Annotated in this window: 53 protein-coding genes, 2 tRNA genes and 1 pseudogene (2 of these 56 running past the window's edge); 24 read left to right on the top strand and 32 right to left on the bottom strand. The window is 57.2% G+C overall.

Annotated elements, in window-relative coordinates:
* Positions 1–73, bottom strand: the 5' end (the start) of a protein-coding gene (locus AC007G_RS10425; RefSeq protein ID WP_142630817.1) for a MerR family transcriptional regulator. 371 nt of this gene lie to the left of the window's left edge; the window shows 73 of its 444 coding nt (coding positions 1–73); its start codon is at positions 71–73; the stop codon falls past the left edge of the window.
* A gap of 175 nt (positions 74–248) precedes the next feature.
* On the opposite strand from AC007G_RS10425, the gene AC007G_RS10420 reads away from it, so the two are divergent.
* Complete coding sequence (locus AC007G_RS10420; protein WP_032686852.1) at positions 249–1,196, top strand: NAD-dependent epimerase/dehydratase family protein; 948 nt, start codon at positions 249–251, stop codon at positions 1,194–1,196.
* A gap of 138 nt (positions 1,197–1,334) precedes the next feature.
* Here AC007G_RS10420 and AC007G_RS10415 read toward each other — a convergent pair.
* The 3 genes from AC007G_RS10415 to AC007G_RS10405 form a co-directional block, all read right to left on the bottom strand.
* Positions 1,335–1,410: transfer RNA gene (locus AC007G_RS10415), tRNA-Asn, on the bottom strand.
* A gap of 126 nt (positions 1,411–1,536) precedes the next feature.
* The gene (locus tag AC007G_RS10410) at positions 1,537–2,973 is read right to left on the bottom strand and encodes an EmmdR/YeeO family multidrug/toxin efflux MATE transporter (RefSeq protein ID WP_032686851.1); all 1,437 of its coding nucleotides are present in this window, start codon (positions 2,971–2,973) and stop codon (positions 1,537–1,539) included.
* A gap of 8 nt (positions 2,974–2,981) precedes the next feature.
* Positions 2,982–3,161, bottom strand: coding sequence for a DUF5951 family protein (locus tag AC007G_RS10405; protein WP_219637347.1), 180 nt, complete (start codon positions 3,159–3,161; stop codon positions 2,982–2,984).
* Positions 3,162–3,167: 6 nt separating this feature from the next.
* Between AC007G_RS10405 and AC007G_RS10400 the strand changes: the two genes are divergently transcribed.
* Positions 3,168–3,243, top strand: a tRNA-Asn gene (locus tag AC007G_RS10400).
* Positions 3,244–3,703: 460 nt separating this feature from the next.
* Here AC007G_RS10400 and AC007G_RS10395 read toward each other — a convergent pair.
* The 6 genes from AC007G_RS10395 to nac all read right to left on the bottom strand — a co-directional run bounded on the left by AC007G_RS10395 (position 3,704) and on the right by nac (position 8,281).
* Positions 3,704–4,441 (bottom strand): amino acid ABC transporter ATP-binding protein, encoded by a 738-nt coding sequence (locus AC007G_RS10395; RefSeq protein WP_032686850.1) that lies wholly within the window; start codon positions 4,439–4,441, stop codon positions 3,704–3,706.
* A 9-nt stretch (positions 4,442–4,450) separates the two neighbouring features.
* Entirely contained in the window at positions 4,451–5,212 is a 762-nt protein-coding gene (locus AC007G_RS10390; protein ID WP_032686849.1) for an amino acid ABC transporter permease, read from the bottom strand.
* 5 nt (positions 5,213–5,217) lie between these two features.
* Entirely contained in the window at positions 5,218–5,913 is a 696-nt protein-coding gene (locus AC007G_RS10385) for an amino acid ABC transporter permease (RefSeq protein WP_032686848.1), read from the bottom strand.
* Positions 5,914–5,936: 23 nt separating this feature from the next.
* Positions 5,937–6,689, bottom strand: a complete 753-nt coding sequence (locus AC007G_RS10380) for an SDR family oxidoreductase (protein WP_032686847.1) — start codon at positions 6,687–6,689, stop codon at positions 5,937–5,939.
* 113 nt (positions 6,690–6,802) lie between these two features.
* On the bottom strand, positions 6,803–7,240 hold the full coding sequence (locus AC007G_RS10375; RefSeq protein WP_223526116.1) for an acetyl-CoA carboxylase biotin carboxyl carrier protein: 438 nt from the start codon (positions 7,238–7,240) through the stop codon (positions 6,803–6,805).
* 117 nt (positions 7,241–7,357) lie between these two features.
* A complete protein-coding gene (gene nac, locus AC007G_RS10370; RefSeq protein WP_032687315.1) occupies positions 7,358–8,281 on the bottom strand; it encodes a nitrogen assimilation transcriptional regulator NAC in 924 nt (307 codons plus the stop codon).
* Between the two features lie 359 nt (positions 8,282–8,640).
* Here nac and AC007G_RS10365 point away from each other — a divergent pair, with 359 nt between their 5' ends.
* Positions 8,641–9,843 carry a pyridoxal phosphate-dependent aminotransferase gene (locus AC007G_RS10365; RefSeq protein ID WP_032695341.1) on the top strand — a complete coding sequence of 401 codons (1,203 nt, stop codon included), beginning with the start codon at positions 8,641–8,643 and terminating at the stop codon, positions 9,841–9,843.
* A 219-nt stretch (positions 9,844–10,062) separates the two neighbouring features.
* On the opposite strand, the gene AC007G_RS10360 is transcribed toward AC007G_RS10365, so the two are convergent.
* From AC007G_RS10360 to AC007G_RS10345, 4 genes are read right to left on the bottom strand one after another with little or no spacing between them, the layout of a single operon-like run.
* A complete protein-coding gene (locus tag AC007G_RS10360; protein WP_032686844.1) occupies positions 10,063–10,833 on the bottom strand; it encodes a 5-oxoprolinase subunit PxpA in 771 nt (256 codons plus the stop codon).
* 10 nt (positions 10,834–10,843) lie between these two features.
* On the bottom strand, positions 10,844–11,830 hold the full coding sequence (locus tag AC007G_RS10355; protein WP_032686843.1) for a 5-oxoprolinase subunit C family protein: 987 nt from the start codon (positions 11,828–11,830) through the stop codon (positions 10,844–10,846).
* Positions 11,827–12,534 carry a 5-oxoprolinase subunit PxpB gene (pxpB, locus tag AC007G_RS10350; protein ID WP_094897999.1) on the bottom strand — a complete coding sequence of 236 codons (708 nt, stop codon included), beginning with the start codon at positions 12,532–12,534 and terminating at the stop codon, positions 11,827–11,829. The genes AC007G_RS10355 and pxpB overlap by 4 nt, the downstream gene beginning before the upstream one ends.
* 2 nt (positions 12,535–12,536) lie before the next feature.
* Complete coding sequence (locus AC007G_RS10345) at positions 12,537–13,376, bottom strand: ABC transporter substrate-binding protein (protein ID WP_032695344.1); 840 nt, start codon at positions 13,374–13,376, stop codon at positions 12,537–12,539.
* A gap of 296 nt (positions 13,377–13,672) precedes the next feature.
* Here AC007G_RS10345 and AC007G_RS10340 point away from each other — a divergent pair, with 296 nt between their 5' ends.
* Complete coding sequence (locus AC007G_RS10340) at positions 13,673–14,593, top strand: DMT family transporter (RefSeq protein ID WP_032686841.1); 921 nt, start codon at positions 13,673–13,675, stop codon at positions 14,591–14,593.
* 58 nt (positions 14,594–14,651) lie between these two features.
* Here AC007G_RS10340 and AC007G_RS10335 read toward each other — a convergent pair whose 3' ends face one another.
* From AC007G_RS10335 to AC007G_RS10320, 4 genes are all read right to left on the bottom strand, one after another.
* Positions 14,652–15,923, bottom strand: a complete 1,272-nt coding sequence (locus tag AC007G_RS10335; protein WP_032686840.1) for a Glu/Leu/Phe/Val family dehydrogenase — start codon at positions 15,921–15,923, stop codon at positions 14,652–14,654.
* Between the two features lie 80 nt (positions 15,924–16,003).
* A complete protein-coding gene (gene accC / locus AC007G_RS10330; protein WP_032686839.1) occupies positions 16,004–17,350 on the bottom strand; it encodes an acetyl-CoA carboxylase biotin carboxylase subunit in 1,347 nt (448 codons plus the stop codon).
* A 9-nt stretch (positions 17,351–17,359) separates the two neighbouring features.
* Positions 17,360–17,815, bottom strand: coding sequence for an acetyl-CoA carboxylase biotin carboxyl carrier protein (accB, locus tag AC007G_RS10325; protein WP_142630818.1), 456 nt, complete (start codon positions 17,813–17,815; stop codon positions 17,360–17,362).
* 478 nt (positions 17,816–18,293) lie between these two features.
* Positions 18,294–19,196 carry an alpha/beta hydrolase gene (locus AC007G_RS10320; RefSeq protein WP_073554425.1) on the bottom strand — a complete coding sequence of 301 codons (903 nt, stop codon included), beginning with the start codon at positions 19,194–19,196 and terminating at the stop codon, positions 18,294–18,296.
* Positions 19,197–19,485: 289 nt separating this feature from the next.
* Between AC007G_RS10320 and AC007G_RS10315 the strand changes: the two genes are divergently transcribed.
* From AC007G_RS10315 to AC007G_RS10300, 4 genes are all read left to right on the top strand, one after another.
* Complete coding sequence (locus AC007G_RS10315) at positions 19,486–20,190, top strand: IclR family transcriptional regulator (RefSeq protein WP_032699218.1); 705 nt, start codon at positions 19,486–19,488, stop codon at positions 20,188–20,190.
* A 97-nt stretch (positions 20,191–20,287) separates the two neighbouring features.
* On the top strand, positions 20,288–20,683 hold the full coding sequence (locus tag AC007G_RS10310) for a GlcG/HbpS family heme-binding protein (RefSeq protein WP_032686835.1): 396 nt from the start codon (positions 20,288–20,290) through the stop codon (positions 20,681–20,683).
* Positions 20,680–21,876: an MFS transporter gene (locus AC007G_RS10305; protein WP_128320019.1), complete on the top strand. Its 1,197-nt coding sequence runs from the start codon at positions 20,680–20,682 to the stop codon at positions 21,874–21,876. Before AC007G_RS10310 ends, AC007G_RS10305 begins: the two co-directional genes overlap by 4 nt.
* Before the next feature lie 158 nt (positions 21,877–22,034).
* Positions 22,035–23,555, top strand: a complete 1,521-nt coding sequence (locus tag AC007G_RS10300) for an MFS transporter (protein ID WP_142630819.1) — start codon at positions 22,035–22,037, stop codon at positions 23,553–23,555.
* Positions 23,556–23,613: 58 nt separating this feature from the next.
* On the opposite strand, the gene AC007G_RS10295 is transcribed toward AC007G_RS10300, so the two are convergent.
* The 3 genes and pseudogenes from AC007G_RS10295 to AC007G_RS10285 all read right to left on the bottom strand — a co-directional run bounded on the left by AC007G_RS10295 (position 23,614) and on the right by AC007G_RS10285 (position 26,372).
* Positions 23,614–24,399: an aldo/keto reductase gene (locus tag AC007G_RS10295; protein ID WP_142630820.1), complete on the bottom strand. Its 786-nt coding sequence runs from the start codon at positions 24,397–24,399 to the stop codon at positions 23,614–23,616.
* Positions 24,396–25,574 (bottom strand): annotated as a pseudogene (locus AC007G_RS10290) (glycerate kinase). The gene AC007G_RS10295 and the pseudogene AC007G_RS10290 overlap by 4 nt, the downstream one beginning before the upstream one ends.
* Before the next feature lie 18 nt (positions 25,575–25,592).
* Positions 25,593–26,372, bottom strand: coding sequence for a 3-ketoacyl-ACP reductase (locus AC007G_RS10285; protein WP_032687312.1), 780 nt, complete (start codon positions 26,370–26,372; stop codon positions 25,593–25,595).
* Between the two features lie 485 nt (positions 26,373–26,857).
* Between AC007G_RS10285 and AC007G_RS10280 the strand changes: the two genes are divergently transcribed.
* The 5 genes from AC007G_RS10280 (at position 26,858) to AC007G_RS10260 (ending at position 32,609) form a co-directional block, all read left to right on the top strand.
* A complete protein-coding gene (locus AC007G_RS10280) occupies positions 26,858–27,973 on the top strand; it encodes a sugar ABC transporter substrate-binding protein (protein WP_032686830.1) in 1,116 nt (371 codons plus the stop codon).
* A gap of 67 nt (positions 27,974–28,040) precedes the next feature.
* A complete protein-coding gene (locus AC007G_RS10275; protein WP_049268092.1) occupies positions 28,041–29,006 on the top strand; it encodes an ABC transporter permease in 966 nt (321 codons plus the stop codon).
* Between the two features lie 5 nt (positions 29,007–29,011).
* Positions 29,012–30,517, top strand: a complete 1,506-nt coding sequence (locus AC007G_RS10270) for a sugar ABC transporter ATP-binding protein (RefSeq protein ID WP_046852104.1) — start codon at positions 29,012–29,014, stop codon at positions 30,515–30,517.
* Positions 30,518–30,536: 19 nt separating this feature from the next.
* The gene (locus AC007G_RS10265) at positions 30,537–31,553 is read left to right on the top strand and encodes an ABC transporter permease (RefSeq protein WP_032686828.1); all 1,017 of its coding nucleotides are present in this window, start codon (positions 30,537–30,539) and stop codon (positions 31,551–31,553) included.
* Positions 31,554–31,565: 12 nt separating this feature from the next.
* Positions 31,566–32,609 (top strand): zinc-dependent alcohol dehydrogenase, encoded by a 1,044-nt coding sequence (locus tag AC007G_RS10260; protein ID WP_032686827.1) that lies wholly within the window; start codon positions 31,566–31,568, stop codon positions 32,607–32,609.
* 77 nt (positions 32,610–32,686) lie between these two features.
* On the opposite strand, the gene AC007G_RS10255 is transcribed toward AC007G_RS10260, so the two are convergent.
* Positions 32,687–33,715, bottom strand: a complete 1,029-nt coding sequence (locus tag AC007G_RS10255; RefSeq protein ID WP_032699210.1) for an aldo/keto reductase — start codon at positions 33,713–33,715, stop codon at positions 32,687–32,689.
* A gap of 182 nt (positions 33,716–33,897) precedes the next feature.
* On the opposite strand from AC007G_RS10255, the gene AC007G_RS10250 reads away from it, so the two are divergent.
* Positions 33,898–35,406: an acyl CoA:acetate/3-ketoacid CoA transferase gene (locus AC007G_RS10250; RefSeq protein ID WP_142630821.1), complete on the top strand. Its 1,509-nt coding sequence runs from the start codon at positions 33,898–33,900 to the stop codon at positions 35,404–35,406.
* A 21-nt stretch (positions 35,407–35,427) separates the two neighbouring features.
* On the opposite strand, the gene AC007G_RS10245 is transcribed toward AC007G_RS10250, so the two are convergent.
* Positions 35,428–36,072, bottom strand: coding sequence for a TetR/AcrR family transcriptional regulator (locus AC007G_RS10245; RefSeq protein WP_032686825.1), 645 nt, complete (start codon positions 36,070–36,072; stop codon positions 35,428–35,430).
* 332 nt (positions 36,073–36,404) lie between these two features.
* Between AC007G_RS10245 and AC007G_RS10240 the strand changes: the two genes are divergently transcribed.
* The 5 genes from AC007G_RS10240 to AC007G_RS10220 all read left to right on the top strand — a co-directional run bounded on the left by AC007G_RS10240 (position 36,405) and on the right by AC007G_RS10220 (position 43,007).
* Entirely contained in the window at positions 36,405–37,922 is a 1,518-nt protein-coding gene (locus tag AC007G_RS10240; RefSeq protein ID WP_032699209.1) for an aldehyde dehydrogenase family protein, read from the top strand.
* Positions 37,923–37,942: 20 nt separating this feature from the next.
* Positions 37,943–39,529 (top strand): GMC family oxidoreductase, encoded by a 1,587-nt coding sequence (locus AC007G_RS10235; protein ID WP_046852102.1) that lies wholly within the window; start codon positions 37,943–37,945, stop codon positions 39,527–39,529.
* 111 nt (positions 39,530–39,640) lie between these two features.
* Positions 39,641–40,390, top strand: a complete 750-nt coding sequence (locus AC007G_RS10230) for an electron transfer flavoprotein subunit beta/FixA family protein (RefSeq protein WP_142630822.1) — start codon at positions 39,641–39,643, stop codon at positions 40,388–40,390.
* A 1-nt stretch (position 40,391) separates the two neighbouring features.
* Positions 40,392–41,321 carry an electron transfer flavoprotein subunit alpha/FixB family protein gene (locus tag AC007G_RS10225; RefSeq protein WP_049268084.1) on the top strand — a complete coding sequence of 310 codons (930 nt, stop codon included), beginning with the start codon at positions 40,392–40,394 and terminating at the stop codon, positions 41,319–41,321.
* Positions 41,322–41,345: 24 nt separating this feature from the next.
* Positions 41,346–43,007 (top strand): electron transfer flavoprotein-ubiquinone oxidoreductase, encoded by a 1,662-nt coding sequence (locus AC007G_RS10220; RefSeq protein ID WP_172958350.1) that lies wholly within the window; start codon positions 41,346–41,348, stop codon positions 43,005–43,007.
* 129 nt (positions 43,008–43,136) lie between these two features.
* Here AC007G_RS10220 and AC007G_RS10215 read toward each other — a convergent pair whose 3' ends face one another.
* On the bottom strand, positions 43,137–44,270 hold the full coding sequence (locus tag AC007G_RS10215) for an acyl-CoA dehydrogenase family protein (RefSeq protein ID WP_032686821.1): 1,134 nt from the start codon (positions 44,268–44,270) through the stop codon (positions 43,137–43,139).
* A 277-nt stretch (positions 44,271–44,547) separates the two neighbouring features.
* Between AC007G_RS10215 and AC007G_RS10210 the strand changes: the two genes are divergently transcribed.
* Entirely contained in the window at positions 44,548–45,711 is a 1,164-nt protein-coding gene (locus AC007G_RS10210; protein WP_073554431.1) for a dihydrodipicolinate synthase family protein, read from the top strand.
* A 56-nt stretch (positions 45,712–45,767) separates the two neighbouring features.
* Here the strand turns inward: AC007G_RS10210 and AC007G_RS10205 are convergent, their stop codons facing one another.
* From AC007G_RS10205 to AC007G_RS10185, 5 genes are all read right to left on the bottom strand, one after another.
* Complete coding sequence (locus AC007G_RS10205) at positions 45,768–46,601, bottom strand: sugar phosphate isomerase/epimerase family protein (protein ID WP_032695361.1); 834 nt, start codon at positions 46,599–46,601, stop codon at positions 45,768–45,770.
* Between the two features lie 354 nt (positions 46,602–46,955).
* Positions 46,956–47,294: a DUF1869 domain-containing protein gene (locus AC007G_RS10200; RefSeq protein WP_032686818.1), complete on the bottom strand. Its 339-nt coding sequence runs from the start codon at positions 47,292–47,294 to the stop codon at positions 46,956–46,958.
* 10 nt (positions 47,295–47,304) lie between these two features.
* Complete coding sequence (locus AC007G_RS10195; protein ID WP_032686817.1) at positions 47,305–47,637, bottom strand: TehB family protein; 333 nt, start codon at positions 47,635–47,637, stop codon at positions 47,305–47,307.
* Positions 47,638–47,846: 209 nt separating this feature from the next.
* Positions 47,847–49,769: a putative bifunctional diguanylate cyclase/phosphodiesterase gene (locus AC007G_RS10190; protein ID WP_032686816.1), complete on the bottom strand. Its 1,923-nt coding sequence runs from the start codon at positions 49,767–49,769 to the stop codon at positions 47,847–47,849.
* 10 nt (positions 49,770–49,779) lie between these two features.
* Complete coding sequence (locus tag AC007G_RS10185) at positions 49,780–50,277, bottom strand: putative pterin-binding protein (RefSeq protein ID WP_004864483.1); 498 nt, start codon at positions 50,275–50,277, stop codon at positions 49,780–49,782.
* A gap of 291 nt (positions 50,278–50,568) precedes the next feature.
* Between AC007G_RS10185 and shiA the strand changes: the two genes are divergently transcribed.
* Together shiA and AC007G_RS10175 are read left to right on the top strand one after the other, a co-directional pair.
* Positions 50,569–51,891, top strand: coding sequence for a shikimate transporter (gene shiA / locus AC007G_RS10180; RefSeq protein ID WP_073554295.1), 1,323 nt, complete (start codon positions 50,569–50,571; stop codon positions 51,889–51,891).
* A gap of 44 nt (positions 51,892–51,935) precedes the next feature.
* A complete protein-coding gene (locus tag AC007G_RS10175) occupies positions 51,936–52,676 on the top strand; it encodes a lipoyl protein ligase domain-containing protein (protein ID WP_142630824.1) in 741 nt (246 codons plus the stop codon).
* Here the strand turns inward: AC007G_RS10175 and AC007G_RS10170 are convergent.
* The gene (locus AC007G_RS10170) at positions 52,669–53,592 is read right to left on the bottom strand and encodes a LysR family transcriptional regulator (protein ID WP_047665300.1); all 924 of its coding nucleotides are present in this window, start codon (positions 53,590–53,592) and stop codon (positions 52,669–52,671) included. The genes AC007G_RS10175 and AC007G_RS10170 overlap by 8 nt on opposite strands.
* A 116-nt stretch (positions 53,593–53,708) precedes the next feature.
* On the opposite strand from AC007G_RS10170, the gene AC007G_RS10165 reads away from it, so the two are divergent.
* On the top strand, positions 53,709–54,098 hold the full coding sequence (locus tag AC007G_RS10165) for a tautomerase family protein (protein ID WP_032686811.1): 390 nt from the start codon (positions 53,709–53,711) through the stop codon (positions 54,096–54,098).
* Between the two features lie 20 nt (positions 54,099–54,118).
* Here the strand turns inward: AC007G_RS10165 and AC007G_RS10160 are convergent, their stop codons facing one another.
* Positions 54,119–54,850, bottom strand: coding sequence for an HPP family protein (locus tag AC007G_RS10160; protein WP_032695363.1), 732 nt, complete (start codon positions 54,848–54,850; stop codon positions 54,119–54,121).
* Positions 54,851–55,054: 204 nt separating this feature from the next.
* Between AC007G_RS10160 and AC007G_RS10155 the strand changes: the two genes are divergently transcribed.
* Positions 55,055–56,164, top strand: a complete 1,110-nt coding sequence (locus AC007G_RS10155) for an adenosylhomocysteinase (RefSeq protein WP_032686808.1) — start codon at positions 55,055–55,057, stop codon at positions 56,162–56,164.
* Between the two features lie 43 nt (positions 56,165–56,207).
* Here AC007G_RS10155 and cobT read toward each other — a convergent pair whose 3' ends face one another.
* Positions 56,208–57,217, bottom strand: the 3' portion of a protein-coding gene (cobT, locus tag AC007G_RS10150) for a nicotinate-nucleotide--dimethylbenzimidazole phosphoribosyltransferase (RefSeq protein ID WP_032695365.1). The gene runs 49 nt beyond the window's last position; only the last 1,010 of its 1,059 coding nucleotides appear in the window; its start codon lies beyond the right edge, outside the window — the gene reads right to left on this strand; it ends in the stop codon at positions 56,208–56,210.

Below are 57,217 nucleotides of genomic sequence, written 5' to 3'. Positions count from 1 at the left end.
GCCCTTCGCTTTCGTAAAAGCGAATCCGCGAGGGGGTTATCCCCGTCACTTTTGCCAGCTCACCGATTCTCATACCTTCCCCCTCTTGACCTTAAAGTTAACTTTAAACTTATACTCGTTAAATGGTCAACAGAGGCATGCTGCCGAATCTGTATGTGGACCGGGTTCAGGATCAGATAATGCCTTTGATGGCTGACTGAACCGGCACGACATACCGTACAGCATGCCAATTGAAATGAGGAACTGATATGCAAACCATTCTGGGAGCCAGCGGCCAGATTGCCCAGGAACTTGCCCGTGAGTTGAAACGCTCATATACCGATGACCTGCGACTGGTCAGCCGCAGTCCCCGAAAGGTAAACGCCAGCGATGTTACCGTCGCGGCAAATCTACTTGATGCGGAACAAACGCGAGAAGCGGTCAAGGGCAGCAGTATTGTCTATTTTGCCGCGGGGCTACCGACGAACTCGGCCCTTTGGGAGCAACAGTTCCCAACAATGCTGAAGAATGCGCTCGATGCAACTCGCGCGGCGGGCGCCAGGTTTGTCTATTTTGACAATACCTATATGTACCCGCAGAACGGCGATCCGCAGACGGAAGAAACGCGCTTCGCCCCCCGAGGGCGGAAAGGAAAAGTGCGTGCGCAGATGACAAGCAGGGTGCTGGAGGAGATGGAACGCGGAGCCATTCCGGTCGTTATCGGGCGCGCACCAGAGTTTTATGGGCCGGGAAAGACGCAGAGTTTTACCAACGCCCTGATCATCGACAGACTGAAAACAGGCGAACGGCCACGTGTACCGGTACGTGACGATAAGCTGCGTACGCTCATCTGGACACCTGACGCCAGCCGCGCCCTCGCGCTCCTCGGCAACACGCCGGACGCTTTCGGTCAAAGCTGGCACCTGCCGTGCGACGACGATCGCCTCACTTATCGCCAGTTTGTCACCCTGGCGGGTGAGATTTTCGGCAGAGAGGCGGAGTATTCCGTTCTCAAAAAGCAGATCCTGATCGCCGCGGGACTTTTCGTGCAGAGGGTCCGCGAGCTGCGGGAACTGCTGCCGCGCTATGAGTATGACAATCTGTTCGAGTCGGCAAAATTTAAGCATCGCTTCCCGGATTTCACCGTCACAACGTACCGCGAGGGTCTGGAACAGATCTGCCGGGAATGGCGCAGCCAACGGACGAAAGCCCGATAGCTGCCTGAACCCGGGTTACAGCCTCTGGGGCCTGCCGTCGCGTGGGTATGGGCGACGCGGGATTCTGGTTGGCTATCTGGGACAGCGTCAGAAAAGCAAAAAGCCCGCTTAAGTTTCCTTAAGCGGGCTTCTTAAATATGGCTCCTCTGACTGGACTCGAACCAGTGACATACGGATTAACAGTCCGCCGTTCTACCGACTGAACTACAGAGGAATCGTGTGAACGGGGCGAATATTAACGGCGGCGCCTGGCCTTGTCAAAGGCTGTTTTCACAATTTAAATCGTTTGCCGATTTATTCTCCACTTTGGGCAAAAAGTACCGTTTCGCCCGAAAAAAGGTTATGTTTCGTCGACTTGAATCTTGCTGCGCGGATATTTCCATAGCCAGCGCCCGCTGACCATTCGACAATAGAACAGCACGCCACGCACCGCCCAGTCGAGCACCATTCCCAGCCAGACGCCAATCACCCCCATTCCCAGCACAATGCCCAGGGTGTAACCCGCCACCACACGGCAGCCCCACATTCCCAGCATCGATACCCACATGGTGTAGCGCACATCGCGCGCGCCTTTAAAGGCACAGGGCAGGATCCACGACGTGGCCCAGATAGGCATAAAGAAGGCGTTAAGCCACAGTAGCTCTTTGACCACCACTTTGACATCTTCTTCGCTGGTATAGAAAGAGGCGATAAGATTGGCAAACGGCGCCGTCCCCCACGCAATCACCGTCAGAACGATGGTGGATAACCAAAAGACGTGCCACGCCTGGCGCTCTGCCTGCCCGATTTGCCCTTTCCCCAGCCGTTTACCGGTAATAATCGTCGACGCGGAACCCAGCGCGTTCCCCGGCAGGTTAATCAACGCGGCGACGGAAAAAGCAATAAAGTTGCCGGCGATAACGTTGGTCCCCATCCCGGCAACAAACATCTGCGTCAGCAGTTTACCGCCGTTGAACAGCACCGACTCGATGCTCGCCGGGATGCCAATGCCCATCACTTCCCAGATAATCGCCAGGTTGAACGGCTGGAAGTAGCTCTTCAGCGAGATACGCAGCGCCGGGTTAAAACCAATTGCCAGCACCCAGACTATCGCCACGGCACCAATATAGCGGGCGATGGTGAGCCCGAGACCGGCACCGACAAACCCGAGCCCCGGCCAGGAAAAAATGCCGTAGATCAGGATACTGCTGATAATAATGTTGAGGATGTTCATCCCGCCATTGATCAACAGAGGGATTTTGGTGTTCCCCGCCCCGCGCAATGCGCCGCTGCCAATCAGCGCAATGGCCGCCGCCGGGTAGCTCAATACCGTCAGCTCCAGATAGGTCAGCGCCATGGCCTTCACTTGCGCCGAGGCATCGCCGGCAACAAAATTAATGATCTCGCTGCCAAATGCATGGATCGCGACCGCCAGCAGAACAGAGAACAGCGTCATAATCGCCAGCGATTGTCTTGCCGCCGCCCTCGCCCGCCGCCGGTCGCGTTTGCCGAGGCTAAAGGCGACCACCACGGTCGTACCGAGATCAATGGCGGCGAAGAACGACATAATCACCATATTAAAACTGTCGGCCAGCCCCACTCCGGCCATTGCCTCTTTTCCCAGCCAGCTGACGAGGAACGTACTCAGTACGCCCATCAGCAAAACGCAGGTGTTTTCGAGGAAAATCGGCACCGCAAGCGGGCTGATTTCACGCCAGTAAAGTACACGATAACTTTTACGCTTTTTGAACCAGGAAGTGCGTCCGAGGACCTGGCTTACTGCGGAGGTGACGTTCAAAGGAGACCTTAGTGAGAAAAGTTGAAACTACATTTCAAATAATGATAGAGAATGATGGTTCCTGCAAAACATTTTTCCTTATTAATTGTCGGTAATAGCAACAAATTGTTGATGGAAGCGGCAGTTGAACCTTTGCGGGCAAATTGATGTTTGACAAAATTTTTTTCGCCGCTAAGATACGACTCCACAACGATTCCTCTGTAGTTCAGTCGGTAGAACGGCGGACTGTTAATCCGTATGTCACTGGTTCGAGTCCAGTCAGAGGAGCCATATTTAAAAAGCCCGCTTAAGGAAACTTAAGCGGGCTTTTTGCTTTCGTACATCCTTACGAATCCTGATACGGCATGAATTCAACAGGTCAGGTGAAAGCGCTTCCCGGGGCGTTGAGACTTTACCCGCCATATCGGCAAACATGGGGAGTCAAATCCGGCGCCCTCCCTGAGATATCAGGCACCGAGGCTTCGCCTTACCGGGTTGAGACGAAACCAGATGACCTCTCTTCAGCAGTCAAAGCCGCACCCGTGCAACGCAATACGGCTTTTTTATTGGCTCCGTCAGGGCAGAAAGGGATGACGGATGCAGATACCAGGCATCCATATCAGTGCCATGAAAAATATTCACCGACTTCCTGACATCAGCACACGGCCAGGGGGCAGTACAACCATCAGGCCAGCAGTTCCTCCGCAGCTTCTGTTGCAGCAGGTGCGCAACGCGCTGGCCGCTCAACGTTCTAGTGGACCAGCAAATCATTAAGGAAACGCCTCGCGCGCGGATGCTGCGGCGCGGTGAAGAATTTATCCGGCTCGGCCTTTTCCAGTATTTGTCCCTGATCCATAAACCAGATCGTATCGGCGACGTCACGGGCAAAATTCATTTCATGGGTCACGCACATCATAGTCATCCCTTCCTGCGCCAGCCCGCGCATCACGCTCAGCACCTCGCCGACCATCTCCGGATCGAGTGCGGAAGTCGGTTCATCAAACAACATGACCGGCGGCTTCATCGCCAGCGCCCGGGCAATCGCCACCCGCTGCTGCTGGCCACCGGAAAGCTGCGCCGGGTAAACGTCAGCCTTGTGCGACAGCCCCACCCGCTCCAGCAGCTCCCCGGCATGACGCCGGGCTTCGGCGCGCTTCTCGCCGAGCACTTTCACCGGCGACATCATAATATTCTCCAGCACCGAAACGTGCGGAAACAGGTTAAAACTCTGGAAGACGAAGCCGATTCGCGTTCGCAGCTGGTTCAGCCGGGTGCTTGAGCCATGAATATCGACGCCGTCAAACAGGATCTGTCCCTGTTCGATGGGCTCAAGACGGTTGACTGTCCGGATTAGCGTCGATTTCCCCGATCCGGAAGGACCGCACACCACCACCACTTCACCGCTTTTGATTTCGGCGCTGACGTCGGTCAGGGCCTGATATTCCCCGTACCATTTATTCACCTGATTGAACAGAATCATCGGTCGCATGGTTGCTCCTTATTGAGTTTGTGATGACGACGGGTCGAGAACCAGCGGCGTGACCGGCTTTCCCGTGGCGGACTGCGCGCCTTGCCTCCTGCTGGCGATACGCAGCTCCAGGCGATTGGCCAGCCACGTCAGGCTAAAGTTAATGATGTAATAGCTCAGCGCCACGATGGCAAAGACCTGGAACGGTTTCGTCAGCAGCTGGTTACTGACCTGGTTAGCCGCATAGGTCAGCTCCGGCACGTTAATCACGTAGCCGAGGGTGCTATCCTTGATAATTGACACCAGCTGGCTGACCAGACTCGGCAGCGTGTTGTACAGCGCCTGCGGCAGAATCACCAGGCGCAGCGCCCGGATGTGCCCCATTCCCAGCGCACGGGAGGCTTCATATTGCCCCGAGGGCAGCGCCTGGATCCCGCCGCGTACGATTTCAGCGATATAGGTGCTCTCGTAGATAATCAGCGTACACAGCATGGTGCTGAAGCCGCTGATGTTGTGGCCAATCAGCAGCGGCACGCAGAAATAGGTCCAGAACACCACCATCATCAGCGGGATACCGCGCAGCAGATAGATCCAGCAGGTTACCGGCCAGCTCAGCCAGCGCCACGGCGAGAGGCGAGCGAGGCATAGCAGCACGCCGACCGGGAAAGCGAACAGGACCGCCAGCAGCGACACCAGCAAGGTACACAGCACGCCGCCCAGTGGACCATCGGGATACTGTCCCATCAGCAACAGCAGGCCGTTATCGTGCAGAATCGTGAAAAAATCAAACATACAGATTACCTCGCATACGCGCGCTGAAAGCGGCGGGCCAGCAGCGCCCCCATCCCCATCAGCAGCAGAGAGAAGGCCAGGTAGCCTACCGTCGCCACCGTATAAGCTTCGAAGGTGCGGAAGGTCTGGTTTTCAATATCGCGCGTCACGTAAGTCAGTTCGGCGACGCCAATGACCATGGCAAGGCTGGTATTCTTAAACAGCAGCACGGTGTGGTTAATCACCGACGGCAGCGCGTTACGGATCCCTTGCGGCAGAATCACCAGCCGCATGGCGCGCAAATACCCCATTCCCAGCGCCCTCGCCGCCTCATTCTGCCCTGCGGGGATGGCGCGCAGGCCGCTGCGGATGTCTTCAGAGAAGTAGGCCGCCTGGCACAGTCCCAGCGCGACCAACGAGAACAAAAACTCCGCATTCATCTCGTTAACCCACATCTGCAGCGACTCGGGCAGCAGCGTCGGAATCGCGAAGTACCACATCATCAGCTGAATAAGCGTCGGTACGTTGCGGTGGTAGGAGACATACGCCGCCACCAACAGCTGCGCGAAGCGCTTGTTGCTCAGGCGGATCATCACCAGCACCAGCGCAATAAACATGGCCAGCAGCCATGCACCCAACGCCAGTTCCAGAGTGACGACGGTGCCATCAATAATCATCTGGCCGTAGTGGCCAGTCATCACGTTACTGAAGTCGAGTGCCATATACCCTCCTCGTTTGCCGTCATTCAGGACTCACGGTCGCCGGGACGCATCGTGGATAGCCCACCGGGTACCTGCAGCGTCGGGGTGATCTCAATATTGCCGATGTTGACCGCCACCGGCGCGGCGAGCGCGAAAGCCACGCAGTCGGCGATGTCTTTTGCTTCCGGCAGCTCGAAACCCTCGATAAAGCGACGACGCGCCTCTTCGTGATCGCCGGAAACATTGCCGAAAATCTCCGTCGCCACCCGCCCCGGGCAAATTTCGGTAATTCGCACCCGCTTGCCGTAGCAATCGACGCGCAGCTGGCGCGACAGCGCGTGTACTCCCGCTTTGGTGGCGTGATAGATAGAGTTGCCATTGAAGTTATAAATCGCGGCGATGGAGGTGATATTAATGACGTGGCCGCAGTCGCGCGCCACCATTCCCGGGACCAGCAGCCGGCACAGGTGCAGTACGGCGCGCAGGTTGACATCCACCTGGGTGTTGATCCAGTCGGCCTCGGCATCGAGAATCGATCCCGGATGAGAGACGCCGGCGTTGTTCACCAGAATATCGACCTGCAGATCGCGGCACAGCTCGGTCAGCGCCGACAGATCGCCGACGTCGACGGCGTGGGGAATGCAGCCGGTTCTGTCCGCCAGCGCGGCCAGCTGTTCATGGCGACGCGCGACCGCGTGGACCACAATCCCTTCCTGACAAAGGCGTTCGACAATCGCTTCACCCATTCCGGCGGAAGCGCCGGTCACCAGGGCCACTTTATAATCTGAAAATGGCATATGTGCCTCTCCTGTTGCGGCAGAGCGATCTGCCTTTGACGTTGTTTTTCTGACTGTATGCAGTTATGTCCAATGGGGATAAGACATAAATAGTGTGGCCCGATAAGGGGTCCTTATAACTTCGCGGAAGCGGCATCCGCAGGCAGCAGCAGCGCGATCTCGCTGCCGTACTCCAGCCGGTTCCCCGAAGTCGCGACAAGGCTTTTGAGCGTCCCGGCCACCGGGCTGCGCACCGGCAAATAGAGCGCCCCGACCTGCACCAGCGCGAGGATATCGTCCGGCTCAACGCGCTGCCCCTCGCTGACGAACGCCTCCCCGTGGCTGGGGTGGCTCAGCAGCAGGCGTCCCGGCATCGGGGAACACACCGGCAGCAGAGGGGGTTCGGCCGCCGCCGGCAGAGGCGGCGGTTCAGCCATCGTTTTGCCGCCGGGATAGCGCAGGCGAACCGACCAGTCCGCGCCGCGCCACTCAAGCTCCCGTAGTCCGGCGTTATGCATCTTCTGCGCCAGCTGGCGCACGTCCTCAAAAGCTATCAGTTCTTTTTCCATCATGATTCCATCGCGCTAAGGTCAGATCACGGCAGCGCCGCGCGCCAGAGCAGTGACTCTAGCGCGGGTATCGGGCGGGTTGATAAGAGGGTTTCGCTTTGAGGCAATAAGGGGGACTTATTATCCCACCAGGGTTAGCGGCCGGTTGTCCTCGGTCCGCTGCGCCATCAGGGAGAGCAAAATCCCCTTCACCGCCTCCGCGGGCTGCGAAAGCGGCAGATGGTCGGACATACAGAACGAGAGCGAGGTGAGCACATTGGGTTCGACAATTCTCGCCATCCAGGCATTGGCGGGCTGGAGCATGGTGCGCGCCGCGGATTCCGGCATGATGGTGCCGCCGAGCTCCGCCGCCAGCGCGGCGTTAAGCGTGGTCTGCGATTCAATCTCGCACTTCACCCGGTAGCTCAGTCCGGCCTGGGTAAAGGCGTCGTCCGCGGCTTTACGCATAATGTTATAAATGCGCGGCAGGAACAGATCGTAGCGGGCGACCTCCGCCAGGGCGATTTCACGCCGGGGCGCCCCCAGCGCGTGCGGGCAGACGAAAAAGAGTTCCTCTTTCATCAGCGGCAGAAAACGCAAACCGTGAATATCGCGGTCGCCATAAATCACCGCCATATCCATTCGCCCGCTCATGATTAATTCGCTGAGGGTGGTGCCAAAGTTTTCATTGAAATAGAGCACGATCCCTGGATGCTGGCGCTGCACTTCGGTGAGCAGCGGGATCGCCAGCAGCTGGGCCGCGGTGCCAGGCGCCAGGCCGACGGAAACCTGGCCGCTCAGGGCCTGTCCCGCGCCGTCGATGGCGCTCTGCGCCTGCGCGCACTGGCGTAGAATCGCCTGGGCGTGGGTATAGAGAATTTTCCCGGCATCGGTCGGCGTAACCCCGCGTTTGGTGCGAATCAAGAGCTGCTGATCGACCTCACCTTCCAGCGTCGCCAGCTGCTGGCTGAGCGCCGGCTGGGCGATATGCAGAATGTCAGCGGCCTGCGTCAGGCTCCCGACGTCGACGATTTTGATGAAATATTTCAGGCGGCGAAGATTCATAATAGCGGTCCCAATCAATACGCATCTCTGATGACAAGCAAGATCGGTGCCACAACCTAAAAGCCCCGCAGGCCGCCAATCGCGCCACCCGTTCGGGCAATCCGCTCTTCAACGCGCCGCGTTTGCACCGTAGGGGTGCACCGGCGCATAGGCGCGGCCCCGTTCGTCGGCCGGTCGGCACGGGCCTTTCCCGTCAGTCATCGCATTGCGTTATGTCCCCACAACAAAGCGCTATTAGCTCGCCGCCTTTGCCCCCCTCTATGCTGGTTGACGTGTATTGCCCCCCGCTCGCCGCTCGCGGCGGATCGTTCTGCGCCGCGTGCGGGTTTGCTGACCTTATAACCAGGAACCGCAGCCTCATGCCTGATATCGCCGATCGTCTCAAAAATGTTACCGTCTCCGCCTCCGTCGCCATGACGCAAAAAGCGCGCGATCTCGCCGCGCAGGGAATCGACGTCGTCGGTCTCTCTACCGGCGAACCGGACTTCCCCACGCCGCCTCACGTGATCGATGCCGCCTATGCCGCGGCGTGCGCCGGGGATACCCGCTACCCGCCGACGGACGGCACGCCCGCGCTGCGCGCCGCCATTCAGCGCAAGTTCCTGCGCGATAATGAACTGCGCTACGACATCAGCCAGATCCTGACCGCCGGCGGCGCCCGACAGATTATCTTCAACGCCATGATGGCGACCATTAACCCCGGTGATGAAGTGATCATCCCCATGCCGTCGTGGATCAGCTACGCCGACATCGTTAAATTCGCCGGCGGAACGCCGGTTGCGGTGCCCTGTCATGAAGAGTACGGCTTTAAACCGCTGCCGCAGGACGTCGAAGCGGCGATCACGCCGAAGACCAAATGGCTGCTGCTGAACTATCCCAGCAATCCGACCGGCTCCGTCGCCACGCATGCCGAGCTCCTGGCGCTAGGCGAAATGCTGCTGCGTCATCCGCAGCTCTGGATCATGACCGACGACATTTATGAGCATCTCCTGTATGACGGCGTGAAATTCTGGACGCTGGCGCAGGTAGAGCCCCGGCTTTACGATCGCGTATTGACGGTGAACGGCGTCTCGAAAGCCTATTCAATGACCGGCTGGCGGCTGGGTTTTTGCGGCGGCCCACTGACGCTGATTAAGGCGATGAGCAACGTCAATACGCAAAACAGCGGCGGCGTGGCAACCCTGGCGCAGGCGGGATCCGTCGCTGCGCTTGATGGCCCGCAGGATCTGTTGGCGGAACGCGCGGAAATCTATCGCCAGCGCCGCGATTACGTGCTTGAGCGCCTTGCCGGTATTCCCGGCCTGCGCTGCCATAAGCCGCAGGGGGCCTTCTATCTGTTCGTCAACATCGCGGAATTTATCGGTAAAACCAGCGCCGGCGGGCGTTTTATCGCCAGCGACGCCGATTTTGTAATGGCGCTTATCGAAGAGCAACACGTGGTGACGGTACAGGGGGCGGCCTACGGCATGAGCCCCTATTTCCGCCTTTCTTACGCCACCAGTATGGAACGCCTGCAAACCGGCTGCGATCGTCTTGCGGCCTTCTGCGCGGGTTGCCGTTAAGCTGCAGCGCGCAGATTGTGCGCGCTGAGCGGAGTGAAATGCCTGCCTGGTGTCTGACCGGCAGGCATTTTTTTATCCCGCCGGCGGGCGACGGGTTCACTTCATGCCTGACGGGAAGGAAAATCGTTTTGGCTGGATGAGGGCTGGAGTTCCACGGTGAAGGGAGAGCAGACGGTGGCGAGGAGCGCGGCGTGCGCCCCTCGCCACCGGGGAAATGCTTTACTGCGCCAGCACCTCCGCCGCCGGCGCAACCGTCGCGCCGCAGGCTTCAATCTCGCTGCGAACCAGCGTCGCCAGCGCCAGCGAGCCCGGGGTATCGCTATGAACCAGGATCGAACGCGCGCGTACCGGCAGCGTATTGCCGCTAAAGGTGGTCACCGTGCCCTGCTGCAGAAACTGACGTACTCTGGCGCGCACCGCCGTCTCCTCTTTGATCAGCGAACCGGGAATGCCGCGCGGAACCAGCTGCCCGCGATCGTCGTAGGCCCGGTCAGCGAGAAACAGCGTCAGCGTCGGCAGCCCCGCGGCCTGCGCCGCCCGTTCAATGATAGTGTCCGGCTGGCAGAAAATAATCAGTTGCGAATCGATCCGGGCGACGGTCTGCATCACCTGCAACGCCAGGGCGTCGTCACGGTTAATCATATTGCCCATCGCCGCATGAAAGCTCAGGTGGGCGACGCGGGTGCCCTCGGCGCGGGCAATGGCCGAGAGCGCGCCAAGCTGATATACCACCTGCTGGCAGATCTCATCCGCGGAGAACGCCATCTCTTTGCGCCCGAAGCCCTGGCGATCCGGCAGGCCGGGATGGGCCCCGATACCCACGCCGCGCGCCTTCGCCAGGCGCACCATCCGGGTCATGATCGCCGGATCCCCCGCGTGAAAACCGCAGGCGATGTTAGCGGAAGAGACCCTATCCATTAGCGCCGAATCATCACATAACTGATAGACGCCAAAACCTTCTCCCATATCGGAGTTCACATCAATTTTCATGCTGAGTTCCTTATAAACCGACAACCCTGGTCAGCGGCGCTACGCTGACGCGCAAACGCTGCAGCCAGCGTTCAATCGCCTGCCGCACCGCGATGGCGGTACGCGTATCGCCCTGTACCAGTTGAATTGACTGACCCGCCTGCAGCTGGCCCAGACGCCAGAGGTCCTCTTCAATCACGCAGGCAATTTTGGGATAACCTCCCGCGGTGTTGGCATCGCTCAGCTGGATAATCGGTTCCCCGGCCGGCGGAACCTGTACGATGCCCGGGATCAGGCCGTAGGAGCGCATTTCAACCGTTTCGGCGGGCAAGATGGGCTCCCCCGCCAGGCGATAACCGGTCCGGTTGCTGTGCAGCGAAATTTTCCACGCCTGGCTCCAGAAGCGCGGCGCATCGGCGGCAAACAGCGGATATTCGCCGGCGGGGATGGCGCGGATCTGCGCATCGCCCTGCGCGTTGCGTGGGAAAAAGGCGCTCAGGGCCACTTCCGGCGGCTCAATGCCGATCCCCGAGGCCGGCAGCGGCGCGCCCTGCCACCGGCCGCACGCCAGCACGTCGCCGCGCTGCAGCGGCCGGCCCTCGAGTCCGCCGAAGCCGCCGCGCAGGGCGGTGCTGCGCGAGCCCAGCACCTGCGGGACATCAATGCCCCCGGCCACGCAGAGATAGCCGCGCGCGCCGCGACGGGGAAAGCGCAGTTCCAGCTGCTGGCCTTTACGTACCGCGCAGCCCCACCACGCCGGTAGCGCTGCGCCGTCAAGCCTTGCCCGGCAGTCGGCGCCGGTGAGCGCGATCCAGGTATCCGCCAGGAAACGCACGCGGAAGGGAAACATCTGCACTTCGATGGCCGCCGCGTTTTCCTCGTTCCCCAGCAGGGTGTTGCCGGCACGCAGCGCCAGCGGGTCCATCGCGCCGCTCACCGAGACGCCAAGGTGGCGCCACGCCGGGCGGCCTAAATCCTGGATCGTATTTAGCGATGCGCTTTGTTCAATCTCAATCACAGTTCGACCCTCTCAGGCAGAAAACGGATGATATCGCCTGGCGCCATCAGCGCAGGAATGGCGGCATGGGGATTGAATACCTCAATTTCCGCGTAGCCGATCGCGTTCCAGCCGTTCGGCCCGGTCAGCACCGAGACGCCTGCCTGCGGCCCGCCGATGGTGACCGTCCCCTTAAGCATATTCAGCGAAGGCACCTTTTTACGCGGCGTCGCCAGGCGCGGATCCAGACCGTGCAAATAGCCGAACCCCGGCGCGCTGCCCAGCGCGACCACGGTATAGATCCCCTGCGAATGACGACGAATGACTTCCCGGGCGGAAAACCCGGTATGGCGACATACCGCCTCCAGATCGGTGGCGTGTTCTCCGCCGTAGCACACCGGGATATCAATCTGTCGCCCTTCGACGTTGAGCGCCTGCGTCGCCAGCCAGCACTCGCGCAGACGGCGCTCCACCCCGGTCGGCTCCTCCGGCGTATCGCGTAGCAGCACCAGTAAATTGGTCACGCCGGGGATCAAGGACTCCACCTCCGGCCACTGCTGCAGGGTCTGCGCCAAAGACCAGATGCGCCGCTGCGCCGGCAGGTCGAAGGCGCCGGGCGCTTCGATAAGCCAGGCCCGGCTACCCATCATGGAGATCCGCGCCGGGGCGCCGGCGTGAAGCTCAATGCGGCGCTCGGGTAACAAGGTTTTCGATGTCGGCGTCATACTTATTCCAGCGGTTCAAACGTGAGGCTGGATAACGGTTGTACCCGTTCTTCGCGGACCATTTTGTATTCGGTGTTCGGTCCAATCCAGGTATTCCAGATCTTGTCGATCGTCCCGTTGTCATCCATCGCCTTCAGGCTTTCATTGACGCTGGTCAGCAGCTGCGGTTCGCCCTGCTTCATCCCCACGCCGATAGGTTCAAGCGCCATCGGCTCCTTAATCATCGCCAGATTGATGCCGTCCTTTTTCGCCTGGCCGATCATCTTGATACCGGTCATCGTGTTGGTGACGAAGCCCAGCGCTTTATTCTGCTCAAGGGCGAGGAAGGCCGACGCGGCGTCCTGGAAGGTGACCGGTTTGCCGCCCTTCAGCACGATGGATTGTTCAGAGGTGGTCCCCTTGGTGGCGCTGATGCGCTTGCCTTTAAAATCGGCGAGGGTTTTATCGGCGTTTGCCTCTTTCACCAGCAGCATCTCTTTCGCGACATAGTAAGGGTCGCTGAACTGAATCTGGCGGCCGCGCGTTTTGGTATAGGCAAGGTTGGCGATCAGCACATCGGCTCGCCCGGTAGCGATGACGGCGATACGCGCTTCCACGGAAGTGGGAACCAGCTGCGCCTTGACCCCCATCTGTTTCGCCAGCGCATGACAGAGTTCAACGTCCATCCCGACCAGCTGACGGGTTTTCGGATCCGGGGCCGAAAACGGCGGCACATCGGAATAGACCGCGCACTTCAGCTCGCCGCGTGCATGAATATCCGCCAGCATGTCGGCGCGCGCGGCGCCGGACGCCGCGACCAGCGTCAAAGCCAGCGCTAAACCCGCATTTCGCTTCAGTTTCATTATTGTTTCCCTCGGTCTGGATAAAAGAGTACCGACGTCTGCGAAAAGGTTCCCCGTTCGCCGGTATGGCTAACCACTTATCGCGACTATATCGACATTGCTTGCGCAACGGGTAAGAGGGAAACGCTGTCGGGAGATAGGCGATTTATATGACGGCGCCGGCGCCCAGAGATAAGCAAACATTATCCTGACAGAACGAAATTATCTTATCTGCCGGCCCTTCGCGCCCTCTACTGTAACGCCATGCGCGACATCCACCTCGCGTCCCTCCGCGACCGTTAACCAAAGGTAGTCACATGAATGCCCGACTTGGGATTTATCTAAAAATACTCTCCGCGCTGTGCGCGACATTAATGCTGGCCTGCGTCAAAGGATTACAGGGGGCGATTCCCACCGGCGAAGTGATTTTCTTCCGCTCCTTTATCGCCATGTTCCCCCTGCTCATCTGGTTAAAAATTCAGGGCAACGTGCTGGCCAGTATTAAGACCAAAAATATTTTCGGCCACCTGATTCGCGGCTTTTCCGGTACCGGCGGGATGTACTTCAACTATCTGGCGCTGGTGTCGATTTCCCTCGCCGACGCCACCGCCCTGAGCTACGCCGCCCCGCTCTTCACTGTCATCATGGCGGCCTTGCTGCTGAAAGAGCGGGTGCGTTTTTCCCGCTGGCTGGGGGTGATTGTCGGTTTTTCCGGTATCCTGTTTATGCTCTCCGCCAGCTTAACCGCCCGCGGCTCTCTGTTCGCCGGCGGCCAGCTGCAGTCCGGGATGGCTCTCGGCGTCGCGTTCGCCCTGCTGGCCGCGCTCTGCACCGCCACCTCCAACATTCAGATCCGTTTTCTCAACGGCATTGAAAAACCCGGCGCCATCGTCTTTTACTTCTCGTTGATGACCACCCTGATTGGCCTGGCAACCAGCCTGTTCGGCTGGACGCGGCCAACGCCGGGCCAGCTTCTGTTGCTGGTGGGCTGCGGTTTCTTCGGCGGCATGGCGCAGATTCTGGTCACGCTAAGCCTGCGTTTTACCGACGCCTCGCTGCTGGCGCCGTTTGACTACACCACCCTGGTCTGGTCGATGGTGATTGGCTACCTGTTCTTAAACAGCCTGCCCGGTTCGTCAACGCTGATCGGCGCCGGGATCGTGGCGCTGGCGGGGATCTTCACCCTGTGGTGCGACCAGCGGCAGCGGCGGGCGCATATCGCGCGCGCCTCTTCCTGAGTTTGCTGATACCCATGGCCCCGCGCGGGCAGCGCAGGGCTTGTCCGCTCTCCGCGCCTCAGGAGTACAGCCCGCGGTCTTGACTCGCCAGCAGGATCCGTTCGCAGGCCAGGGCCCAGGCGGCGGTACGCAGGGGAATAGCCAGGGCCTGCGCTTTCAGCCAGACGCTTTCGATGGCGTGGCGCATAATAGTATCCAGCCGCGCATCGATCTCCTCTTCGCTCCAGAAGAAGCTGGAGAAATCCTGCACCCATTCGAAATAGCTGACCGTCACCCCGCCGGCGTTGGCAATCACGTCGGGAACCAGCACGATCCCCCGCTCAGCCAGCACATCGTCGGCCTCCGGCAGCGTCGGGCCGTTGGCCCCCTCCAGAATGAGGCGACAGCGCAGACCGGCGGCGCGCTCCGCGCTAATCTGCCCCTCCAGCGCTGCCGGAATCAGTATCTCGTAGCCGAGACTCCAGAAAGCCTCGTCCGCCACGCTATCGGCGCCCGGGAAACCGGCTATTGTGCCGTGAGCCTGCTGCCACGCCTGCAGCGCCGGAATATCGAGGCCGTCGTGCTGATACAGCGTCGCGCGATGATCCTGTACGGCCACCACCCGCGCGCCGGCGGCATGAAACAGCCCGGCGCTGACGCTCCCCACGTTGCCAAACCCCTGCACGGCGACCCGGCTTTGCGCCACGCACAGCCCCAGCTTTTCCGCGATGTGGCAGCCGGTGATAAACACGCCGCGCCCGGTGGCCTGCACCCGCCCCAGCGAGCCGCCGAGGTGGACCGGTTTCCCCGTCACCACGCCGGTCGCGGCGATTCCGGCATGACGCGACCAGGTATCCATCATCCAGGCCATAACCTGGGCGTTGGTGCCGACGTCCGGCGCCGGAATATCCTGCCGGGGACCGATCACCCGGCTGATTTCACAAGTGTAGCGGCGGGTCAACCGCTCCAGCTCTCTGTCGGATAGCGCCGTCGGGTCGACGCGTACGCCGCCTTTCGCCCCGCCGAACGGCAGATTGAGCGCCGCGCATTTCACGGTCATCCACGCCGCCAGCGCCATCACCTCCTGCAGACTGACGTCGGGGTGATAGCGCACGCCTCCCTTGCCGGGTCCGCGGGAGAGATTATGCTGAACGCGATAGCCTTCAAAATGGCGAATCGTCCCGTCGTCCATTTCCAGCGGAACATCGACAATCAGCGCCCTTTCCGGGTGACGCAGGGTATCGGCCCAGCGATTGAGATCGCCGGGCAGCGGCAGGACGCGTTCCACCTGGGCGAGATAGATAGCCCAGGCGCAATGGCTCTCACCCGTCACATAAGAGAGTGCAGACACAACTTACCTCCGGTTTTCCAGTAGTGATATTGATAGCGATAAATGAAGAAAGCCGCCCGGAGGCTGCTTTGCGGCGAAGTTCAGCGACTGAGCTCCAGTTTCTTTTCCAGATAATGGATGTTGCTGCCGCCGGCGCGAAAATGGTCATCCGCCATGATCCGCCGCTGCAGCTCAACGTTGGTTTTGATGCCGTCGATCGCCAGCTCGTTCAGGGCATGTTCCATCCGCGCAATGGCCTCATTCCGGCTATCGCCGATGACGATCAGTTTGCCAATCATCGAGTCGTAGTACGGCGGGACGCAGTAGCCCGCGTAGATATGCGATTCCCAGCGTACGCCAAAGCCACCAGGCGCATGAAAACGGGTAATTTTTCCGGGGCTGGGCATGAAGGTGCGTGGGTCTTCGGCATTAATCCGGCATTCAATCGCGTGACCGCGTACGCGCACCTGCTGCTGGCTGATAGAGAGCGGCAGTCCGGCGGCAATCCTCAACTGCTCTTTAATCAGGTCAACGCCGGTGATCATTTCCGTCACCGGATGCTCCACCTGAATGCGGGTATTCATTTCGATAAAGTAAAACTGGCCCTGCTCATAGAGAAATTCGAAGGTACCGGCGCCGCGATAGCCGATGTCCAGACAGGCTTTGGCGCAGCGCTCGCCGATAGCCTGGCGGATCTCGGCGGTGATCCCCGGCGCCGGAGCCTCCTCCACCACCTTCTGGTGGCGCCGCTGCATTGAACAATCGCGTTCGGCAAGATAAATCGCCTGCCCTTGCCCATCGGCCAGCACCTGGATTTCAATATGGCGCGGATTCTCCAGATACTTCTCCATGTAGACCATATCGTTGTTGAACGCCGCTTTCGCTTCGGCGCGCGTCATATCGATGGCCTGCGCCAGCTCTTTCTCCTGCCGGACGACCCGCATCCCGCGCCCGCCGCCGCCGCCGGAGGCCTTGACGATGATCGGGTAACCGATCCCGGCCGCCAGCCGGCGATTCTTCTCCCGGTCATCGTCCAGCGGGCCGTCCGATCCCGGCACGCACGGCACCCCGGCTTGCTTCATCGCCTGAATGGCCGAAACCTTGTCCCCCATCAGACGAATGGTGTCCGCTTTCGGGCCGATAAACACGAACCCTGAGCGCTCCACCTGTTCGGCAAAGTCGGCATTTTCCGCCAGAAAACCGTAACCTGGATGGATGGCCGCCGCGCCCGTCACTTCAGCGGCCGAAATCACCGCCGGAATATTGAGATAGCTTTTGGCGGACGGCGGCGGGCCAATGCAGACGCTTTCATCGGCCAGCAGCACGTGTTTTAACTCACGGTCGGCGGTAGAGTGAACCGCCACCGAGCGAATGTTAAGCTCCCGGCAGGCGCGCAGAATACGCAGCGCGATTTCGCCGCGATTGGCAATCACAATTTTGTCCAGCATGACGTCCCCCTATTCAATCACCATCAGCGGCTGGTCGAACTCAACCGGCTGACCATCGGTGGCCAGAATCGCTTTGACGATCCCGCTGTTATCCGCCGCGATCTGATTCATCATCTTCATCGCTTCAACGATACACAGAGTATCGCCAGCGTTGACCTGCTGACCGACAACCACAAATGGCGGCGCACCGGCCCCCGGAGAGAGATAAAAGGTTCCCACCATCGGGGACAGCGTGACGTGTTCCGGCGCTGGGTCCGGCGCGATAACCGGCGCCTGCACAGCCGGAATCGGCATGGCCGGCTGCGGTTGAACGACGGCCGTAGGTTCGGCGGATGGCCCGACCGCCGTCGGGCTGGTGATGACGCGGCTGATGCGCACGGAGCTGGCGCCTTCGGCAATTTCCAGTTCGCCAATGCCAGAGGCTTCGACTAAGGCGATCAATTTTTCAATGCTGGCAATATCCATAAGTAACGGGTTCCGCAGAAATTGGAAGTGATATACCCGATCGCGCAATCAGTGGTGGTGCAGTTATAGCAGAGCCAGCGGGCGGTATTTCATAGGAACTTCAGGTGGCGGGATAAGAAAATAGTAAGGTATCGAACAGACTACACGAAGCAAAGGCTACAGATTCGTCACCCGATTATGGCTGCCCGGAAAGCATGTTTAGTCAATAAGCGGATGTCGTCGAAGATGTGCTGAAATAGAGATGAAGGGGTCATATTGCCTGACAGGCATCACTTAAAACACGACATGTTTCCCAGGCCAGAAGAGCCGGAGTCATACCTGGAAAAGCCCGGTATGCTTTTCTACTGTCAACAAAGCAGCTGCTCCTGCCATCGGCAGGGAAATCTCCCGTTGGTACAAACTACCTTCGGCGGCGCGGCTGAAATAGCGCTCCGCCGCCCGCTCCCCGACAACGCGCCAGAATGGATGCCTCGCGGAGTCAGCCGTGTATGTCGCACCTCTTTTCGCTGCGCTCACCGGCCGCAGCGAGATGCAGTAAAGCGCTCTGGAAGGAGGCATTAAACATCGGTCCGTGCGTGAGCCCAGGATAATGCCAGTAGGTCGCGGCCAGCCCGTTAGCGCTCAGGGCGGATACCGTCTTGCGCAACCTGCTCAGCACCTCGGTCGCGCCGGCGGCGGCGCTTCTTCCCGACGGATCGTCGCCCTCCATCAGATAGAGCTGCTTGTGACAGCCCCCCTGTTGATTAAGCGATGCCATTCTTTCCAGCAGGACGAAATTGTCTCTACCCAGCGAAGGGCTGGCCGCGTAATAAAAGTGGAAAAAAGAGGAGGTTAACCAGCTGTCCAGCACGAACAGCCCGCCGAAGGAGTGTCCCCAGATGCCCCGTTTATCGGGGTCGATGTTAATGTTTTTTTCGACCGTTGGCGCGATGCGCCCTTCCAGCAGCTGGCGGAACGTCGCGCTGCCGCCCCCCTCGCGCGCATAATGTCCGACGGCAACGGCCCCGCGCTGCTGCTGCGCCACGGGCGTATAGTCGTAGGCTCTGGCGTGGGTGTCGAAGGGCAGCGGCGTCTGGTAGCCAATCGCCACGATCACCGGCGGCGTTTTTTGGGTCAGTTGTTTCAGTAGATCTTCCGACAAACGGTCCATCAGCGCATTACCATCCAGCATATACAGCACCGGATAGCCCGATGGCGGCGGCGATCTGTCCGGTACGCCGGTCCAGACCCGGTAGTGTCTTTTGCCATCCGCAGAGTCAAACTGATGCACGCTGAAGTGATAAACCGCAGACCCGCGATCGGCAATATTCGGCCCCAGCGGCTTCATATCCGGTTTCGCCGCGCTTTTTCCGGCGTACAGCAGCGCCATACAGGAGAGCATGCAAAACGCCGCGATGCGCTGAACTCTGTTTCGGGACGGATGATCCTTCCCCTGTTGATACTCTCTCTTCACCTGTTTTTCCCGTATCACTCTGGCGGATAAGCCTTATTCACATAGCGCCATGATGATAATGGTTAGCAATATCATTTTCAATTAGACAAAAAATGACGGCACAGGCGCGCGTGGCACTCGACACGACGTATTGTATCGCCGGTCTTTTTTATTCATTATGCGGCCCATTATCTCCCCCGCCTTTGAACGTCGGGAGCGGCAACAGAGAGAAACATCGATGATCGATGAAAGTCGTAAAATTCAGTCCGTAGAACGGGCGATGAATCTCCTTGAGATCATCGCTGAGCTGGGTGGCGATGCCCGATTAGTCGATCTGGCCCGCCGGTCGGAACTGCATAAAAGCACGATATACGGGTTGCTGAACACTTTAGCAGCAATGGGGTATATCACCCGTAACGGCACCCGCTACTCGCTGGGTCTACGCTTAAGAACCATTGCTCAGACGCTGATTGATGCCGATCAGGATGTGAAATCCTTTTTCGCCCCCTTGCTACAATACGCGGCGGAGATCAGCGGCGAGGAGTGTTATCTGGCGGTGCCGTGCGGAACGCGCGAATACCTCTACCTGGACGCCATCGATGCTAACGGCCCTCTACCGGTATTCAGCGCGCGTGGTCGCAGAGAAGGCATGACCACCTCAGCCATCGGCAAGGTGCTCCTCGCGGATAAAGCGGAGATTATTCGCAGCCTGCGCCGGGCGGACGTGTTGTCCGCAGAGCTGGAAAAGGAGCTGCAGGCGATTATCCGTCAGGGCTATGCCGTTGATCTCGAAGAAGCCGAATGCGGATTGCACTGCCTGGCGCTACCGCTACGTCAACACGGGAAAATTGTCGCCGCGCTGGGTATTTCCGGCCCCTCTCAGCGCCTGAGCACAGAGCGAATCAGCCATCTCGTCACACAATTGATGCGGTGGAAAGTTTGACATTATCAAACAATAAGCGGATATCTCCCGCCCCTGTTTCTTCACTCCGGTAGTTCTGGAATCATCAAAACACCTGTTAAAACGAGGAGTTTTGAAAATGAAATTAGAGCAACTTTCCCGGGATGTTATTTTACGCGCCTCAACCCTGGCCCGTGAGCGAGGTTTTTCGGTTTCAATTTGCGTCGTCGACGATTCAGGCCTGCTGCGTCAGTTCCTGCGTATGGACGGGGCGGTTGCCGGAACCATTGACGTGTCGATCAAGAAAGCGCGAACCGCCGCCTTGTTCGGCGTCGACAGCATTGACCTTGGCGAACACGCCCAGCCCGGCGGGGCCATCTACAGTCTGGAACACACCAACGGCGGATTAATCAGCTTTGGCGGCGGTGTGGTATTACATGATACGAATGGCGACATCCTGGGCGCCGTCGGTGTCGCTGGCGCCACGGTTGAACAGGATCAGTCTATCGCCCAGGCCGCTGCAGGTGAACGATGAGTCAGAAAACGCCAATACATCCGGGGATTTGGGCCCTGGCGGTGACCTCTTTTGCCATTGGCGTAGCGGAGTTCATTGTTGTCGGGGTTCTTCCGGCCATCGCGCGAGATCTTCACGTCTCTTTGGCCGCGGCGGGTAAACTGGTCGGACTCTATGCGCTCGCGCTGGCGATTGGCACGCCGCTGGCGGTGCTGGGTCTGGCGCGGTTAGCGCGCAAAACGGTGCTGTTGAGTCTGATAACGCTGTTCCTGGCCGGTAATATCCTCTCCTCGCTGGCGGATAGCTACCCGCTGCTGCTGGCAGGCCGGGCCATCACTGCGGTGGCGCACGGCAGTTTCTTTGCCATCGGCGCGACCGTGGCCAGCCGCCTCGCGCCACCGGGGCAAGGCGGACGCGCGATTGCCCTGATGTTTTCCGGCCTGACGTTAGCCATGGTGATCGGCGTGCCGCTAGGCAGCCTGATCGGTAACAGCGTCGGGTGGCGGCTGCCGTTTTACGCTGTCGCCGGGCTGGCCGTGATGGCGTGGGTCGCCACGGCAATCTGGGTACCCCGGCTGGCCGTGCCTGAGGCGGGTAAAACCGTCACGCAACTCGCGGCGTTACTGCGGCCGGAAATTCTGGCCATGATGGCGATAACCATCACCGGCTTTGGCGCCAGCTTTGCCGCGTTCACGTTTATTACGCCGATCCTGACCGACATCAGCGGCTTTTCATCGCAAACCGCGAGTTTGCTGCTGATTATTTTTGGCATCGCCACGCTCATCGGGAATCAACTCGGCGGCAAATTGACGGTGACCCAGGGCTGGACACCCGCATTACGCCGGATGCTATTGCTGCTGGCAGTCACCCTCATGTTACTGGCCGTGGCGTTACCCTGGCGCCTGCCGATGATGGTCCTGTTATTCCTGTGGGGAGTGCTGGCGTTCGGAATGTCGCCGGCTTTTCAGGCCGGCATGCTGAGCACCGCTGAACGCTGGACGCCAAAAGCCGTCGATTTTGCTTCGGCCTTAAATATTGCGGCGTTTAATTTGGGGATAACCCTCGGTGAAACGCTGGGCAGCGCTATCGTGGCGAAGGGGCTGATGGCGATGACGCCCTTAGCCGGAGTACTCCTGGCGACGATAGCTCAGCTTCCGCTGTACTGGTTAAGCACCCGATTGACCCGGGATGTGCGCAGCGCCCATCAGGCGTAGGCCGCTGCTTTTTCCGCGTTCCCCTGCTGCCGGTAACGGCGTGACTGGTGGTTAATGAAATGTGATCCACGATCAAAAGTAACTAACAAGTTGGTTACTTTTGAATATCAGTGAACTATGGTACTGCGAACTCGTTACTCAGATAACAGGCGTATATCATGGCAAGAACAATCACGTTAAAACACTATCTCAGCTACGGCTCAGGGGATTTTTTTGGTATGGGAACGACGGCACTCACCGGTGCCTGGCTGCTGTTTTTTTATACCAACTTCTGTCACCTGAGCGCGGTTGAAGCCGCATCCATTTTCGCCATTGCGCGCGTCTTCGATGCCATCGCCAGCCCATTAATGGGCTATATTACCGACAACTTCGGCCACACTTTTCTGGGGAAAAAGTTTGGTCGCCGCAAATTCTTTATTTTGTCAGGTATCCCCGCCGTCTTTTCCTACTGTTTTATCTGGGTCAGCGATATGGGTTACCTCTATTACCTGTTGACCTATCTTGTCTTCGAACTGGTCTACAGCATGGTTCTGGTGCCGTATGAAACCCTGGTTCCGGAAATGACCGATGACTTCAAAAAGAAGACCCGCTTCTCAGGGGCGAGAATCTCTTTTGCCCAGCTGTCTTACATCATCACGGCCTACCTGCCGGCCCTGTTTTTTAGCTGGTATGGAAAAGATAACCCCCACGCCTTCTTTTATGCCGGACTGGTGATTGCCATCCTCTGCGCCATCGCCCTGACCCTGGTGTATTGCAATACGTGGGAACGAGAGCGCAGCGTTGACCAGCAGGCGCCGCCTGCCGCGTCCGGATCTTTACTCAGGCGTTTTTTCAGCGACGCGCTCTCCACCCTGAAAGTTAAGGCCTTCCGCACCCATCTTGGGATGTACCTCGGCGGGTTTATCGCCCAGGACGTATTTAATGCCGTTTTCACCTACTACGTCATATATGTCCTGTTCCAGACCGCCACCGTCTCCTCCGAATTACTCGGCATCATGTCCATCATGCAGCTGATCGCCGTGCTCTGCATGATCCCACTGTGTATTCACTGGGGGCCAGCCCCGGCCTATCGTCTGGCGGTGGTCTTTTTTGCGCTTGCCTGCCTGACCTACGGTTTTTTATGGCTCGGGGATTTTACCCATCTTGCCGTATTGATGCTGGTCTCGGCGGTGGCGGGCTTCGGTCGCGGCGGCATTAACTATATCCCGTGGAATACCTACACCTATATGGCCGACGTCGACGAGGCGATCACCGGTCTGCGGCGCGAAGGTATTTTCGCCGGCGTCATGACCATGACGCGTAAGGCATCGCAGGCAATAGCGGTGATGCTCGTCGGCGTTCTGCTGCAGCTGGCGCATTTTAATCCCGGGCAGCAGCAGCAGCCGGAGTCGGTGCATTACGTTATCCTGGCCGTACTCAGTCTCGGCACCACGCTGCTACTGATTGCCGGTTACCTGGCGTCACGTCGCTTTACGCTGAATATCAAAACGCATGCGGTACTGCGCGAGGAGTGCGACAGAATGCGCCTCGCCGGCGGGCCATTCGCCCCCGCAAACCCGCAAAACCAGCGTATTCTCGAGGAGATTACCGGTCTGCGTTATCAGGAACTGTGGGGGAATAACTCGATTTCACGTCTTAGCCGCCGGCCGGACGCTGACACGGTCACATGGTCCAAATAAACAATAACGGGGAAGGCGCTACTCGCCTTCCCCGTCAGATAGCGCGTTGTAACCCGGCTTACAAGGTTACAACGCGATAATTGGCACTTTTTAATTCGGCTATCTGCTGCATGTGGATATGGGAGAGGGTGAAATCGAGGATCGCGAAGTTCTCAGCAATTCTCTGCGGATCGGAGGACATGGTATTTGACTGCACGCCCGACTGTAAAATCCAGCGCAAAATAATTTGCGCCGGCGTACGGGCATAATATTCCGCCAGACGGTGAATAAGCCCGTATTTAAGCACTTCCCCCCGGGCTATTGAACAGTATGAGGAGAGCGGGATTTGCGTAGCGACCGCGGCCAGCAATAAGTCGCTTTGATCCAGCAGCGGATGGAACTCCACCTGATTGACAACCAGCGGCGTGGCAATAACTTCACGTGCCCTGACCATCTGCTGGGGAGAGAAATTACTTAAGCCTATACATTGCGTCAGCCCCTGCTGCTGCGCCTGTTCCAGCAAACGCAACGTGGCGCTGAAGTCCTGCTTTGGCGGACTATGCAGCAACAACACATCCACCTGTTCAACATTCAATGCCGCCAGGCTTTGCGCCACCGAAGCCATAAACCGGTCGGCGGGGTAATTCGCCGGCAGCACTTTGGTGGTAATACAAAGTTCGCTGCGAGCGACGGGATGATGACGCAGAACTTGCCCAATCTCCCGTTCATTTTCGTACATCTGCGCGGTATCAATCGCCCGATAGCCCACGTTCAGCGCCTGTTCGAGGGCCGTCATTAATCTCTCTGCGCGCAGTTTATAGGTGCCAAAACCGCGGATAAATTCAGGCCGATAAAGAATATTCATGTTTTTTCCCTCAACGGAGGACGCAGGTGACAACCCGATTGGCTCGCCGCCAGATGCCATAGCGAGGCAATATTGAACGCCGTCGACTCCAGCAGAGCAGCGGCTTCGCGCAGCGCGCGCTCGTAGGAGATAATGCCGGGAACCAGCGAAAACGCCGAATTGAGTCCGATCGCGTACAGCGCTTCATAACCACTGCCGAGCGACCCGGCCAGCGCAATACTTGGGCAACCGTGGGCATGCGCACGGCCGATCACGCCGGCAGGCCCCTTACCGCTGCTGGTCTGGGCGTCAAGCCGCCCTTCGCCGGTAATCACCAGATCGGCCTCGCGCACCTGCTCATCAAAATTCAGCGTGTTAAGCACAAGATCGATGCCGCTGGACATTTCAGCACCCAGTATCCCCTGCAGCGTGGCGCCCATGCCGCCGGCCGCACCGCCGCCCTTGAGGCTGGCGATATCCGTTCCGGAGCGGGCGCTGAGAACGCGGGCGACCCGGGCGAGGTTGTTTTCAATCCTCAGCGCCGTGTGCGCGGTCACCCCTTTTTGCGGACCAAAAACCGCAGTAGCGCCCTGCTAGCCGAGCAGCGTATTGTTCACATCGCAGGCCAGCTGAAGCGTTACCCCGGCTAATCGCGGATCGAGACCGGCGCACTCAATCTCAGTCAGTTCATCGAGTCCCGCAGCGCCCCACGAGACTTCGTCTCCGCTGGCGGTGGTACAGCGACAGCCCAGCGCCTGCAGCATGCCAATCCCGCCCTCATTGGTGGCGCTGCCCCCCAGACCAATAATAATTTTGTCGACGCCTCGGTCCAACGCCGCCTTAATGAGCTCTCCGACCCCATAGCTGGTCGCGATTAGCGGGTCCCGGTCTTGCGGTGCCACCCACTGCAAACCGCAGGCGGCGGCCACTTCAATGACCGCCGTTTTCCCATCCCCCAGCAGGCCAAAAAAACCGTTCACCGGCCTCCCCATCGGCCCGGTGACCGGTACGAAAATCAGCTGCCCGGCGGTGGCATTAATCAGCGCGTCAACCGTGCCTTCGCCGCCATCGGCGATCGGCAGTTTCACATATTGCGCATCAGGCAGCGCTCTGCGCAGACCCCGTTCGATAGCATCCGCCACCGCGCTGGCGGAGAGGCTCTCCTTGAAGGAGTCCGGGGCAATAATTATTTTCATCGCATTTACCTGCTTAAATCAGAAACGGGGAACCAGCATGCCGCCATCGGCGCTAATCACCTGACCGGTTAAATAGGGCATTCCCCCGCTGGCGAGGGTGGTCACGATGGTGCCTATCTGCGCGGGAGTCCCCAGCTCCGGCAACAGGGTTAAGCCTTCATCGACGCGCTGTTGATACATGGCCAGCGAAGGCTGGGTCATTTCGGTGACAATCAGCCCCGGCTGGATATCAAAAACCTGTACTCCGGCCTGCGCGAGACGCGCGGCAAACAATTTCGCCACCATCGCAGCCCCGGCTTTCGACACGCAATACTCTCCACGATTGATAGAGGCCGCGGAGGCGTTCGAAGAAGAGACCACGATCAGGCTGTAGTGCAGTTCTGGCAAGCAGGTGCGGGCGAGCAGGCGTCTGGCAAATGCCTGACAGAGGAAGAACGTAGCGCGGGCGTTAATTGCCTGGCAACGATCGTAGCTTTCCGGCGTCACGTCGAGGAGATCGCCGCGGCTGGTCACCGAGACACCGGCGTTATTCACGAACGTCGTCAACGGCCCGAGCGCATTTTCCGCCCGCGCCAGCATCCTGTCGTGCAGGCTGATATCCGCCACATCCCCGGGGATCGCGACCGCTTTCACCCCCCACCCTTCTAGTCGCGCGACCGATGCCTGTAGCGTGGCGGAATCCTGATAATCATTCAGCGCAATATCAAAACCGGCCTGCGCCAGCTTCGCAGCAATCTCAAAACCAATGCCGCGAGCCCCGCCGGTGATAAACGCAACCTGTCGTGTTTTAACCGTCATTTTTTCGTCCCATTGTTGGTTGAGCATACGCCGAAATCATAGCGACGCCCCTCGCCACTTGTAAATAAATAGTTACTTACAAATATCAAATATGCGATCCAGGTAGACACCGGAGTTGAGGGGCTGATCGCCAACAAAATCTTTGTGACTGATCTCCCAAACGCAAGCAAAACACCGCCCGCAGAGACAGAGCAACAAAATCAATATAAATCATATAGATAATATTCATTCTCTGGCAAAAGACCGGCTCACGGGCACTGACGCATTTGCCAATAACGCATTCATAAATAATCATTAAAAACAAATAATTAGATAATTTCCTGCCAGATAAAAACGCCAGGCAAACGGCCTACCTTCCCCTTCATTGCCAATTACTTTCGTGGATGATATATCCTCAACTTGTAAGTAATTAGTTATTTACATGTTACGTGTTTTATCACCAGAAACGATTCTCCATGTGAACCGAAAAGACAGGAAATATCGCTATGTCATTTATTAAAAAATTCGTTGAAAAAAGCGTGATTAGCCGACGTGAATTCCTGCTGAAAAGCGCCCTTGGCATCGGCGGCATGGCTGCGCTCCCGCTTATCAGCCCACTCTCGAAAGCCATGGCTGCCGAAGGGGGGAATTTCACTCTGGCCTGGGGCTACCGCGATCCTGATAACTCCTATTGGAACGCGATTGCCGCCGGCGGGCAATCTTATGCGAAGAGTCAAAACTCGCCGATGGTGAGTCTGATTAACGGCGGTAATAACGAGAAGGTGCTCTCTGATATCAAAGCCCTGCTCTCGAAAACCGAAGGGAAACTGGCGATCGGCTGCGATCCGAACGATGCCCCTAACGCCCGGGCGGTGGTGACCGCCTGTCAGCAACGCGGGGCGTTTATTACCACCATCTGGAACAAAACCGAGGATCTGCATCCGTGGGATTTTGGCGACAACTACGTCGCCCATATCAGCTGGTCTGATTTCGAACCGGCGCAACAGTGCGCGCAGCTGCTGTTTGACGCGATGGGCAAAAAAGGCGGGATTGTCGGGCTGGGCGGCATCGCCTCTAACGTCCCGGCGATTGAACGCAAAGCGGGGTTGATGCACAAGCTGAAGGAGAATCCGGATATCAAACTGCTGGACTGGCAGGATGCGGACTGGAGTACTTCAAAAGCCAACGACATGATGTCGACGATGCTCACCCGCTTCGGGGATGATATCAAAGGCATTTTCTCCTCCAACGACAGCATGACTCTCGGCATTATTGAGGCGCTGCGCGCTGAAGGCCTCGCAGGGCAGATTCCGATCGTCTCCTACGACGGTACCCCGGATGCCGTTAAGCTGTGCATCAGCGGTGAAATACTCTGCACCGTCAGCACTGATCCCTACTGGGCTGGCGGCATCGCGCTATCCCTGGCGCACCATGCGGCTATCGGCAGCTTCAAACCTTCCGCCGAACCGCATGAGCATCGCGAATTTTATGGCCCGACGATCATGATAACCAAAGACGATGCGCAGAAGTGGTATCAGGAAAATATCGTCAATACGCCGGTAGTCGACTGGAATAATTTCTGGCAGGCGTCGAAAGGCCCCATTCAGTATCGCAAATTATAGTATCCCCCCTTCAGCGGATATTTATTCTCAATGAAGACGTTATACATTCAATGAGTGAAGGTCGAACATGTCATCACATTCCAGCTATAAAGAGTTTTTGCGCAAATGGGCGCCGCTGATGGTGCTACTGCTCCTGTGCACCATCATCAGCGTGATTTATCCCGGCTTTTTATCGGTGCGTAATTTCTCGCGTTTACTGACCGCCAGCGCCGCGCCGTTAATGATCGCCATTGGCGTGACGTTTATCATCATTATGGGTTCGATCGACCTGTCAATTGAAGGCATTATGGCTTTCTGCGGCTCGATGCTGGCCATTATTATGGTGAAACTGGGCGGCTTTAGCGAACTCGGTTATTTAGCCATCCCCGCAGCGATTCTTATTTCGGCCGCCTGCGGGCTCATTAATGGTCTGATTCACGTCAAGCTTAAAATCCCCTCATTTCTGGTCAGTCTGGGGATTGGTTTCAGCTTAATTGGCGTCACCATGGTGATTACCGGCGGCGAACGTATCCCCCTGCCCGACCGGACATTCCGGCTCCTGCTGACCGAGCGCATTTTTGATTTCCCGCTGATGGTCTATCTCGCCGGGGCGGCCCTGCTGTTTGCCTGGTTTATTCAACGCTATACCGCGCTGGGACGTAATTTTTATGCGGTCGGCGGCGGCGAGCATCTGGCCTACGCTTCCGGTCTGTCGGTAAAGCGTATTCGCGTGCTCGGTTTTGCGCTGGCCGGGGTCTTTTACGGACTGGGCGCCGTCTTTGCGGTAGCCCGCCTGGGGTCGGTCGCCAGCAACCTGGGGGACGGTTATACCTTTATCGCCATCACCTCCGTGGTCGTCGGCGGCACCTCCTTAATGGGCGGCAACGGCGGCGTATGGCAAAGCCTGATCGGCGTGCTGATTATCAACGTGATTAACAATGGCATGGTGCTGGTCGGTTTCCCGACCTATATCCAACAGGGCGTTTTAGGTGCGTTAGTTATTATCTCGGTGGCCTTAGTCACTAATCGTAAACGTCTGCAAATAGTGAAGTGACGATTATGCTTGAATTTAAAAATGTTGGTAAATCGTTTCCGGGCGTTCTGGCTTTGCAAAATATCAATCTGCAAATTAATCCCGGAGAAATTGTTGGCTTAGTCGGTGAAAACGGTGCCGGAAAATCAACGCTGATGAAAATTATATACGGCGCCTATCAGCACGATAAAGGCGAAGTACTGATTAATGGTCAGCCGGTGGTATTTCGCTCACCGCGCGATGCCATGATGCAAGGCATCGGGATGGTGTTTCAGGAGCAGTCATTAATTTCCAATCTGAGCGTAATGGAGAATATTTTCCTCGGCTTTGAACAGCCGTTTAAAAAACTTGGAGTGATTAACTGGAAAAAGATGGCGGCGGCAGCCAGAAAACAGCTGGCGAAAGTCAAACTGGATATCGACCCGAAAACAATCACCTCCGAGCTGTCGTTTACCCAACGTCAGCTGGTGGAGCTGGCGAAGGTTTTAACTCTCGAGGAGAGAAGCAGCGGCCATTTAATTATCCTGCTCGATGAGCCGACCTCGGTGTTACCTGCCCAGGAGATCGAGCTGCTGTTTGCGCTGGTCAGAGAGCTGAAAAGCCGGGCCTCTTTCATTTTTGTTTCGCATCGTCTTGATGAGGTGATGACCCTTTCCGACCGCATCTACGTGATGAAGGACGGGCAGGTCATGGATATGCTCACCCGCGACCGGTTTGATGTGGTGAATATTCAGCGTCAGATGGTCGGTCGGGATATCGATGAACGCTATTACCGCGAGCATCGCAAACACGGCATCCATAAAGCGACCACCCTGGTCGAGTTAAAAAATATCTCATTGCCGGGCCATTATCAGAATGTCTCGCTGTCGCTGCACGCTGGCGAAGTGCTGGCGCTGGTTGGCACCGAAGGGGCGGGGACCGAAGAGATCATCCGGACCATCTTCGGTTTGCTGCAGCCCGAGCAGGGAGAAGTGATTCTCAACGGTAGACCGGTCCGCAAATTCAGCCCCACGCACAGCATCGCTGAAGGGGTAGGATATATCCCGCGCGAGCGCAAAATCGAGGGCATCGTCGAAGGGATGTCGGTGGTGGAAAACATCACTCTCGCTAACCTGCAGGACTATTCCCGCGCCGGACTGCTGCAGGTGCATCACGAGCGCCAGCTGGCCAATGAGTGGGTTAAAAAGCTGTCGATAAAAACCGCCAGCATTGATACACAGTGCGGCAAACTCTCCGGCGGCAATCAGCAAAAGGTGGTGCTGTCTAAATGGCGAACCGCCGAGGCGAAAATCATCCTCCTCGACCACCCTACCCGCGGCCTCGATATCGGCGCCAAAGAGGATGTCTACGACCTCGTGCGCGACTTCACCGATGAACAATGCGGCGTGATTTTGATCGCCGATTCTCTGGAGGAGGCCATCGGTCTCGCCCATACCATCGCTATTTTTAAGGACGGCCAGCTGAGATATCAGTTTACCGGCTGTGAAGAGAAGCGTCCGGAGCAATATGAATTATTGCAGCACTTCGTCTAGGTTATTAAGGCAAATCTCCATGAAAATCACCCGTTCTGATTTATTAGCAGTGCCGACAAAAAATAACACCGGCAGCCCGACCCGGCCGCCATTAACCGGGCGTGAAAAAATTACGCGTTATTTACCCATTCTGACTCTGGTGGTATTAGTCGCCCTGGTCAGCCTCTATAACCCGGATTTTCTTAAACCCGACAATATATTCCAGCTGCTGCAGGATGCGTCGACGCTGTTTATTATGGCGATTGGCATGACCTTTGTGATTTATATCGGCGGCATAGATTTATCCGCCCAGTCGATTGCCAGTATGTCGACGGTGGTGCTGGTCATTCTGTTGTCGCAAATTGGCGCGCTGGCGATTCCGCTCACCCTGCTCGTCGGCGCGCTGTTCGGCGCGATCTCCGGCTGGGTGCATACCCGCTTCAAAATATCGTCATTCATTACCACGCTCGCCGTCGGGGGCATTGCCTATGCCACCGGGCAGGTGATATCCGGACAACGCGCGTTTTATATCCCGGGCGATATTCGCAGCCAGACGGTTGGCTGGATGACCAGCACCGTCTTTACGCTGCCGATGGAAATCATTATCGCGGCGGTACTGCTGCTGCTGGCCCTGCTGATGGAAAGACGCACCGCGCTGGGACGCCACATGAAGGCGATTGGTGCCGGTGAATCCGCAGCGCTCGCCAGCGGCGTGAAGGTCATCAAGGTGAAGATTATCACCTTCGCCATTGCCGGGGCGTTCTCCGCCGCCGCCGGGGTGCTGCTGGCAACCCGTCTTTCCGGCGCATCGCCGACCATGGCCGACCAGTTCCTGCTACCGGCCATCGTTGCGGTGCTGCTGGGCGGCACCCCGCTGACCGGGGGCGTGGGCGGCGTATTGAGCACGCTTATCGGCACCCTCATCGTGGCCGTTATTCGTACCAGTATGACTTACCTGAACGTCGAAGCGCAGGCGCAGCAGATCTTCTTCGGCGTGCTGATGATTGTGGCGATCGCGATGACCATCGATCGCGCCAAAATTTCCACCGTTAAATAACCGGAGCGGGCTATGATCCCCAAATTAATGAAGGCCGCGGTGCTGACGGCGCCCAAAACGTTCGAAATTCGCCAGGTTCCGGTCCCCGCCTACGGCGACGACGAGGTACTGATTCGCGTCACCCGCTGTTCAATCTGCGGAACCGATATCCATATCTATAATGGCCATTACTCCCAGGATAAGCTGCCGTTAATTCCCGGCCACGAGTTCAGCGGAGAAATTGTTGCCGTTGGTCGCCAGGTCTCGACGCTGACGCCAGGCCAGCGGGTAGTCGCCGACATCAATATCGGCTGCGGCCACTGCTATTATTGTCGGCGGAACGAACTGCTGAACTGCCCGGAGATCCGCCAGCTCGGCATTCACACCCACGGCGCGTTTGCGCAGTACGTGGCGATTCCGGCCCGCCTGGTGATTCCGCTCGGCGATGAGATTGCGGATAGCGTTGCCTGTCTGACCGAACCGTTCTCCTGCGTGGTGCGCGCCAGTAAAAAAATAGGCCTCAGCGTGGCAGAGTCGGTGGTGGTGATTGGCGCGGGCCCGGTGGGTAACATGCATATTCAGATGGCGCGTTTGCTGGGCGCCGCGCCGATTATTGCCGTAGAGCTGAATCCGCAGCGGGCCGAACTCGCCAGACAGTGCGGAGCGGACAGCGTCATCACCGACCCCGAAGTCGCGCTGGAGCAGATCAAGGCGCTCACGGAGGGACGTGGCGCCGACGTGGTGATCGAAAGCGTCGGTCATCCGGAATTGTATAAACAGGCCCTGACGTTTATGCGCCCCGGTGGACGGCTGCTGGCCTTCGGTTTAACCGATGCGCAAACCGAGATAGCCATTAAACCGCTGGAGATCATTTTAAAAGAACAGAGAATTCAGGGCAGCGTGGCCGGAATGGGAGAAGATATGCACCAGGCGCTGCATCTGCTGAGCCATCAACGTTTTATTACCGCCCCTTTCCGCGAATCCGTCCACCCGCTGGAGGATATTCAGCAGGTTTTCTCCACCCTGCTCGCTCATCCGCAGCACCTGAAAATCCAGCTGCATATTGCCCACGAGTAAGATTTTCGCCACGCGGATAAGACGGCAGAATAAAAAAAGGTGCTCCTGATGAGCACCTTTTTACCTTCCCGCATCGCTCAGATGAGGCGATCGGCCGGCGTTGGCGCCGCTTCATCCAGCAGCCCCTGTTGTTGCAGCGTACGCCAGAAATCATCCGGGATCGGCGCGGCAATCCACTCCAGGCAGTTTTCCAGCTGCGCTACCGTGCGGGTGCCAGGAATAATCGTCGGCACCGCCGGGTGAGCCAGAACAAACTGTAGCGCGGCCGCTGGCAGACTGACGTGATAATCGCGGCAGACGTTTTCAATTTTGCTGACCTTTTGCAAAATCGCCTGGCTGGCCGGGCCATAGTTATATTTCGCGTTCTCAACCGCCCCGGTCGCCAGTATCCCGCTGTTGAATCCCCCGCCGATCACCACCGCCGCATTGCGCTCTTCGCACAGCGGCAGAAACGCTTTTAATGCCTCCTGTTCCAGCAACGTATAGCGCCCGGCCAGCAGGAAACAGTCAAAGTCGGCTTCCTGCAGCGCCGCATGGCACACCTGCCATTCATTGACGCCCATCCCTACCGCTTTAATCACGCCTTCATCGCGCAGCTGCGCCAGCGCGCGCCATGCGCCGTCCATCGCCTGGCGAAAGTAGTGCGGCTGCTGATCCCCGTGGGTATAAAAATCGCAGTCGTGAATAAACGCGATATCGATATGCTCCAGCGCCATGCGCTGCAGACTGTCCTCGATGGATCGCATAGTTGCCGAATAGGAGTAATCAAAGACCGCCTCAAACGGCAGCGGATTGACCCACACCCCGGAATCAATTTCACTGCGTTTTTTCGGCTTCAGCAGACGACCGACCTTAGTGGACAACACATACTCATCGCGGGGATACCAGCGCAAACCGTGGCCAACCCTCGCTTCGCTCAGGCCATGGCCATACAGCGGCGCGGTATCAAAATAGCGCAGACCGTTGTCCCACGCCTGGCGAATCATGTTCTCCGATTCTTGTTCACTGATGGGGCGGAAAATATTGCCAATTGGCGCGGCGCCGTAACCCATTGCCGTGACCTGAATAGCGGTACGGCCAAACGCATTTTTCTGTGATGGATCCATGTCTGTACTCCTGCAGGCTGATGGTTTAATTAACTAACAAGATAGTTATATCAAAACGAATGTTGTGAAAATGTTACCTGGATAACAAAGCGGCATTAATGACGTTGATCCGGCTTTTACTTTCTGCAATTGTAACTAACTAGTTAGTTTATTTTGTACTGAGTTCAACGAGGATAACGAGCATGCATGGCAAACTAAAAAGCGTCGAAGAAGCTGTTGCTTTGATCAAAGACAACTCCACCGTTGCCTTCACCGGCTCCGGCGGCGGCCTGCTGGAGTCTGACTACGTCATGGCGGCCATCGCGATGCGCTACCGCGAAACCGGACACCCGCGCAATCTCACCCTGATTCATGCTTTAGGGATCGGAAACGGCAAAGGATCCGGACTTGGCCGCCTCGCTATACCGGGGCTGGTGAAACGGATCATCGGCGGCCACTGGTCATGGTCTTCCGAGCTACAAAAAATGGCCCGCGACAATCAGATAGAGGCCTACTGTTTACCCACCGGCATCATCATGACGCTGTATCGCGAAAGCGGCGCCGGGCGCCCGGGGGTCATTTCCAGCGTCGGGCTAGGCACTTTTGTCGACCCGTTGATAAGCGGTGGCAAATGCAATGACATCACCTGCGAGGATATCGTTTCGCGTATTGAACTCGACGGTAAAACCTGGCTGCATTACAAACCGTTTAAAGTCGATGTTGCGGTGATTCACGGATCGCAGGCGGACGTCGTGGCGAATATCTCCACCAGCGAAGAGCCCGCGGACCTGGATACTTATGCCGTCGCCTTAGCGGCACACAACAACGGCGGGATGGTTATCGCCCAGGTGAAATCCACCGCGGATGAACACTTTGTCCCGGCCCGTAAGGTCACCGTTCCCGGTGTGATGATCGACCATATCGTTAAGTGCCCGACGCAGTGGCAGAGCTATCTTGCCGAATACGATCCGGCCATCTCCGGACAGGTCGCCCCGCCGGATGAACACCCGCTCGACGCGCCAGCAGAGGGCATTCGCCGCCTGATCTCGGGCCTGGCGGTACGGGAGCTGAAACCGAATATGCGGGTCAATTATGGATTCGGCATCCCCGGTGGGATCTCCGCCATGGCCGACAAATCGCTGGTCGACTCCTGCTGGCAAATGGTGGAACAAGGCATTCACAACGGCCAGCTTCTCGACGGCGCGCTGTTCGGCGCGGCTAAATATCCGCAGGCCATTGTCAGCTCGCTCGATCAGTTCGATCTGTTTAGCGGCGGCGGACTGGATATCACCTTCCTCGGCATGGGCGAGATGGATGCTGAAGGTAACGTCAACGTTTCGCAACTCGGCGACACTATCGTTGGACCGGGCGGCTTTATTGATATTACCTGCGGCGCCAAAAAGGTCGTTTTCTGCGGCACCTTCGAAGCAAAAGGCCTACAGGTGTGCCAGCAGGGCGAGCGTTTACAGATTGAGTCTCATGGGCAAATTCCCAAGCTGGTGCAAAAGGTTCGCCATATCACTTTCAGCGGGCCGGAAGCCATAAAACGCGGGCAGGAAGTGCTGTACGTCACGGAGCGCGCCATTTTCAGGCTAACGGAAGAAGGGGTGGAACTGGCGGCGATTGTCAGCGGGGTTAACCTCGAGCAGGATATTTTGCAGCGTATGCAATTCTGCCCGAAAGTCGATCGCCCCGCGCTGGTTTCTCTCTGAATACATCACGCAATGCGGATATCAGGGCTGCAGTATCCGCATTATCGTTTCGACGTTAAAATCAAGGCGCTGCTGAAGGGAATCAGCATCCATGAAATTGCGATCGAACAGAATGGCGCCGGTATATTTATTATTGAAGTAATAATAGTTGACCGCCGCAATGGTGATCACTAGCTGTTCCGCATCCACGCCCGCCCGGAAAACGCCCTGCTCCACACCGCGCTGCAGAATGCCTTCCATCAGGGTGACCATCGATTTCTGCGCCGACTTGATCGCCACCGATTTTTTCAGGTGTACGGCGCGATGCAGGTTTTCGCTGTTCACCAGCGTCAGAAACTCCGGGTTTTTCAGGTAGTAGTTCCAGGTAAACCTGACCAGCGCTTCAACCGCTTCTTTCGGTTCCAGACTTTCGAGATTTAATTTTTTTTCCGCGGCACGAATATCAAGGTAGGAATCTTCGACAACTTTCTGGAAAAGCTGCTCTTTGCTACCAAAATAGTGATAAATCATACGCTTATTTGATTTTGCCTTTTCAGCGACAACGTCAATGCGTGCGCCGCCGAGTCCCTTTTGCGCGAACTCGCGTTTCGCGGCTTTCAGGATCCGATTTTGTGTCGCAACAGGGTCACGGACCTGTACTGTTTTTTCCGTAGCTGATTTAGTCATTACATCGTTTTGGTTGCGGATCTGGCTGATGATTAACCCTTACTCATTGGCGGAAATCAAGAAAAATTTTTCGCTAATCTCCTTTCTGCTAGCCGCTTAACAATTTCATTACAAGGGCTGGCGTTTCCTTATTCAATCCAAAAACAGCATGCTAATATATGTAACCATATAGTTATATATAAACAACATTATACTTATAAAACATAAAGTTAAAATCAAACACAACCAACCCATCTTGTCGGCATCTAAAAATGCATCGGACAGGATGACAACGATCACTCGCTGGCTCTTACCGACCGGTAAGGAAGGCTATGAACGATGGGAAGAGGACGATGAGTAATACATTTCACCCTGTAGACGTTAACCACCCTTTGCTGCCTGAAAAAGCGCGTGAATTTCAGATGTTCATCAATGGCAAATGGACCACGGGCCACAGCAGCGAAAGTTTTGTCCGTAAAAGCCCGGCCCACGATATTGTCGTTAGCACCTATCCGGCGGGGACCGTTGAAGACGTTGATGAGGCGGTAAAGGCAGCCAGAGACGCCTTTGATTGCGGAAAATGGTCGCGCATTAGCGGCGCGGCGCGTGCGGCGGTATTGCTGAAAACCGCCCAGCTCATTCGCGAGAACCTGGCGGAACTGGCGCTGCTGGAAACGCTGGAAACCGGTAAGCCTGTCGCCCAGTCGCGCGGCGAGATCCAGGGCGCGGCCGATATCTGGGAATATGCCGCCGGCCTGGCGCGCAGCGTCAATGGCGACAGCTTTAATAATCTCGGCGACAACATGCTGGGCCTGGTGACGCGCGAACCCATCGGCGTCGTCGGCGTCATCACGCCGTGGAACTTCCCTTTCTTTATTGGCGCAGAACGCTACCCCTATATTCTGGCCGCCGGCTGTACGCTGGTGGCGAAAGCCGCCGAGATCACATCCGGTACGACTCTGCTGCTGGCCGGCATTCTTAAAGAGGCCGGGCTGCCCGACGGCGTATTTAACGTGGTCACCGGCAGCGGTTCGGTCGTCGGCCAACGGATCACCGAACATGCTGATATCGATATGGTCTCTTTCACCGGATCCACCGCCGTCGGCCAGATGGCGCTGCACGCGTCGGCAAAAAATATCAAACGCCTTGGTCTGGAGCTGGGAGGTAAGAATCCGCAGGTGGTTTTTGCCGATGCCGATATTGACGCCGCGTTGGACGGTACGCTGTTTGGCTTCCTGTTCAATACCGGGCAGTGCTGCGTCAGCGGCAGTCGTTTACTGGTTGAACGTTCTATCCATAAGGATTTCTGCCAGAAGCTGGTTGAACGCGCGCAGAAAGTACGCAGCGGCGATCCGCTGAATGAAAACACCCAGATTGGCGCGATTATTACTGAGAAGCACTACCAGACCGTGCTCGGCTATATCGAACAGGGAAAAAATGAGGGTGCCACCCTGCTCACCGGCGGCAACGCGGTTGCCGCCGGGAATGGGCTGTTTATCGAACCCACCATTTTCGATGATGTGACCCCGGAAATGACCATTTTCCGCGAAGAGATCTTCGGCCCGGTGCTCTGCGTCACCCCGTTCGACAGCTATGAAGAGGCGATCGGCATTGCCAATGACACCTGCTACGGGCTGGCGGCCAGCATCTGGACGTCGAATCTGGATAAAGCGGTCCAGGGCTTCCGCGATCTGAAAGCGGGCAGACTGTGGGTGAATACCACTATCGCCGGCGGCCCTGAGCTCCCTTCCGGCGGCTTTAAACAGTCCGGTATCGGGCGCGAAAGCGGCAGCTATGGTCTGGATGAATATACCGAGATTAAATCCGTACATATCCAGTTGGGCAAGCGCGCTAAATGGCTCGCTGAGTGATGTTGGGGCGAGGATCAGACATGTACGACTACATTATTATTGGCGGCGGTTCGGCGGGCAGCGTCCTTGCGTCGCGCTTAAGCGAAAACGCCGACTGCAAAGTGCTGCTGGTTGAGGCCGGCCCGAAGGACAGTAACCCCTATATCCATTTACCGGTTGGCTTTAGCAAACTCACCGCCGGGCCGCTGACCTGGGGTTATAAAACGGTACCACAGCCCCAGCTCGGCAATCGTGAGCTGCTGTTTGCCCAGGGGCGAGTGCTGGGAGGCGGGAGTTCGATCAACGCCGAAGTGTTCACCCGCGGCACGCCGGCGGACTATGACCGCTGGGCGGCGGAAAAGGGCTGCGACGGTTGGTCATTTGCCGATATTCAGCGCTATTTTATTAAATCCGAAGATAACGACACCTTTTCCGACGCCTGGCACGGCGTCGGCGGCCCGCTCGGGGTCTCCAGTCCAATCGGCGCCAATCTGATGAGCAAAACCTTCAGTAAAGCCTGCCAGCAGGCGGGACTGCCCTATAATCCCGACTTCAACGGCGCGACCCAGGCCGGCTGCGGTCTGTATCAGACCACCACGCGCAACGCCCGTCGCTGTTCTGCGGCGGTGGGCTATCTGAAAGACGCGCGCCAGCGGAGCAATCTCACGATTAAGACCGGCTGCCATATTTCCCGGCTGCTTATCGATAACCAGCGCGCCGTCGGCGTAGAGATCTATCAGGATGGCAAACCGCAACGACTACATGCCAGCCGTGAAGTCATCGTCAGCGCCGGAGCCATTGGTTCTCCGAAACTGCTGCAGCTTTCGGGCATTGGCGCCGCCGATGAGCTGAGTAAAAAAGGCATTCCGGTGGTCGCCGATCTCCCGGGCGTCGGGGAAAACCTGCAGGACCATCTGGGTATCGACCTGATCTTTGAGCTCGGCAACGCGCTGAGCTATGACAAGTACAAGAAGACGCACTGGATGCTGTGGGCCGGGCTGGAGTATCTGCTGTTCCGCAAAGGGCCAGTGTGTTCAAACATCGTCGAAGGCGGCGCGTTCTGGTATGCCGATAAACAGTCCGTCAATCCCGATACGCAAATTCACTTCCTGGCGGGCGCCGGGGTGGAAGCCGGTATCGAACCGGTGCCTTCCGGCTCCGGCGTGACGATTAACAGCTACTTCCTGCGTCCGCGCAGCCGCGGTCGGGTAACATTACGCTCGGCAAACGCCAGCGAGGCTCCGCTTATCGACCCGAACTATCTCAGCGATCCTTACGATCTAAAAATGAGTGTCGAAGGCTGCAAGCTGATGCGCGATATCATGCAACAAAGCGCCTTCTCGCCCTATATTCGCCGCGAGCATATGCCGGGACAGGAGGCGCAAAGCGATAAAGACCTGGAAAACTACATCCGCCAGTTTGCGCGCACCTGCTATCACCCGGTGGGCACCTGCAAAATGGGCGTCGACGAGATGTCGGTGGTCGATACCCAATTGCGCGTTCGCGGTATTGAAGGGCTGCGCGTGGTGGACTCGTCGGTGATGCCCGATCTGGTCAGCTCCAACACCAATGCCCCCACCATTATGATCGCCGAGAAAGCCAGCGATCTGATTATCGCGTCGCACTGATCACAAATTGTCGCCCATGTTCGTTTTCATGGGCAAAAACCGGTTGAATAAATAACTAAATAGTTATTTACTTAAAGCCAGAAAGACATGTCAACATCCCGAGAGGTAACGATGAAAGTTCTCGTCCCCGTAAAACGCGTTGTCGATCATAACGTTAAGATCCGCGTACGAAACGATGGCAGCCAGGTTGATCTGACCAACGCCAAAATGGCGCTCAACCCGTTCTGTGAAATTGCGGTTGAAGAAGCCATTCGCCTGAAAGAGCTCGGCATCGCCAGCGAGATTGTGGTGGTCACCATCGGTGAAGAAGCGGCCCAGGAGCAGCTGCGCAGCGCGCTGGCGATGGGAGCCGACCGCGGATTGCTCATCGCGACCCCTTCGTCCCTCGAACCGCTCAACCTGGCAAAGCTGCTGGCGAAAGTGGTCGAACGGGAGCAGCCGTCGTTAATCCTGATGGGGAAACAGTCCATCGATGGCGACAATAACCAGACCGGACAAATGCTAGCCGCGCTGTGCGGTTATCCGCAGGGAACGTTTGCCGCCGAGCTGCGTATTGAGCATGGTCAGGCGATGGTCACCCGTGAAATTGACGGCGGCCTGCAGACCGTGTCGCTGATGCTGCCGGCGGTGGTCACCACCGACCTGCGCCTTAACCAGCCGCGCTATACCTCCCTGCCCAACATGATGAAAGCCAAAAAGAAACCGCTCAGCATCCTGCCGGTGGAGGAATTTGGTCTTGAGCTACGCCCGCACACGACCTTGTTAAAAGTCGAAACTCCGCCAGTGCGCGAAGCCGGCGTGCGTGTCGGGAGTGTGGATGAACTGTTGAACAAGCTGAAAAACGAAGCGAAGGTGATTTGATATGGCTACTTTACTCCTTGTCGAACATGACAATAACCAGCTCAACGCGGTAACCAGAAACGCGGTCGGCGCCGCCCGGGAGCTGGGTGGCGAGGTGACCCTGCTGGTGGCGGGCGAAAACTGCCGCCCGGTGGCGGAACAGGCGGCGCGCATTGCCGGGGTGGCGAAAGTGCTGCTCGCCGACGATAGCGCCTTTAAACATCAGCTGGCCGAAAACGTCGCCGCACTGATGCTCTCGCTCTGCGGGGATTATAGCCATCTGCTCGCCGTCGCCAGCGCAAACGGGAAAAACATCCTGCCGCGCGTGGCGGCCCTCGCCGACGTCGCGCAAATCTCCGACGTGATTGCGGTGGTCGGCCCCAGGGTCTTCAAACGTCCCATTTATGCGGGCAGCGCAATCGCCACCGTCGAAAGTCTCGACCCGCAGGTGGTCATGACCCTGCGCGCCTCCAGCTTCCCGGCAGCGCAAGAAAGCGAATCCGCCGCGCCGATTGAGCCGGTAGCCGGCGTCGATCGCCAGCCGCTATCCCGCTTTATTCACGAAGAGCTGGCGCAATCCGATCGTCCGCAGCTTGCTACCGCCCGCGTGGTGGTTTCCGGCGGCCGTGCGCTGGGCAGCCGCGAAAACTTTGCCCTGATCGAACAGCTTGCCGACAAACTGCACGGCGCCGTCGGCGCATCGCGCGCGGCGGTCGATGCCGGCATGGTCGCCAACGATCTGCAGGTTGGACAGACCGGTAAAATTGTCGCGCCGGATCTGTATATCGCGGTGGGGATTTCCGGCGCAATTCAGCACCTGGCCGGGATGAGCAATGCCAAAGTCATCGTGGCGATCAACAGTGACGAAGAAGCGCCAATTTTCAAAATCGCCGACTACAGCCTGGTGGGCGATCTGTTTGAGATAGTACCGCAGCTGGTGGCGAAACTGTGATGAGCAAGGGGCAGGCAACTGAAGATGGAGGTTATGGTGGAACGTGAAACGATGGAATTTGACGTCCTCATTGTCGGTGGAGGGCCCGCCGGGCTATCGGCAGCCTGCCGGTTGATGCAAATGGCGCAGCAGGAGCAACGTCAGCTGAGCGTTTGCGTGATTGAAAAAGGGGCTGAAGTTGGCGCGCATATTCTTTCCGGAGCCCTGTTCGAACCCCGGGCGCTCAATGAACTCTTTCCCGACTGGCAGTCGCTCGGCGCACCGCTGAACACCCCCGTGACGCAAGATGAACTCTTGCTGCTGCGCGATGGCGAAAAAGCGTGGAAGATCCCGGCGGCTTTAATCCCTGCCCCAATGCATAACGCGGGCAATTACGTCATTAGCCTGGGGGATTTTTGCCGCTGGCTGGCCCGCCAGGCAGAAGCAATGGGGGTAGATATCTTCCCCGGTTTTGCCGCCGCCAGCATCCTGTATGACGATGCTGGCGCCGTCGCCGGTATCACCACCGGCGATATGGGGATCAATGCCCAGGGAGAAGAAAAACCCGGTTTTACCCCAGGTATGAACCTGCTGGCGAAATATACGCTGTTCGCCGAGGGCTGCCGCGGTCATCTGGGCAAACAGCTGATCGCGAATTATCAACTTGATGCCGGCCGGGATCCGCAGCACTACGCGCTGGGTATTAAAGAGCTGTGGGAGATCGCGCCGGAAAAAAGTCGTCCCGGAGAGGTCATCCACGCTTCCGGCTGGCCGCTTAGCGAAGGTGCGTCGGGGGGGAGTTTTCTGTACCACACCGGGAATAACCAGGTGGTCGTCGGGTTGATTGTCGATCTCAACTACCGTAACCCTTATTTAAGCCCGTTCGATGAGTTTCAGCGCATGAAACACCACCCGGCATTCCGTGCAACCTTAAGCGGCGGAAAACGTCTCTCCTACGGCGCGCGCGCCATAACCAAAGGGGGCATCAACGCGCTGCCCAAAATGCATTTCCCCGGCGGGCTGCTGATTGGCTGCGATGCGGGAACGCTCAATTTCGCTAAAATTAAGGGCAGCCACACGGCGATGAAAAGCGGGATGCTGGCCGCCGAATCGGTCTATCGGGCGCTGAGACAACCCCCCGATGACAAACGGGACCTTGCGGATTTTGCGCAGGCGTTTCATGAATCATGGCTCGGGGAAGAGCTACGCCAGTCACGTAACTTTGGCCCGCTGCTGCACCGCTTTGGTACGCTGGCAGGCGGGGCGCTTAACTATATCGATCAGAACTGGTTTAAAGGCAAGCTACCGTTCACGCTGCATGACCGCAAAGCGGATCACTTACAGCTGCAGACAGCGGAACAAAGCGCCGTCATTCACTATCCCAAACCGGATAACCAGCTGAGCTTTGATAAGCCCTCCTCCGTCTATCTGGCGAACACGGCGCACGATGAAGATCAGCCCTGCCATCTCAAGTTAAAAGACCCCGAGCTGTCGGTACGAGAAACGCTGCCGCGTTTTGCTGAACCGGCGCAGCGTTATTGCCCGGCGGGCGTTTATGAAATCATCACCCTTGCCGGAAAGCCAAAATTACAGATTAATGCGCAAAACTGCGTGCACTGTAAAACCTGCGACATCAAAGATCCTCTGCAGAATATCGTCTGGACGGTGCCCGAAGGGGGCTGCGGCCCCAACTACCCGAATATGTGATCTGTTTTCCGCCCCGGCAGCGCCGGGGTTTTCTGTGCCTGCGTTCTGCCCCCTTCCCACCATATATGCCGGCTACCGGCAAAAAAAAAGCACCCCGTCTGGGGTGCCTGTTCTGTCGGGCAATAGGGATTACGCCAGTAAATTGCGGCCGATAATCATGCGCTGAATCTGGTTAGTCCCTTCATAGATTTGAGTTATCTTGGCATCGCGGTACAGGCGTTCCACCTCCACGCCGCGAATATAGCCGCCGCCGCCAAAAATTTGCACCGCATTGCCGCTGTGCTGCACCGCGACATCGCCGGCAAAGCATTTCGCCATCGAGCAGGCAATCGAAGTATCTGGCGCATCGGTGTCAATTTTATAGGCCGCGCTATGCACCAGCAGGCGAGCAGCCTCGGTGTCTTTGGCGATATCCGCCAGCATAAACTGTACGCCCTGGAAATCAGCAATCGGTTTGCCGAACTGTTCGCGCTGTTTCGCATACGCGATCGCCGCTTCCAGCCCGGCGCGGGCAATGCCGACCGCCAGCGCGCCGATGCCCACCCGACCTTTATTCAGCACGCTCATCATAATGTGGAAGCCGCGGTTTTCCGGCCCCAGCAGCGCCTGTGCCGGCAGCCTGACCTGGTTGAAATGCAGTTCGCCCACCTGTGATGAGCGCTGACCCATTTTATGCTCTTTCGGGCCACGGGAGACACCGTCGCGGGAGCAATCGACAATAAAGATGCTCATACCGCGGTGACCGGCATCTTTATCCGTGCGCGCCAGCACAAAGGCCACATCGGCCACCGGCGCATTATGGATCCACAGCTTACTTCCGTTCAGCACCCAGCCATCCGCAGTACGGGTCGCGGTGGTTTTAATCCCTGAAACATCGGAACCGGCCCCGGCTTCGGTGATGCAGTAGGCCCCTTTCAGCGATGCATTCAGCAGGCCCGGCAGCCACTGGGCGCGTTGCGCATCATCACCGTATTTTGACAACAGCGTTCCCAGCAACTCGACCAGGCCGCACTGATCGGCAATCGAGGCGTAACCGCGCGACAGTTCTTCCATCACCACGGCATAGGCAACCGCATCCAGTCCGACGCCGCCGTACTCTTCCGGAACGGTGATACCGAACAGCCCCAGTTCCCCCATTTGTTGGTAGATCTCCGCGGCAAAACGCTCTTCTCTGTCCAGCTCTTCCGCCTGAGGCCGAATGACCTCGTCGGCAAACTTACGGGTCATCTCGCGGATCTGTTGATGGGTTTCAGTCAAATACATGGTCATCCTCCTGCCAGCTATTAGTCATGCCGTCTGTTTTCCACGACACACGAACACATTAATTAAATAACCAGATAGTTACTACAATGGATGAATATAGTTGTCAATCCTGTTAAATAATTGTTGTTAACTGGGCGACAAATATTGCAATGACAGGCAGCGGTCAGCTCACCATTGGCTGCCCGGCTTATCACTTTAGCCGTGAGTATCTTGACTTTTCTGTGGGCAAAAAGTACACCTATAAGTAACTAAACAGATACTTAAATAAGGAGTCAGTATGCTTAACATTCACCTGCCTACCCTACAAGGGACTATCACCGATTATCAGCTAGTGACCACAGAAGAACGCCCGACGGTTATCACCCCCGCGTTTAACCGTATCGCCTATGCCGCCGCCCACGTGGTGATCGACCCGCAGCATCAGGGGGCGGACTGGCTGAACAATCCGCGCATAGACTGGGATTCGACGCTGGCCTATCGCCACCATCTCTGGCGCCTGGGGTTTAATATTGCCGAAGCAATGGACACCGCGCAGCGCGGGATGGGAGTAAGCTGGGAGATCGCCAAAGAGCTGATTATCCGCTCGCTGCAAGAGGCGCAAACCGTACCCGGTGCCGACCTTGCCGCCGGCGTGGGAACCGATCAGCTGGAGGCGGCCCACGCCACCACGCTGGAACAGGTTATCGCGGCCTATGAAGAGCAGATGGAACTGGTCGAAAAACATAACGGCAAAATCATTTTGATGGCCAGCCGGGCCTTAGCCAAAGTGGCCAAAACGCCGCAGGATTATCTTGCCGTCTATAACCGTCTACTGGAACAGAGCAAGGATAAAATTATTCTCCACTGGCTGGGAGAGATGTTTGACCCGGCGCTAACCGGCTACTGGGGATCGACGGATTTTGCCGCCGCCGCGGATACCGTGCTTGAGATCATCGCCAACAACGTCGATAAAGTGGAAGGCATTAAGATTTCGCTGCTGAGTAAAGAAAAAGAGGTCGCCTTCCGTAAGCGTCTGCCTTCGCAGGTGAAAATGTACACCGGCGACGATTTCAACTATCCCGAACTGATTGCCGGAGAGGATGGCCATTACTCGCATGCGCTGTTAGGTATTTTCGACGCTATCGCCCCGGTTGCCGCCGCGGCGCTCAACGAACTGGCGCAGGGCAATAGCGGGGAATACTATCGTCTGATGAACCCCACTGTCGCCCTGTCGCGGGAAATCTTTAAAGCGCCGACGCAGTATTACAAAGCGGGCATTGTATTTCTGGCGTGGCTCAACGGCCACCAGAGCCATTTCTCGATGGCCGGCGGGATGCAGGCGGCACGCGAGATTAGCCACTATGCCGAGATTTTCCGCCTGGCGGACCAGGCCGGTCTGTTGCAAAATCCGCAGCTGGCTACCCGGCGAATGAAAAATCTGCTGACGGTTTATGGCCTCTGAGTATTATAAGACGAGGCGTTGATTTCCCAGAGTAACCGCTCTGGGAACCCCCTCCCCTAGCCAAATTCGCGGTGGCGTTGCTTGCAGATGGCCAGCACCTCATCCGGATCCCGCTGCCACCAGTTGTTACTGGAGAAGATCTCCACTTCGTGCAGACCGGTGTAGCCCAGCGCCTCGATAGCCTGGCGATGGCTACGGATGTCGATAACTCCGTCCCCCATCATGCCGCGATCCAGCAGCATATCCGTAGTGGGCACTAACCAGTCGCAAATATGAAAAGCCAACAGCCGCTCGACGCCGGCCCGTTCAATCTGCTGCTGAAACTGCGGATCCCACCAGGTGTGATAGAGATCCACGGCGATACCCAGCCCCTCGTCGCCCAATTCGTCGCAAAGATCGTTGGCCTGGGCCAGAGTATTTACGCAGGCGCGCTCGGCGGCGTACATCGGATGCAGGGGCTCGATCGCCAGCGGCATGCCGAGCGGGCGCGCATAGTCCAGCAGCTCGCTCAGGCCATCGCGCACCTGCTGCCTGGCGGCGAGTAAATCTTTCGATCCCGCAGGCAGCCCTCCGACCACCAGCACCAGGCAGGGTGCGCCAAGCTCCAGCGCTTCGTCCACCGCCCGTCGGTTATCCAGCGCTTTTTCCCTGCGTTCCTCCGGGGTGCTACCGGGAAACATCCCGCCGCGGCAATAGCCGCTCAGCAGCAGGTCATGATGGCGGATAAGACGCGCAGACTCTTTTAGCCCCAGCGCCTGCACCTGATCGCGCCATGGCGCAATGCCACGGATCTCATGCCGGGCGCACCCTTCAATGATCTGATCAAGTTTCCATTTCTGCCGCACCGTGGCGGTATTGAGGGATAGTTTACGGCTGTCGGGTTGACTCATCTGTGTGACCTCAGTGTTTTATGCCTGAAAAACGTTAAACCAGATAAATTGAGCATCAACTTTCTCAACAAAGCATTATATAAATTAATATGTTGGGTAAATACGACAACAATCACATAACCAACTAGTTAGTTATATAAACAAACAGAGACGCGCATAAAAACGAGGGAACAGCAGGCGACGGGACCGTACCGGGAACATAAGCCTGTCGTACGAAAATCTATCCGAAGGAGCGTCAGATACGGCTTTTCAGATGACAGAGGTAAGCGCGGAAATGACAAGATCACCCGCTAAGATGGCTGGCCGGTGAAGAAAGCAGACACCCAGGGTGTCTGCCGATGTTTCGCGTGTAAACTACCAGCCGCAGACGTTGGTCTCTTCATCCGATTCATAACCGCGCACGATATTAATCAGATCTTTGACGGCATCGGCAGCCACGCCCGGCGCCTGCAGCTCATTCAGGGAGGCAAACTCTTTATCCACCGATACGCCATTATTATTATTGGTCACCGACAGCGTGAACCCCTTTCCCTGCGTATTGTCAGAGGACAGCGGGGCAACAAGTTCTGCCAGCGCCTGCTCAGCCATGGCAGGAATATATAGTGCCATCGGCTTCAAATAGACTTTCTCTTGCCTGTCATTATTGTTGCCGTTAGCAACAGCCAGGGAATAACCTCTATTTTCGTTATTCATAGGTGCAGCCTTATCCCTCTATCAGAATTTGAGGATCGACATAAAAATCCACATTGAAGACGGTGTCTTCAGTCAATGCTTCAATTCGGTGCCATTTCTCCGGCGGAAATACGCCAAACTGTCCGGCTTCAATCGTCAGCGTTGCCACCGGCTGCGGGCTGGTCTCATCGGCATAGCCGTAATAGCGGATAGCCCCCTGCATCACAGCCAGACGGGGATAGACCCCCTGCCGTGTTCCGGCATCAAGATGCCGCTGCCAGATAGAGGCGGGCGCCGTCTCTTTCGTCCACAGGGGCGTGGTTCGCGTATGAACATAATGGGTGGGAATAATAATTCGCTGCATGATTCGGCCTCGCTTTCCGCACCCTTGCGTGCGGTGGGAACGGTGAAATATGTTGCATATGATATACCCCTTTTAATCACTGAGGGTATTATTTTTAAAGATGATAAGTTTCTACCCCTGTTAATACTCAATAAGGGTTAGTTTTTTTGAAATATAAGAATGGACGGACCTGTGAATCAGATCCGCGATAAGACAGGAGAGGCGATAATTTATTTTGCCGGTGTGTTCAGAGGGCCAGGTTTACCAATTAGATAACCCTGAACCAGATCGCAACCTAATTGTTGCAGCGAATGGAGTTGTTCTTCTGTTTCGACGCCTTCGGCGACAATACGCATATGTAAACTTTTCCCCATGCTGATGATCAGACGCACAATATCGAGATCGTCTTTTTGCAGAGGAATATTAATCACAAACGAGCGATCGATTTTTATCTTATCGAACGGGAAATAGCTCAGCCGCGACAATGACGAGTAGCCGGTACCAAAATCATCAATCGAAATCTGAATCCCGAGCTCACGCAGTTGGCTGAGGATCTCTAAGGAGCGGGTGTTTTCATTGAACACATCCGACTCGGTAATTTCCAGATCCAGACGATGCGGGTCGAGGCCGGTTTTTTTCAATACGCTGACAATCACATCGGTCAACGAACTGTTAATCAACTGAATAGGCGACACGTTTACCGAGACCTTAAGCGGCGATGACCAGCGCGCCGCCTCTTCGCAGGCGGTGCTGAGCACCCACTCGCCGAGGGCGTTTATCATGCCCGTTTTCTCGGCAATCGGAATGAAGGTGCTCGGCGGAACCACGCCGCGCACCGGATGGAACCAGCGCACCAGCGCTTCATAACCGTAAATTTCGCCGCTGACCGTGTCGGCTATCGGTTGGTAATAAACCCGGAATTCACCATTACCGAGCGCCTGCAGCAGGTCATCCTCAAACGATTTATTCTCCTGCAGACGTTGCAGCATGCCGGCACGGAAGACCTTGACGGTACCTGCGCCCTCTTTTTTCGCCTCATACAGCGCCAGATCGGCGCATTTATATAAATAATCGGTGCGCGTTTCGCGATCGGAAAGCACGATGCCGATGCAGGCATCAATGTTGATCATCGAGTCATAGATTTGATAGGGCTGGATGATTTTTTCCCGGATCACCATCGCCCGTTCCAGCGCCATCTCTTCGCTCAGGTCACAGGAGATCAGGGCGAATTCATCGCCTCCCAGACGATAGAGCGTTTCCGCGGTTTTACGGAAAAACGACAGGCGGCTGGCCAGTTCCTGCAGCAGTTTATCGCCGGAATCGTGGCCCAGCGTATCGTTTACATCTTTAAAATTATCGAGGTCGAAAAGCATCACCACGGCACAGCCATCGTAAGGCCTGACCTGATTGACAATTTCCTGCAGCTTTTGCCAGAAGGAGAGCCGGTTAGGCATCCCGGTCAGCGAGTCATGGTAGGCATCGTACTGCAGACGGCGGTTTTGCACCTGCAGTTTCTCTTTTGACAGCTGCAGATCGTCGGCCAGCAGCTTCATTCGCACGTGGGCACGCCGCAGATTGTTATTCTGTCGCAGCATCAACAGCCCCAACGTGATACAGGTTGTAATCAACAGGATGGAGATAATTGAATAGATGTAATACAGATTCTGAATTTTATCGTGCGTATGATTAACAACGTCAATCCCCTGCACCAGCGAGGTGGAGGCAAGCGAGGTCATCGGGCCGTCAATCTCTCTCATCTTGCCTAACACCGCCTTAATCTGAGCAGGTGTCATTTTATCCAGCCCGCTATCGAGCTGCTGCAAAATAGCGATCAAACTATCGACGGTGGCCTGACGCCCGGCATCTTTATGAATAAAATTCTTCAGTTCGCCCTGCTGCAACAGCTCTATCTGGCTCAACATAATATCGAGACGCAGACGTACCTGATCGCGGTCTGCGCTCTCCACGCCAAGTGCGAATGCGCCTAAACTCGACTCCAGCCGCATATACTCGGAAACTATCTGGGCGACTGACCAGGAGTCCGTATAGCGGGTTAATTTCTGTAACTCACTTTGCCGCTCATGCACCAGATACGTAATGTATCCGGTGATGATGAACAGCGACAAAATAATCCCGGTAAGTATTCGATTCAAGATCAAACCCTTACTCAATGATAATTTTTGAGACTTGCCACGCCGAACGGGAATAATAAACCTGGTTTTGCAGTTCAGGGCTGCTATCGTACGGATAAACAATAAATAAAGGGCCTTTATCGCGGATGTGCATATATTCGCCATTTAATTTTAGCGCGAGGATAACAGGGAACTGGCGAAAATCATCGAGCGGGACCATCGTCGTATAGTCGTTTAAGGCAATGACCTTGGCCGTCTTGCCCCTGGCACCGACTAAATCCATGAGTTTGCTAAGGGAAACGCCCTCAAAACGCACTTTTCCTGAGTACCAGGGCGTGGTGGTGACAATCGTCTCCATCCCCAGTTTTTCTAATGCCGCCAGGTCAAAAACCGCGGTATCGCCTGCATTTGTATTTCCAATCAAGCCGGAAATGGTTAAAACGGGCTTCCCCGTAGGGGCAGGCAGTTTTTCTGCAAAAGCATTAGGCAAAACCATAACACAAAATAAAACTGCGAAAAGTAGACGCATTTAGCTCACCATTCCGGAATTGGAGATAAGTTAATTGTAAACCATTAAGGTCAATTCTTAAAAGACGTCAGCAGCGGGTTGTGAGGTTCTCGATTAAAAATATTTTCTCTTTCCAGAACACTCTGAACCTTTGTTTACACCTGACGATAAAAAGCACATTTTTTGCCATTAAGGCAGCACTTTCGGTAAAAATCTTTTCTCTCATCCTGGAGCGCGGTAGTCTTTGTACTGACGCCGCTAAGACTGCGTCTCATTCCAATAATGATAAACACGGCAACAGACAGGACAGGTATGGACTCAACGCTTATTTCCTCCCGCCCCGGCAAGGAGACATGTTCACTCAATCGCGCCAGAAGAGCGGCCTGGGGCAGCTTTGCCGGCGCCGTGGTTGACTGGTACGATTTTTTACTCTACGGCATCACCGCCGCGCTGGTGTTTAACCGCGAATTTTTCCCGCAGATTAGCCCGGCAATGGGCACGCTGGCCGCCTTTGCCACTTTCGGCGTCGGCTTTCTGTTTCGTCCCCTCGGCGGCATTATCTTCGGTCATTTCGGCGATCGCCTTGGCCGCAAACGGATGCTGATGATGACCGTCTGGATGATGGGAATTGCGACCGCCTGCATTGGTCTGCTCCCTTCCTTCAACCAAATCGGCTGGTGGGCCCCCGTGCTGCTCGTCACCCTACGCGCTATTCAGGGCTTCGCCGTCGGCGGAGAATGGGGCGGTGCGGCGCTGCTGGCTGTAGAAAGTGCGCCCAAAAATAAAAAAGCCTTCTACAGCAGCGGGGTTCAGGTGGGCTACGGCGTTGGCCTGCTGCTTTCCACCGGCCTGGTCTCGCTGATCAGCGCGAACACCACCAACGAGCAGTTTCTCAGCTGGGGCTGGCGCCTGCCGTTCTTGTTCAGCGTGGTGCTGGTGTTAGTCGCGCTGTGGATCCGCAACGGCATGGCCGAATCTGCCGAGTTTGAACATCAGCAGCAGGAAGCGCAGCTAAAGACGGCCAAAAAGCGCCTGCCGGTCGTCGAGGCCCTGCTCCGTCACCCCGGCGCGTTTTTACTGATTATCGCCCTGCGTCTGTGCGAACTGCTGACCATGTATATTGTCACCGCCTTCGCCCTGAATTACTCAACGCAGAACCTCGGCCTGCCGCGTGAACTGTTCCTTAATATTGGTCTGCTGGTCGGCGGAATCAGCTGTCTGACAATCCCCTGCTTCGCCTGGCTTGCGGATCGCTTCGGCCGCCGGCGGATCTACATTACCGGTGCGCTCATCGGCACGTTCAGCGCGTTCCCGTTCTTTATGGCGCTGGAAAGCCAGTCGTACTTCTGGATCCTCTTTTTTGCCCTGATGCTGGCCAATATCGCCCATGATATGGTGGTTTGTGTTCAGCAACCGATGTTCACCGAGATGTTTGGCGCCAGCTATCGTTACAGCGGGGCCGGCGTCGGATATCAGGTCGCCAGCGTCATTGGCGGCGGCTTTACGCCATTTATTGCCGCGGCATTGGTCACCTTCTCCGGTGGCTCCTGGCACAGCGTGGCGGTTTACCTGACCGGCGGCTGTCTGCTCTCTGCCCTCACCGCCATGTTGATGAAAAAGAACCCTCACCCCTGATTGCACGGTGCGCGGCGGGAAACCGCCGTGAACATGGAGACCTTATGACTCAGGACAACCGCCCGGCCTGCTGGCCCGCACAGTTTCATCCCCAACCGCTACCGCTGCTCTATTGCCCTGATCCGACGCTGGCTGAGCAGCCGCTGTTTGAGCAAGCTCGCCGAGGCGAAGCGGCGGCGCAACTCTGGCAGGCTCCACAAGGACTGGTGGTGCCTGGCAGCTATCGTCAATTCAGTGAACTCAGTGCCGTCAGCGAGCTTTTTTCCCGCCGCGGCTGGCCGGTGTGGCTTCGCCGCTCCGGCGGTGGCCTGGTCCCACAGGGCCCCGGGATTATCAATCTCAGCCTCGCCTGGCCGGTCACGCAACCGCTGGGCGAAGCGGCAGAACCTATCTATCTGCAGCTCTGCGGGCTACTTCAGCGCACGCTGGCGACGTTTGGCGTCGGGAGTCATTATCAGGCGGTGACGGGGTCATTTTGCGACGGCCGCTACAACCTGGCCTGCGGCGAGGGCGATCATGCCCGCAAAATTGTCGGTACTGCCCAGTACTGGCGACCGCTGGCCGAGGATCGAGGACATGTGGTCCTTGCTCATGCGGTGATTTTAGTGGATACCGATCTGATCGGCGCACATCAGGCCGCGAACGATTTTGAAGCCCGCCTCAACAGTGGCCGGGTCTATCGTACTGATAAGACCGTGACGCTGGCGCAGCTGCTGCCCGGCGAAACAGACTTACTTCCCCGCTTTCACCAGGCGTTGACGGAACAGCTGGCGCTTTTCAGCTGAAGGTATGCTTCAAATAGTGGCTGAATGTCTCTACCGCACGTGACACGCGCGGTGCATAGGGCCGAATGACGTACAGCTGTGGCGCGAAAACCTCAACCGGCCGCCAGCCTGGAAGCAACTCCTGCACCAGCCCGCGGCCGATGGCCTCCCGGGCGCTGAAATCAGGCAGCAGCGCAATACCCAGCCCTGCCAGCACCGCATCACGTAGCGATTCGCTGTTGTTGGTGGCGAAGGGGCCATGAACCTTGACACTCACCCGTTCGGCCGGTTGCTCGCGGGACTCAAACGTCCACTGCGGGCTTTGCGCCCCGCGCGGATAGGTCAGACACTGATGATGGCGCAACGTCTCCGGGGAGTCCGGACGACCAAAACGGCGGATATACTCTGCCGAGGCGACGATCAGCGTCGCCGTACTGCACAGCGGCCAGGCCACGTGGGTCTCCGGCAATGCTTCGCGGCGGCAGTGACGAATCGCCACGTCAAATCCCTCGCTGGCCAGCGATACCAGCCGGTCGGTCACCTCCAGCTGCAGTTGAAGCTGCGGATGCTGGTGCAAAAATGGCGTAATCGCCGGGACCAGCTGTTGACGGGAAAAGGCGACCGGCGCCGTGACCCGTAGCGTTCCCCGCAGCGGTCCGCCTTCATCACAGGTACCGGCGAAAATATCGCGCAGCTGCCCGAAAGGTTCGTTCAGCTCCGCCACCAGCCGCAGGCCATCCTCGCTGAGCGTCACATTCCGCGTGGTGCGATGCACCAGCTTTTTGCCGGTGATCCGTTCCAGCTCGCTAATTTTCTGACTGATCGCCGACTTGCTGACCGCCAGTTTTTCCGCCGCGCGGGTATAGCTTTTTTGCTCTTCCAGCACCGTCAGCCAGTACAGATGGGTCCAGTAACTCTCCGGGCGAATCTCACTCATCTCGATTGTTCACCTGTATAAACAATGAATTCCACTATAGCGGTTTTTGCCCGGCAGAACATGGGTTAGCATCGCGGAAGTCAGCTTATCCACCCCGGAAGTAAGGAGTACCTGCCATGCCGTTACTGATATTTGATGTGATTGAAGGTCGTAGCGAACGCGAACTTACCACCCTGCTGGATGCCGCACATCGCGCGGTTATTCATGCGTTTAAGGTGCCGGAGCGCGATCGCTACCAGATTGTTCACGAAAACAAAGCTCACCATATGGTGATTGAGGATACCGGACTGGGATTCACGCGCAGCAACAAGCTGCTGGTCGTGCGGGTATACACCAGCCCGCGTAGCGAAGAACAAAAGCAGCTCTTCTACGCCACCCTGCTCGCTGAGCTGCAGGAACATTGCGGACTGAGCGCTGATGACCTGATGATTTCCGTGATCGGTAACCAGAAAGGCGACTGGAGTTTTGGCCGCGGCGTCGCCCAATATATGACCGGAGAGCTTTAACCTTCCCGGGCCCCGTGCCGTTATGCCTGCGGCGCGGCGGCCATCCGCATCCGTGCCTTTTGCTCGATATTTTCCAGCAGTTCCTGCACGTCATCCTCATCAATATCAAGGAACTGACCGTCGAGTAACGCGGCATGAATATCTTCACGAGTCACCGGTAGCCCCAGCGGCACCACTTTGGGCTTAACCTCTTCAGCCGCCAAAGAGTGGGGATAGCGGCGGCCGACCAGGTTGTTGAAGATGATTGCCAGTAGCGCCAGCATCGCTGAATTTAGCAGTACCGGCGTCAGCACGAAGTGGTATCCCGCGCTGTGAACCCCCGCTCCGCCGAGGATCGCCGTCAGCGCAACGGCGCCGCCGGGCGGATGCAGACAGCGCAGAAAATACATGGCGGCGATGGCCAGTCCGGCTGCCAGACCGCAGGCCAGGGCAAGCTGAGGCACCCACATCCCGACGGTAACACCGATCAACGCCGAAACCACGTTGCCCCCGACGATTGACCACGGCTGCGCCAGCGGACTGCTTGGCACGCCGAACAGCAGCACCGCAGAAGCTCCCATCGGCGCAATAAACCACAGATTCATCTCACCCAGCAGCCAGTGACTGAACATGCTGGTGACGGCCAGCCCCGTACCGGCACCTATCGAGCCGAGGAGGATATGTTTTCTGGCAACGGGCAGAGCATGCGGCTTTAATCGCCCAAGAAAAATGCGGACCCGCGAAAACAGTGCGGTCGGTAAAACGCTTAACATCGAATGACTCACTCACGTCATATAAATTACTTATATTTTATTTTCATTTTTTAACCATATTTTAACAACCATATCTTTCGCAGGGCTACTTCCCCCCCCACTGAATTTAGCGATACGCCGCCGTTATGCGATCCCGGAACACTACGTTAGAATCATTTCCCCACCGGGATTTAACCCACTCTATGGATTGAAGGTCACAATACAGTGAATAATAAGACAAATTTAGTGAAAGACGTGGCATGGGCCAGCCAGAATATGCCGCGCACGCTGCGTCAGGTCGCCGCCCTTCCCGATCTGAGCCATGTCCGACTGGCCTGCTGCATGCATCTGGATATGAAAATGATCCCGCTGGTGCAGGGGATACTGGAGAAAGGGGCGCAAGTCTTTCTGACCACCTGTAACCCCACCACCGTTCAGGACGACGTTGTCGCCTGGCTGGTAGAGCGCGGCGCACAAGCCTGCGCCTGGCGCGACATGAGCGATGCCGACTGGCAGCACTCCTGGGAAAAAGCGATCGCCTGGGGCCCGACCCATCTGTGTGAAATGGGCGCCGATATCACCACTCTGCTGCACCAGCGCGGCGAATTTGGCAACATCGTCGCCGGTCTGGAAGCAACCGGCTCCGGCGTCAGCCGCCTGGGCGATATTCGTCCCGGCTACCCTATCTTTAACTGGGACGATCTCCCGGTTAAAGAGGGACTGCATAACCGCCATATGGTGGGTCTTACGGCCTGGCATACCTTCTTCCAGACGACTCATCTGACGCTGCATGAGAAGAAAGTGCTGGTCATTGGCTACGGTCTGGTGGGACAAGGCGTTGCCGCGGCAGCAAAAGCCTTTGGCGGACAGGTGATGGTGGCAGAGATCGATCCCGCCCGTCGCCTGCAGGCGGCCTATGATGGCTGGCATGTTGTTGATTTACAGGATGCCATCGCCTCGGCAGATGTGGTCGCCACGGCAACCGGTGCGAAGAAAGTGGTCAATAGCACGGCGCTGGATAACGCCAAAGATGGCGTATTTATTCTCAATGTCGGCCACGTTGCGGAAGAGATTGACTGCGGCTACCTGCGTCAGTTCAGCCACGATGAGGTGATGCCGTATATTAATGCGTACCGGATGGGCGATAAAACCGTCTACCTGATGGCCAACGGCTCAATGCTGAATCTGACCGCGGGATTTGGTGACAGCCTCAACGCCTTTGACGTGACTCTGGCCGTCATGGCCAGCGGGATTCATCACATCGTAACGGACGGCATGAACGCGGAAGCGAATGTCTATCTGCTGCCGCAAAGCGTATGGCAAAACGCGCTGTAAATCCGCAAAGATTCAGGGCGACGGCCGTCGCCCTGAGACCGGCTTAGCGGCTTTCCGGCAGGACGATATTACTCTCCGCCAGCGTCCCCATTTCGTTAAATACCGTGCACGCCGCCTGCACAAGATGCATCGCCAGCGCGGCGCCGCTCCCCTCTCCCAGCCGCATATCCATATCCAGATAGGGCTTCAGCTGCAGATGTTCCAGCGCAATACGCGCCCCTTTTTCCGCCGACAGATGTGAAGGGATCAGATATGAATGCACGCCAGGAGCCAGACGACAGGCTGCCAGGGCGGAGGCATAGGAGAGGAAACCGTCCAGCACAACCGGCAGTCCGCAGGAGGCGGCGCCCAGCATCACGCCAGTCATCCCCACCAAATCAAATCCGCCGACTTTCGCCAGCACGTCCAGGCCATCGTCTGCCTGCGGCTGATTCACAGCAATTGCCCGACGGACGACATCGGCTTTGTGTCCCAGCTGCGATACCGGCAGGTTAGCGCCGATGCCCACCACATCCTGCGCATCGTTACCGGTAAGCACGCTGACGACCGCCGCCGCAGGCGTGGTGTTCGCCATCCCCAGTTCACCAACGCCGAACACGCGTACGCCCTGCGCCGCCAGTTCTCGCGTATAGCGAATGCTGGCCAGCAGCAGCGCCGTTGCCTGTTCCCGGCTCATTGCCGCCGTCCGGGCAATATTGCCGCTGCCGCGCGCCACTTTCATATCCACCAGACCAGGGATCGGATCCGCGTCGATACCGGCATCGACCACATGCACCTGCGCGCCCGCCTGGGCCGCCAGTACGCAGACGCCGGTATTTTTGCGGGTCATGTTTATCGCCTGAATCGCCGTGACGGCCTGCGGCGAGATCGCCACCCCTTCGTGCCAGACGCCGTGATCGGCGCACATCACCACAATGGCTTTTTCCGCCAGCTGCAGCTGTCCCCGCAGCCCCGGCATTCCGGCCAGCTGGACTGCCAGCGCCTCCAGTCGCCCCAGGCTGCCCGGTGGTTTTAATAAACCATCCAGATGTTGTTGCGCCTGAGCCATCGCCG

The sequence above is a fragment of the Klebsiella sp. CSG-1 genome (assembly GCF_056521145.1).
The sequence above is the reverse complement of the archived record's forward strand: the minus strand, read 5'-3'. Positions and strand labels throughout refer to the sequence as shown.

Bases quoted from the DNA above. Each gene is read 5' to 3' on its own strand.
- AC007G_RS10420 (WP_032686852.1), top strand. From the start codon at position 249: ATGCAAACCATTCTGGGAGCCAGCGGCCAGATTGCCCAGGAACTTGCC.
- AC007G_RS10395 (WP_032686850.1), bottom strand. From the start codon at position 4,441: ATGCGACCGATGATTCTGTTCAATCAGGTGAATAAATGGTACGGGGAA.
- AC007G_RS10390 (WP_032686849.1), bottom strand. From the start codon at position 5,212: ATGTTTGATTTTTTCACGATTCTGCACGATAACGGCCTGCTGTTGCTG.
- AC007G_RS10385 (WP_032686848.1), bottom strand. From the start codon at position 5,913: ATGGCACTCGACTTCAGTAACGTGATGACTGGCCACTACGGCCAGATG.
- AC007G_RS10380 (WP_032686847.1), bottom strand. From the start codon at position 6,689: ATGCCATTTTCAGATTATAAAGTGGCCCTGGTGACCGGCGCTTCCGCC.
- AC007G_RS10375 (WP_223526116.1), bottom strand. From the start codon at position 7,240: ATGATGGAAAAAGAACTGATAGCTTTTGAGGACGTGCGCCAGCTGGCG.
- nac (WP_032687315.1), bottom strand. From the start codon at position 8,281: ATGAATCTTCGCCGCCTGAAATATTTCATCAAAATCGTCGACGTCGGG.
- AC007G_RS10365 (WP_032695341.1), top strand. From the start codon at position 8,641: ATGCCTGATATCGCCGATCGTCTCAAAAATGTTACCGTCTCCGCCTCC.
- AC007G_RS10360 (WP_032686844.1), bottom strand. From the start codon at position 10,833: ATGAAAATTGATGTGAACTCCGATATGGGAGAAGGTTTTGGCGTCTAT.
- pxpB (WP_094897999.1), bottom strand. From the start codon at position 12,534: ATGACGCCGACATCGAAAACCTTGTTACCCGAGCGCCGCATTGAGCTT.
- AC007G_RS10345 (WP_032695344.1), bottom strand. From the start codon at position 13,376: ATGAAACTGAAGCGAAATGCGGGTTTAGCGCTGGCTTTGACGCTGGTC.
- AC007G_RS10340 (WP_032686841.1), top strand. From the start codon at position 13,673: ATGAATGCCCGACTTGGGATTTATCTAAAAATACTCTCCGCGCTGTGC.
- accC (WP_032686839.1), bottom strand. From the start codon at position 17,350: ATGCTGGACAAAATTGTGATTGCCAATCGCGGCGAAATCGCGCTGCGT.
- accB (WP_142630818.1), bottom strand. From the start codon at position 17,815: ATGGATATTGCCAGCATTGAAAAATTGATCGCCTTAGTCGAAGCCTCT.
- AC007G_RS10320 (WP_073554425.1), bottom strand. From the start codon at position 19,196: ATGCTCTCCTGTATGGCGCTGCTGTACGCCGGAAAAAGCGCGGCGAAA.
- AC007G_RS10315 (WP_032699218.1), top strand. From the start codon at position 19,486: ATGATCGATGAAAGTCGTAAAATTCAGTCCGTAGAACGGGCGATGAAT.
- AC007G_RS10310 (WP_032686835.1), top strand. From the start codon at position 20,288: ATGAAATTAGAGCAACTTTCCCGGGATGTTATTTTACGCGCCTCAACC.
- AC007G_RS10305 (WP_128320019.1), top strand. From the start codon at position 20,680: ATGAGTCAGAAAACGCCAATACATCCGGGGATTTGGGCCCTGGCGGTG.
- AC007G_RS10300 (WP_142630819.1), top strand. From the start codon at position 22,035: ATGGCAAGAACAATCACGTTAAAACACTATCTCAGCTACGGCTCAGGG.
- AC007G_RS10295 (WP_142630820.1), bottom strand. From the start codon at position 24,399: ATGAATATTCTTTATCGGCCTGAATTTATCCGCGGTTTTGGCACCTAT.
- AC007G_RS10285 (WP_032687312.1), bottom strand. From the start codon at position 26,372: ATGACGGTTAAAACACGACAGGTTGCGTTTATCACCGGCGGGGCTCGC.
- AC007G_RS10280 (WP_032686830.1), top strand. From the start codon at position 26,858: ATGTCATTTATTAAAAAATTCGTTGAAAAAAGCGTGATTAGCCGACGT.
- AC007G_RS10275 (WP_049268092.1), top strand. From the start codon at position 28,041: ATGTCATCACATTCCAGCTATAAAGAGTTTTTGCGCAAATGGGCGCCG.
- AC007G_RS10270 (WP_046852104.1), top strand. From the start codon at position 29,012: ATGCTTGAATTTAAAAATGTTGGTAAATCGTTTCCGGGCGTTCTGGCT.
- AC007G_RS10265 (WP_032686828.1), top strand. From the start codon at position 30,537: ATGAAAATCACCCGTTCTGATTTATTAGCAGTGCCGACAAAAAATAAC.
- AC007G_RS10260 (WP_032686827.1), top strand. From the start codon at position 31,566: ATGATCCCCAAATTAATGAAGGCCGCGGTGCTGACGGCGCCCAAAACG.
- AC007G_RS10255 (WP_032699210.1), bottom strand. From the start codon at position 33,715: ATGGATCCATCACAGAAAAATGCGTTTGGCCGTACCGCTATTCAGGTC.
- AC007G_RS10250 (WP_142630821.1), top strand. From the start codon at position 33,898: ATGCATGGCAAACTAAAAAGCGTCGAAGAAGCTGTTGCTTTGATCAAA.
- AC007G_RS10245 (WP_032686825.1), bottom strand. From the start codon at position 36,072: ATGACTAAATCAGCTACGGAAAAAACAGTACAGGTCCGTGACCCTGTT.
- AC007G_RS10240 (WP_032699209.1), top strand. From the start codon at position 36,405: ATGAGTAATACATTTCACCCTGTAGACGTTAACCACCCTTTGCTGCCT.
- AC007G_RS10235 (WP_046852102.1), top strand. From the start codon at position 37,943: ATGTACGACTACATTATTATTGGCGGCGGTTCGGCGGGCAGCGTCCTT.
- AC007G_RS10230 (WP_142630822.1), top strand. From the start codon at position 39,641: ATGAAAGTTCTCGTCCCCGTAAAACGCGTTGTCGATCATAACGTTAAG.
- AC007G_RS10225 (WP_049268084.1), top strand. From the start codon at position 40,392: ATGGCTACTTTACTCCTTGTCGAACATGACAATAACCAGCTCAACGCG.
- AC007G_RS10220 (WP_172958350.1), top strand. From the start codon at position 41,346: ATGGAGGTTATGGTGGAACGTGAAACGATGGAATTTGACGTCCTCATT.
- AC007G_RS10215 (WP_032686821.1), bottom strand. From the start codon at position 44,270: ATGTATTTGACTGAAACCCATCAACAGATCCGCGAGATGACCCGTAAG.
- AC007G_RS10210 (WP_073554431.1), top strand. From the start codon at position 44,548: ATGCTTAACATTCACCTGCCTACCCTACAAGGGACTATCACCGATTAT.
- AC007G_RS10205 (WP_032695361.1), bottom strand. From the start codon at position 46,601: ATGAGTCAACCCGACAGCCGTAAACTATCCCTCAATACCGCCACGGTG.
- AC007G_RS10200 (WP_032686818.1), bottom strand. From the start codon at position 47,294: ATGAATAACGAAAATAGAGGTTATTCCCTGGCTGTTGCTAACGGCAAC.
- AC007G_RS10195 (WP_032686817.1), bottom strand. From the start codon at position 47,637: ATGCAGCGAATTATTATTCCCACCCATTATGTTCATACGCGAACCACG.
- AC007G_RS10185 (WP_004864483.1), bottom strand. From the start codon at position 50,277: ATGCGTCTACTTTTCGCAGTTTTATTTTGTGTTATGGTTTTGCCTAAT.
- shiA (WP_073554295.1), top strand. From the start codon at position 50,569: ATGGACTCAACGCTTATTTCCTCCCGCCCCGGCAAGGAGACATGTTCA.
- AC007G_RS10175 (WP_142630824.1), top strand. From the start codon at position 51,936: ATGACTCAGGACAACCGCCCGGCCTGCTGGCCCGCACAGTTTCATCCC.
- AC007G_RS10170 (WP_047665300.1), bottom strand. From the start codon at position 53,592: ATGAGTGAGATTCGCCCGGAGAGTTACTGGACCCATCTGTACTGGCTG.
- AC007G_RS10165 (WP_032686811.1), top strand. From the start codon at position 53,709: ATGCCGTTACTGATATTTGATGTGATTGAAGGTCGTAGCGAACGCGAA.
- AC007G_RS10160 (WP_032695363.1), bottom strand. From the start codon at position 54,850: ATGTTAAGCGTTTTACCGACCGCACTGTTTTCGCGGGTCCGCATTTTT.